54 protein-coding genes (2 of these 54 running past the window's edge) are annotated in these 56,864 nt (G+C 58.9%); 19 read left to right on the top strand and 35 right to left on the bottom strand.

The genetic code is table 11. From position 1 onward, the window contains the following. The 3 genes from BJP61_RS12570 to eptA form a co-directional block, all read right to left on the bottom strand. Positions 1–275, bottom strand: partial view of an alkene reductase gene (locus BJP61_RS12570; RefSeq protein WP_171998475.1) — the beginning only. It extends 823 nt beyond the left edge of the window; 275 of the gene's 1,098 nt are visible here — the first part of the coding sequence; its start codon is at positions 273–275; its stop codon lies off the left edge, out of view. A 72-nt stretch (positions 276–347) separates the two neighbouring features. Next, positions 348–929, bottom strand: a complete 582-nt coding sequence (locus tag BJP61_RS12565) for a TetR/AcrR family transcriptional regulator (protein ID WP_038863182.1) — start codon at positions 927–929, stop codon at positions 348–350. A 64-nt stretch (positions 930–993) separates the two neighbouring features. Continuing rightward, positions 994–2,622: a phosphoethanolamine transferase EptA gene (gene eptA, locus BJP61_RS12560; RefSeq protein ID WP_171999323.1), complete on the bottom strand. Its 1,629-nt coding sequence runs from the start codon at positions 2,620–2,622 to the stop codon at positions 994–996. Between the two features lie 207 nt (positions 2,623–2,829). On the opposite strand from eptA, the gene BJP61_RS12555 reads away from it, so the two are divergent. From BJP61_RS12555 to sodC, 3 genes are all read left to right on the top strand, one after another. After that, the gene (locus BJP61_RS12555; protein WP_038863178.1) at positions 2,830–3,069 is read left to right on the top strand and encodes a DUF1289 domain-containing protein; all 240 of its coding nucleotides are present in this window, start codon (positions 2,830–2,832) and stop codon (positions 3,067–3,069) included. 53 nt (positions 3,070–3,122) lie between these two features. After that, positions 3,123–4,019, top strand: a complete 897-nt coding sequence (locus BJP61_RS12550; RefSeq protein WP_038863176.1) for an aldo/keto reductase family oxidoreductase — start codon at positions 3,123–3,125, stop codon at positions 4,017–4,019. A gap of 80 nt (positions 4,020–4,099) precedes the next feature. After that, positions 4,100–4,618, top strand: a complete 519-nt coding sequence (gene sodC / locus BJP61_RS12545; protein WP_075192102.1) for a superoxide dismutase [Cu-Zn] SodC — start codon at positions 4,100–4,102, stop codon at positions 4,616–4,618. On the opposite strand, the gene BJP61_RS12540 is transcribed toward sodC, so the two are convergent. From BJP61_RS12540 to BJP61_RS12530, 3 genes are read right to left on the bottom strand one after another with little or no spacing between them, the layout of a single operon-like run. After that, positions 4,611–6,644, bottom strand: coding sequence for an FUSC family protein (locus tag BJP61_RS12540; protein WP_038863173.1), 2,034 nt, complete (start codon positions 6,642–6,644; stop codon positions 4,611–4,613). The two genes, sodC and BJP61_RS12540, sit on opposite strands and share 8 nt — an antisense overlap. An 11-nt stretch (positions 6,645–6,655) precedes the next feature. Continuing rightward, entirely contained in the window at positions 6,656–7,513 is an 858-nt protein-coding gene (locus BJP61_RS12535; protein WP_171998474.1) for an HlyD family secretion protein, read from the bottom strand. A gap of 4 nt (positions 7,514–7,517) precedes the next feature. Next, positions 7,518–7,754: a DUF1656 domain-containing protein gene (locus tag BJP61_RS12530; protein WP_075192101.1), complete on the bottom strand. Its 237-nt coding sequence runs from the start codon at positions 7,752–7,754 to the stop codon at positions 7,518–7,520. 176 nt (positions 7,755–7,930) lie between these two features. On the opposite strand from BJP61_RS12530, the gene slyA reads away from it, so the two are divergent. After that, positions 7,931–8,371: a transcriptional regulator SlyA gene (slyA, locus tag BJP61_RS12525; protein WP_032966975.1), complete on the top strand. Its 441-nt coding sequence runs from the start codon at positions 7,931–7,933 to the stop codon at positions 8,369–8,371. A 114-nt stretch (positions 8,372–8,485) separates the two neighbouring features. Here the strand turns inward: slyA and slyB are convergent, their stop codons facing one another. Then, positions 8,486–8,953 carry an outer membrane lipoprotein SlyB gene (slyB, locus tag BJP61_RS12520; RefSeq protein WP_038863166.1) on the bottom strand — a complete coding sequence of 156 codons (468 nt, stop codon included), beginning with the start codon at positions 8,951–8,953 and terminating at the stop codon, positions 8,486–8,488. A 276-nt stretch (positions 8,954–9,229) separates the two neighbouring features. Between slyB and anmK the strand changes: the two genes are divergently transcribed. From anmK to pdxY, 5 genes are all read left to right on the top strand, one after another. Further along, positions 9,230–10,384, top strand: a complete 1,155-nt coding sequence (gene anmK, locus BJP61_RS12515; RefSeq protein WP_171998473.1) for an anhydro-N-acetylmuramic acid kinase — start codon at positions 9,230–9,232, stop codon at positions 10,382–10,384. A gap of 55 nt (positions 10,385–10,439) precedes the next feature. Then, positions 10,440–10,763 carry a C-type lysozyme inhibitor gene (mliC, locus tag BJP61_RS12510; RefSeq protein WP_038863164.1) on the top strand — a complete coding sequence of 108 codons (324 nt, stop codon included), beginning with the start codon at positions 10,440–10,442 and terminating at the stop codon, positions 10,761–10,763. Between the two features lie 56 nt (positions 10,764–10,819). Then, positions 10,820–11,476, top strand: coding sequence for a pyridoxamine 5'-phosphate oxidase (gene pdxH / locus BJP61_RS12505; RefSeq protein WP_075192099.1), 657 nt, complete (start codon positions 10,820–10,822; stop codon positions 11,474–11,476). Positions 11,477–11,615: 139 nt separating this feature from the next. Further along, positions 11,616–12,890, top strand: coding sequence for a tyrosine--tRNA ligase (gene tyrS, locus BJP61_RS12500; RefSeq protein WP_171998472.1), 1,275 nt, complete (start codon positions 11,616–11,618; stop codon positions 12,888–12,890). A 74-nt stretch (positions 12,891–12,964) separates the two neighbouring features. After that, positions 12,965–13,825 carry a pyridoxal kinase PdxY gene (gene pdxY / locus BJP61_RS12495; protein ID WP_171998471.1) on the top strand — a complete coding sequence of 287 codons (861 nt, stop codon included), beginning with the start codon at positions 12,965–12,967 and terminating at the stop codon, positions 13,823–13,825. 40 nt (positions 13,826–13,865) lie between these two features. Here pdxY and gstA read toward each other — a convergent pair whose 3' ends face one another. The 11 genes from gstA to ydgT form a co-directional block, all read right to left on the bottom strand. Next, complete coding sequence (gene gstA / locus BJP61_RS12490) at positions 13,866–14,474, bottom strand: glutathione transferase GstA (RefSeq protein ID WP_171998470.1); 609 nt, start codon at positions 14,472–14,474, stop codon at positions 13,866–13,868. A 108-nt stretch (positions 14,475–14,582) separates the two neighbouring features. Further along, a complete protein-coding gene (gene dtpA, locus BJP61_RS12485) occupies positions 14,583–16,082 on the bottom strand; it encodes a dipeptide/tripeptide permease DtpA (RefSeq protein ID WP_038863247.1) in 1,500 nt (499 codons plus the stop codon). A gap of 591 nt (positions 16,083–16,673) precedes the next feature. Beyond that, on the bottom strand, positions 16,674–17,309 hold the full coding sequence (gene nth, locus BJP61_RS12480) for an endonuclease III (RefSeq protein ID WP_161578935.1): 636 nt from the start codon (positions 17,307–17,309) through the stop codon (positions 16,674–16,676). After that, positions 17,306–17,992, bottom strand: a complete 687-nt coding sequence (locus BJP61_RS12475; RefSeq protein ID WP_038863155.1) for an electron transport complex subunit E — start codon at positions 17,990–17,992, stop codon at positions 17,306–17,308. Before BJP61_RS12475 ends, nth begins: the two co-directional genes overlap by 4 nt. Further along, positions 17,985–18,614, bottom strand: coding sequence for an electron transport complex subunit RsxG (rsxG, locus tag BJP61_RS12470; RefSeq protein WP_075192095.1), 630 nt, complete (start codon positions 18,612–18,614; stop codon positions 17,985–17,987). Before rsxG ends, BJP61_RS12475 begins: the two co-directional genes overlap by 8 nt. A gap of 9 nt (positions 18,615–18,623) precedes the next feature. After that, a complete protein-coding gene (rsxD, locus tag BJP61_RS12465; protein WP_075192094.1) occupies positions 18,624–19,676 on the bottom strand; it encodes an electron transport complex subunit RsxD in 1,053 nt (350 codons plus the stop codon). Then, on the bottom strand, positions 19,677–22,271 hold the full coding sequence (gene rsxC, locus BJP61_RS12460; RefSeq protein ID WP_171998469.1) for an electron transport complex subunit RsxC: 2,595 nt from the start codon (positions 22,269–22,271) through the stop codon (positions 19,677–19,679). Further along, entirely contained in the window at positions 22,264–22,842 is a 579-nt protein-coding gene (gene rsxB, locus BJP61_RS12455; RefSeq protein WP_053531567.1) for an electron transport complex subunit RsxB, read from the bottom strand. Before rsxB ends, rsxC begins: the two co-directional genes overlap by 8 nt. Continuing rightward, complete coding sequence (rsxA, locus tag BJP61_RS12450; protein ID WP_004384912.1) at positions 22,842–23,423, bottom strand: electron transport complex subunit RsxA; 582 nt, start codon at positions 23,421–23,423, stop codon at positions 22,842–22,844. Before rsxA ends, rsxB begins: the two co-directional genes overlap by 1 nt. A gap of 74 nt (positions 23,424–23,497) precedes the next feature. Further along, positions 23,498–23,941, bottom strand: a complete 444-nt coding sequence (locus BJP61_RS12445; protein ID WP_171998468.1) for a DUF2569 domain-containing protein — start codon at positions 23,939–23,941, stop codon at positions 23,498–23,500. A 94-nt stretch (positions 23,942–24,035) separates the two neighbouring features. Beyond that, positions 24,036–24,251 carry a transcription modulator YdgT gene (ydgT, locus tag BJP61_RS12440; RefSeq protein WP_007663080.1) on the bottom strand — a complete coding sequence of 72 codons (216 nt, stop codon included), beginning with the start codon at positions 24,249–24,251 and terminating at the stop codon, positions 24,036–24,038. 635 nt (positions 24,252–24,886) lie between these two features. Here ydgT and BJP61_RS12435 point away from each other — a divergent pair. Both BJP61_RS12435 and BJP61_RS12430 read left to right on the top strand, forming a co-directional pair. Continuing rightward, positions 24,887–25,930 (top strand): oxidoreductase, encoded by a 1,044-nt coding sequence (locus BJP61_RS12435; RefSeq protein WP_171998467.1) that lies wholly within the window; start codon positions 24,887–24,889, stop codon positions 25,928–25,930. A gap of 163 nt (positions 25,931–26,093) precedes the next feature. Continuing rightward, entirely contained in the window at positions 26,094–27,092 is a 999-nt protein-coding gene (locus BJP61_RS12430; protein WP_075192092.1) for a bile acid:sodium symporter family protein, read from the top strand. 15 nt (positions 27,093–27,107) lie between these two features. Here BJP61_RS12430 and add read toward each other — a convergent pair whose 3' ends face one another. The 3 genes from add to malX form a co-directional block, all read right to left on the bottom strand. Continuing rightward, entirely contained in the window at positions 27,108–28,109 is a 1,002-nt protein-coding gene (gene add / locus BJP61_RS12425; protein WP_171998466.1) for an adenosine deaminase, read from the bottom strand. 105 nt (positions 28,110–28,214) lie between these two features. Continuing rightward, complete coding sequence (locus BJP61_RS12420; RefSeq protein WP_171998465.1) at positions 28,215–29,384, bottom strand: MalY/PatB family protein; 1,170 nt, start codon at positions 29,382–29,384, stop codon at positions 28,215–28,217. 14 nt (positions 29,385–29,398) lie between these two features. Further along, on the bottom strand, positions 29,399–30,988 hold the full coding sequence (gene malX / locus BJP61_RS12415; protein ID WP_038863138.1) for a maltose/glucose-specific PTS transporter subunit IIBC: 1,590 nt from the start codon (positions 30,986–30,988) through the stop codon (positions 29,399–29,401). A 172-nt stretch (positions 30,989–31,160) separates the two neighbouring features. Between malX and BJP61_RS12410 the strand changes: the two genes are divergently transcribed. Continuing rightward, positions 31,161–32,189, top strand: coding sequence for a Mal regulon transcriptional regulator MalI (locus tag BJP61_RS12410; RefSeq protein WP_038863137.1), 1,029 nt, complete (start codon positions 31,161–31,163; stop codon positions 32,187–32,189). Between the two features lie 43 nt (positions 32,190–32,232). Here BJP61_RS12410 and BJP61_RS12405 read toward each other — a convergent pair whose 3' ends face one another. After that, positions 32,233–33,810, bottom strand: a complete 1,578-nt coding sequence (locus BJP61_RS12405) for a YdgA family protein (RefSeq protein ID WP_171998464.1) — start codon at positions 33,808–33,810, stop codon at positions 32,233–32,235. A 99-nt stretch (positions 33,811–33,909) separates the two neighbouring features. Then, a complete protein-coding gene (gene manA / locus BJP61_RS12400; RefSeq protein WP_171998463.1) occupies positions 33,910–35,088 on the bottom strand; it encodes a mannose-6-phosphate isomerase in 1,179 nt (392 codons plus the stop codon). A 205-nt stretch (positions 35,089–35,293) separates the two neighbouring features. Here manA and fumA point away from each other — a divergent pair, with 205 nt between their 5' ends. Further along, positions 35,294–36,940, top strand: a complete 1,647-nt coding sequence (gene fumA / locus BJP61_RS12395) for a class I fumarate hydratase FumA (RefSeq protein WP_075192086.1) — start codon at positions 35,294–35,296, stop codon at positions 36,938–36,940. Positions 36,941–37,153: 213 nt separating this feature from the next. Beyond that, positions 37,154–38,551, top strand: a complete 1,398-nt coding sequence (gene fumC, locus BJP61_RS12390) for a class II fumarate hydratase (RefSeq protein WP_161578972.1) — start codon at positions 37,154–37,156, stop codon at positions 38,549–38,551. Here fumC and tus read toward each other — a convergent pair whose 3' ends face one another. From tus to BJP61_RS12375, 3 genes are all read right to left on the bottom strand, one after another. After that, complete coding sequence (gene tus / locus BJP61_RS12385; RefSeq protein ID WP_038863131.1) at positions 38,552–39,481, bottom strand: DNA replication terminus site-binding protein; 930 nt, start codon at positions 39,479–39,481, stop codon at positions 38,552–38,554. It lies immediately after the preceding gene. A gap of 393 nt (positions 39,482–39,874) precedes the next feature. Continuing rightward, positions 39,875–41,161 (bottom strand): two-component system sensor histidine kinase RstB, encoded by a 1,287-nt coding sequence (rstB, locus tag BJP61_RS12380; protein ID WP_075192084.1) that lies wholly within the window; start codon positions 41,159–41,161, stop codon positions 39,875–39,877. Positions 41,162–41,187: 26 nt separating this feature from the next. Next, a complete protein-coding gene (locus tag BJP61_RS12375) occupies positions 41,188–42,093 on the bottom strand; it encodes a LysR substrate-binding domain-containing protein (protein ID WP_171998462.1) in 906 nt (301 codons plus the stop codon). Positions 42,094–42,204: 111 nt separating this feature from the next. On the opposite strand from BJP61_RS12375, the gene BJP61_RS12370 reads away from it, so the two are divergent. Next, positions 42,205–42,957: a glucose 1-dehydrogenase gene (locus BJP61_RS12370; protein ID WP_171999321.1), complete on the top strand. Its 753-nt coding sequence runs from the start codon at positions 42,205–42,207 to the stop codon at positions 42,955–42,957. Between the two features lie 42 nt (positions 42,958–42,999). Here BJP61_RS12370 and rstA read toward each other — a convergent pair whose 3' ends face one another. From rstA to ydgH, 4 genes are all read right to left on the bottom strand, one after another. Continuing rightward, entirely contained in the window at positions 43,000–43,725 is a 726-nt protein-coding gene (gene rstA, locus BJP61_RS12365) for a two-component system response regulator RstA (RefSeq protein ID WP_038863125.1), read from the bottom strand. Between the two features lie 75 nt (positions 43,726–43,800). Continuing rightward, positions 43,801–44,523, bottom strand: a complete 723-nt coding sequence (folM, locus tag BJP61_RS12360) for a dihydromonapterin reductase (RefSeq protein WP_038863123.1) — start codon at positions 44,521–44,523, stop codon at positions 43,801–43,803. Positions 44,524–44,553: 30 nt separating this feature from the next. Next, positions 44,554–45,936 (bottom strand): amino acid permease, encoded by a 1,383-nt coding sequence (locus BJP61_RS12355; protein ID WP_038863122.1) that lies wholly within the window; start codon positions 45,934–45,936, stop codon positions 44,554–44,556. Between the two features lie 184 nt (positions 45,937–46,120). Then, positions 46,121–47,065, bottom strand: a complete 945-nt coding sequence (gene ydgH, locus BJP61_RS12350; RefSeq protein ID WP_038863120.1) for a DUF1471 family protein YdgH — start codon at positions 47,063–47,065, stop codon at positions 46,121–46,123. 525 nt (positions 47,066–47,590) lie between these two features. On the opposite strand from ydgH, the gene pntA reads away from it, so the two are divergent. After that, positions 47,591–49,123 carry a Re/Si-specific NAD(P)(+) transhydrogenase subunit alpha gene (gene pntA / locus BJP61_RS12345; protein ID WP_171998461.1) on the top strand — a complete coding sequence of 511 codons (1,533 nt, stop codon included), beginning with the start codon at positions 47,591–47,593 and terminating at the stop codon, positions 49,121–49,123. A 10-nt stretch (positions 49,124–49,133) separates the two neighbouring features. After that, a complete protein-coding gene (gene pntB / locus BJP61_RS12340; RefSeq protein ID WP_075192080.1) occupies positions 49,134–50,522 on the top strand; it encodes a Re/Si-specific NAD(P)(+) transhydrogenase subunit beta in 1,389 nt (462 codons plus the stop codon). A 109-nt stretch (positions 50,523–50,631) separates the two neighbouring features. On the opposite strand, the gene uspE is transcribed toward pntB, so the two are convergent. The 3 genes from uspE to ogt all read right to left on the bottom strand — a co-directional run bounded on the left by uspE (position 50,632) and on the right by ogt (position 53,169). Beyond that, entirely contained in the window at positions 50,632–51,588 is a 957-nt protein-coding gene (uspE, locus tag BJP61_RS12335; RefSeq protein ID WP_038863116.1) for a universal stress protein UspE, read from the bottom strand. A 136-nt stretch (positions 51,589–51,724) separates the two neighbouring features. Continuing rightward, a complete protein-coding gene (gene fnr, locus BJP61_RS12330; protein WP_004385865.1) occupies positions 51,725–52,477 on the bottom strand; it encodes a fumarate/nitrate reduction transcriptional regulator Fnr in 753 nt (250 codons plus the stop codon). 176 nt (positions 52,478–52,653) lie between these two features. Then, on the bottom strand, positions 52,654–53,169 hold the full coding sequence (ogt, locus tag BJP61_RS12325; RefSeq protein WP_038863115.1) for a methylated-DNA--[protein]-cysteine S-methyltransferase: 516 nt from the start codon (positions 53,167–53,169) through the stop codon (positions 52,654–52,656). Between the two features lie 600 nt (positions 53,170–53,769). Between ogt and smrA the strand changes: the two genes are divergently transcribed. Then, on the top strand, positions 53,770–54,333 hold the full coding sequence (gene smrA, locus BJP61_RS12320) for a DNA endonuclease SmrA (RefSeq protein ID WP_038863114.1): 564 nt from the start codon (positions 53,770–53,772) through the stop codon (positions 54,331–54,333). Between the two features lie 205 nt (positions 54,334–54,538). Beyond that, complete coding sequence (locus tag BJP61_RS12315) at positions 54,539–55,357, top strand: Cof-type HAD-IIB family hydrolase (protein ID WP_038863113.1); 819 nt, start codon at positions 54,539–54,541, stop codon at positions 55,355–55,357. Between the two features lie 27 nt (positions 55,358–55,384). Here the strand turns inward: BJP61_RS12315 and BJP61_RS12310 are convergent, their stop codons facing one another. Both BJP61_RS12310 and BJP61_RS12305 read right to left on the bottom strand, forming a co-directional pair. Continuing rightward, positions 55,385–56,479: an alkylhydroperoxidase domain protein gene (locus BJP61_RS12310; protein ID WP_171998460.1), complete on the bottom strand. Its 1,095-nt coding sequence runs from the start codon at positions 56,477–56,479 to the stop codon at positions 55,385–55,387. Then, positions 56,476–56,864, bottom strand: partial view of a putative FMN-dependent luciferase-like monooxygenase gene (locus BJP61_RS12305; RefSeq protein WP_171998459.1) — the end only. The gene runs 661 nt beyond the window's last position; 389 of the gene's 1,050 nt are visible here — the last part of the coding sequence; its start codon lies off the right edge, out of view; the stop codon is at positions 56,476–56,478. Before BJP61_RS12305 ends, BJP61_RS12310 begins: the two co-directional genes overlap by 4 nt.

Here is a 56,864-nt window from a genome sequence, read left to right as displayed (position 1 = left end):
TGTACGGCGGCGGTGATTTTTTTCCATGCGGCAACTTGTTCATCGCTGTGCAGGCCCGGCGCGCCCGCATAGCCTTTCGCCTGCGCGGAAACCTGGGTGGCTTCGCTGATAATCAGCCCGGCGCTCGCGCGCTGGCGGTAATATTCCACCATCATCGCGGTAGGAATATCGCCCGGCTCAATACTGCGCAGGCGCGTCAGCGGCGCCATAAATACGCGGTTAGGGGCGGTAATGGCGCCCACATTCAGCGGGGTAAACAGCTTTTCGTCTTGCATAATCACTCCTGAGTAGACCGGTCGTCTTGTAACGAGCTAAATAAAAAAGCGCCGCCAGCGGCGGGCGCTGAGTTAAAGCATTTCTTTGACGTGCGCCAGCGCGCTTTCCAGCGGCGCGCCGCTGCGCGACACTTTGGCCTGCAGGCTCGCGCCGAGCCAGAGCACGTATAACACCTGAGCCTGTTGATGCGCGCTGCCATTGAAGGTAAACACCTTCGCATCGCGACCGCGCGCAAGGGCGCCAGCCAGCAGGTCCATCACCTGGGCTGCGCCTTTATCGAGCGCGCCGCGCATATCTTCCGACAGATCGCACACTTCCGCGCAGAGCTTCACCGTGAGACAGCCCGTCATTTTGCCGGTCTGGCAGTAATGACTGAGCGTTTCTTCAAACCAGGCGAGGAGCTGCTCGCGCGCCGGGCCTGCCGGGCTGAAGTGCTGCTCAAGGCATGCCTGATAGCGCGCGTAATGCCGCTCCAGCATCGCCACGCCAAACGCCTCTTTAGAGCGAAAGTAGTGGTAAAAGGAGCCCTTCGGCACGCCTGCCGTTTTTAACAGTTCGCTTAACCCCATGCCTGTGAAGCCGCGTTGCAGGCAGAGCTGCTCGCCAGTGGCAAGGAGGTGTTCACGCGTGTCATGTTCAGGTGTTCGGTTCATACGTTCCAATTTAGTAGACCGGTCGGTCTAATGCAAGTCGCCTTATTCATAATAGCCAGAAACGTTAACTTTTCCGGCAGGCGCTAAGCATATCCTGCTGCGGCTGATAAAGCGAAGTCTGGATATTCATGATGCCGAGCACGGTTGAGAAGAGGTTGTCCTGAGAAACCTCATCCGACGCCGCATGCTGACTCAGGCACGCCATATCGACGCCATACTGGCGCGCATAATCGCCGGAGAGCCAGAACAGCAGCGGAATGTGGGTCTGCTGTTCGGGCGCCAGCAGATACGGTGTGCCGTGCAGGTAAATGCCATTTTCGCCCAGCGATTCGCCGTGATCGGAAAGATAAACCAGCGCCGTGTTCATGGTCGCCTGGCGCTTGCGCAATGCATCAATGGTGCGGCTCAGCACGTCATCGGTATAGAGCACGGTATTGTCGTAAGTGTTAATCAACGCCTGGCGATCGCAGTCCTGAATTTGATTGGTGTCACAGGTGGGCGTGAAGCGGCGGAAATTATCCGGATAGCGGCGATAATAGGCCGGGCCGTGGCTGCCCATCAGGTGCAGGACAATCACCGAATCCTGCTTCAGCCCATCCAGGACGTTATCAAAACGCCACAGCAGCGCGTCGTCGAGGCACGACGCATCTTTACAAAAATCGTTGAGCTTCCACTGGGTCATATCCGTGTGAGGAATGCGGTTGCAGGCGCCTTTACAGCCGCCATCGTTATCGCGCCACAGCACGTTGACCCCCGCGTGCGCCAGGACATCCATCAGGCCTTCCTGATGGTGCGCCAGTTCCGCATCGTAATGCGCGCGGGGCATCCCGGAGAACATACAGGGCACCGACACCGCCGTTTCTGTGCCGCAGGACGTGGCGTGCGGATAGAACACCACGCCCTGTTTTTTAAGCTGCGGATTGGTGTCGCGCGTATAGCCGCCGAGCGAATAATTCTGCTCGCGAGAGGCTTCGCCAATCACCACCACCAGCACGGTTTTTTTCGGCTGCTGGCGAATGAGCGGGCCTTTTTTCGCGTCTTCGCCGATGCGCACCAGCGTCTGGTCGCCCGCGAAAAAGCGCGAATGGGTGTATTTCACAATGCCGCTGATGTAATTAGCGGGCGTAACCATCTTGGCGATGTTTTTATTGTTACGAAACAGCGAGGCGTAATCCTTATAAAAGAGCGACGCTACAAGGATAATCACCAGCAGGCTCGCGAGAATGCTGACCAGGCGGCGCAGGGCCGTCCAGAGCAGGCTGCCGGAAGTCACCTCGACGCGGCTCAGCAGCAGCGCTGGCAGTAACCCCGCTATCGAAAGCCACGCGATAAGCTGCGGCGTGATTAGCGCTTCGGCCTCCTGGGAGTTGGTCTCGAAGATATTGACCATCATATTCTGGTCGATAACCGCCCCATAGGTATACATGAAGTAGCTGCTGGCGGCGGAGCCGAGCAGCAAAATAACCAGTACCGGTTTTCGCAGCCACGGCAGATTAATGATGCTGAAAATCACCAGCCAGGCGCAGAAAAGCACTAGCGGCACGGTGGCGGCAAACAGCATCTCGTGCAGGTGTCGCGGCGCGATAAGCGACCAGCAACGGCCAATAAACAGGGCGTTGATCAGCGTGAAGAGCAGGGCGCTAAACAGGTTAAAACGCAGATCGCTCCAGCGTAGTTTTTTTATCATTGCCATCATAAAAGACTCCATTAACGATGGCGGCAGTCTACGGCGCAAAGATTAGCGAAACCTTAACCTGCGCTTAACGAGCCGTAATGCAGGTTCAACGAACGCTCAACGACCGACGATTCGCGCGGTCGGTCGGGCCGCTTTATCAGGCGAACTTGCAAGCCGGCGCAGTTCGGGCTTCAATTGTAACTATCATGTTAACGAGGAGCCGTTGTGGCCGAGCAGCTCGAGTTTTTCCCCGTTCCCAGTCCCTGTCGCGGCATCTGCCAGTCGGATGAGCGTGGCTACTGCCGTGGCTGTATGCGCAGCCGCGATGAGCGCTTTAACTGGCAGAAAATGAGCGACGCTCAGAAGCAGGAAGTACTGCGCCTGTGTCGTCAGCGCATGCTGCGTAAGCTGCGCGCCGGGCGCAATGAGCCTGATGAAGAACCGCAGCAGCCTTCACTGTTTTAACGACGCCGGTCGCGTATAATCCCGCGCAATTTTTCTTTCTGAGGTAGTAACTTATGGTTGAGCGTATTCTCATGGCGCCCCAGGGGCCGACGTTTTCGCGCCTGGTGATGGGCTACTGGCGTTTAATGGAGTGGAACTACCCGGCCCGCGATCTGGTCGGATTTATCGAGCAACATCTGGAACTTGGCGTCACTACGGTCGATCACGCCGACATTTACGGCGGCTACCAGTGCGAAGCGGCGTTCGGTGAGGCGCTGCGTCTCGCGCCGCACCTGCGCGAGAAAATGGAAATCGTCACCAAATGCGGCATCGCTACCACGGCAAAACCGGAAAACGCGATTGGCCATTACATCACCGACCGCGCGCATATTTTGCAGAGCGCGGAAAACTCGCTACGCCATCTGAATACCGATGTGCTCGATCTCTTGCTGATCCATCGCCCCGATCCGCTGATGGATGCCGACGAGATAGCGGAAGCGTTCCTCGCGTTGCATCAGAGCGGCAAAGTGCGCCATTTCGGCGTCTCTAACTTCACGCCCGCGCAGTTCTCGCTGTTGCAGTCGCGCCTGCCGTTTACGCTTGCCACAAACCAGGTAGAAATTTCCCCGGTGCACCAGCCGCTGTTGCTGGACGGCACGCTGGATCTGCTCCAGCAACTGCGCATTCGCCCGATGGCCTGGTCCTGTCTCGGCGGCGGTCGGCTGTTCAGCGATGACCGTTGTGCGCCGCTGCGCGCCGAACTGCAACAGGTGGCTGAAGAGACAGGCGCAGAGACTATCGAGCAGGTGGTGTATGCGTGGGTGATGCGTCTGCCGTCGCGCCCGCTGCCGATTATCGGCTCCGGCAAAATCGAACGCGTGAAAAGCGCGGTCGGCGCGCTGTCGCTTGAGCTGTCCCGCCAGCAGTGGTTCCGCATCCGCAAAGCCGCGCTCGGTTACGACGTACCGTAACGCCATTATTCCCGCCTTTCCGGTGAGTTTCGCCATGTTGTTATAGACTTAACGGGACTCACCTGAAAACTGGAGGGAATATGAAGCGATTGACTCTGGCGGCGCTGGTGCTGCTGGCATGCGGCGCCGCCCAGGCCGCCAGCGAAGAAGTGGAACTGCGCCTCGCCACCGATCAGGGCGTCGGCCAGTCTGTCGGTACGGTAAAAATCACCGAAACCGATAAAGGGCTGGAGTTTGCGCCCGACCTCAACGGCCTGCCGCCAGGCGATCACGGCTTTCACATTCACGCCAACGGCAGCTGCGAACCGGCCATGAAAGACGGCAAAATGGTAGCGGCAGAAGCGGCCGGCGGCCATTTTGATCCTCAAAATACCGGTAAACACGCCGGGCCGGAAGGCGACGGGCACTTAGGCGATCTGCCGGTGCTGGCGGTTAATAATGACGGTAAGGCCACCGATCCGGTAATCGCGCCGCGCATCAAAAAGCTTGAAGAAATCAAAGGCAAAGCCCTGATGGTGCATGTCGGCGGCGATAACATGGCCGATCATCCTAAACCGCTGGGCGGCGGCGGGGGACGTTACGCCTGCGGCGTTATTTAACCGTTCGGCTGGCGTCGTCCTGCTGCGGCGCGGGCGACGCCTGTTCGAGCTGCGACAGCGAACACCACAGCCGCCAGATAATTCCCGCGAGGCGGCGCGCGTCAGGCTGGTGATGACGGGCAAGCGTCAGGCTGATGCGTTCAAGCTCGCCGAGCGCCGCCGCGAGGGGGCGCTGACGCACGCCTTTCACGCTCATCACGTCCCGTAATGTCTCAATACAGATATCGCGCACCTGCGACAGCGGGTCAGCGCGGGTTTCCCACTCGCGCAGTTGCCACACCACGTGCGAACAGTTGAGCAGCACGACGCCCCAGCGCAAAAGCCAGCGGCGGGTGGCGTCGTCTTTACTGCTGCTAAGCTGGCTGATGTGGTGGTAAACCAGCGACTCAAACGCCGCTTCGCCGCGCTGAGGAGCGCGGCTGAGCTGATCGATAAACCCGCGGCGCAGGGCGCGAATATGGCGCAGCCCTTTGCGGCGGTCAGAACCGGGCCGCAGCACCGCGAACGCCACCCAGCAGCACGCCACGCCGCAAATTTTCGCCAGATTGTCATTGAGAAAATCCGCCAGATCGTAAACCGGCGGGTTGGTGACCGCGATAAACGATCCCATAAAGACGATAAGCTGACCCCAGAGCCCGGCAAAGCGCGGCTGTTGCAGTTTCAGCAACTGCATGGTGGTGAGCAGCGGGAACAGAAACAGCAGAAACTGCCAGAGAACGGTCACCTGCACCATCAGGCCGAATTTCACGACAAAGCTGAACAGCGTCAGCAACAGTAACGTGCGCAGCAGCAGGTTCAGCGAATTATGCGGCGACGGCGAGGCGGAGTAGAGCACGCAGCTTATCGCCGCGAGCGTCAGCGCGCCGCTGCCCGCCTCCCAGCGGGTGTTGATGGCCCAGGCGCCGATAAGCGTAATGACGCAAAAAGTACGCAGTGCGCTCCAGAGCGCCTCGGCATTATCGGTATGGCGCGCGAGCGGCGGGGCGGCGGGGACGTTGACTGGCGCATCGGCAAAGGGCGTGTCGAGCCTTGCAATCCAGCGCTGGCTGTTCATCCAGACGCGGCAGAAATCGCGCAGCCGCAGCCAGAACGCCTGATGGCGGAAATCGCCGTCCCCGGACGGCGCGAGCGTCGCCAGTATTCTCGCGACGCGCAGCGGGCAGGGCTTCGGATGTCCCAGCTCCGCCAGCAGCGTATCAAGCCCGTCCCACAGCGCATCCGGCGGCTGCGGCCAGTTCAGCAGCAGGCGGCGCAGGCCGGAGATATAGCTCGTCAGGCGTAGCTGCTGGTGCAGCAGGTAGTTGAGGAGCTGGTTTTGCTGACGGATACGGTAATGGCTCCAGAAAGCCTGAATGCGCAGCAGATTCAGCGTCAGCACCTGCGTGATGACGCCTTCGTGCGCGGTGCGGATGGCGTCGGTCGTCTGCGGCTTCCACAGCAGGCTCGCATGCTCAAGCAGGCGTCCCTGCATTTTGCGCAGCGCCCCAAGAAACGTCACGCTGTCGGGCGGGCCTGGCATGACCATCATCATCAGCCCGCCGCACAGAATGCCGACAATCACCTCGCAGACGCGTGACTGGGCAATATTCCAAAGCTCCGTGGTCTCGGTGGTATTGACCAGCGGAAAGGCGATGATGGCGGCGGTGTAGCCCGCAAGCTGGAAAGCGTAGGCGGCGTTATTATGAAAATAACCGGAGACCCAGGTGCAAAGCGCGAGCCACAGCGCCATTGCCCAGATAAACAGCCACGGATCGTTAAGCGTATGCCCGGCGATAATCAGCGAGGCGCTGGCCCCGAGCAGGCTGCCGGCGATGCGTCCGAGGCTTTTACTTATCACGCCGCCAACGGTCGGGAAGCTCACCACGGCGGCGGAGGTCATCGCCCAGTAAGGCTCGTCAAGCTCCAGCACGTAAGCGATGGTGAGCGCCAGCGACATCGCGATGCCGTTTCGAAGCGCGTAGCGCCACTGCGCGCGGGTCGCCTTGCCCCACGGGGAGTGTTGCCAGGTCAGCCAGTCCAGATTCATCGGCAAGGCGCTCAGTCAGTGAGCGACACGGTACAGGTGGTGCCGGAGACCAGCGTCACGCCCTGCGGCAGGCTGTCGAGCGCGATACGCACCGGCACACGCTGTGCGAGGCGCACCCACGGAACGTTCGGTTTAATGTCCGCCACCAGGCTGCTGTCGCTCTCGACGCTCTGATCGTAAATGGCGCGTCCGATGCTCTCCACTTTGCCGTGCAGCGGGGTATGAGTACTGTAGAGCAGGATTTTCGCGCTGGCGCCTTCGCGGATGTGCCGCAGCTTGGTCTCTTCGAAATAACCGACCACATAGAATGAATGGCTGTCCACCAGCGCGAATACCGGCTGGCCCTGGCTTGCGTAGTTGCCCACGCGGCTGGACAGATTGGTCACCCAGCCATCGACAGGGGCCACGACGCGCGTCTGTTCCAGTTGCCAGCGCGCCTGTTCGAGCGATGCTTGCGCCATTTTCAGCGTCGCCTGGGCGGCTTTAACGCTGATATTGGCAGTATCAAGATCCTCGGCGGAAATATAATTATGCGGGAGATGACGGCGGCGATTCGCTTCGTTATTGGCTTTGGCGAGGCCGGTCTGCGCGCGGGCAAGCTGCGCCTCGGCATCCAACACCGCGATACGGTATGGCGTATCGTCAATGGCGAACAGCACATCGCCCGCCTTCACCTTCTGGTTATCGCGAACCAAAAGCCGCGTAATCGTGCCGGAAACCTGCGGTGTGATGTTGACCTGCTCGGCGCGTACTTTGCCATCGCGGGTCCACGGCGACTGCATGTAGTAATTCCAGACCAGCCAGCCGGCCAGCAGGGCGGCGGCGACCACGAACAGGGTGGAAAAATATTTAAGGGTTTTCAGTCGCATGTGATTACCACGCCATCAGAATCAGCAGCGCGAAGCTGACGGACAATACGAACAGGGAGAGGTCCATCAGGGTGGGGTGCCAGATATCGCCTGCGTAGATCCAGTCGCGCAGTAGCCGGTGCACCATCAGCCAGAGAAAAAAGCCCAGGATGACAGCTTTGAAGAGCGGGGGAAAGTAGACCGACGCGCCGGCAACCAGATCCGAAAGCGCAAACCCTGAGGTGAAAAAGCGCGATATCACGAGACATTAATCCTTTAAAACCGGAGAGATGGCAGCCGTATCAGATGCGCCGTTCTGGTCTAGAATTATAGACGTCGCGGTATGAACCGCCAGCGCGGGCTATTTGTTTTAGCTACCTAAATACTGCACACTAGTCTAAAATCAGCATAATAACTTAGCAAGCTAATTATAAGGAGATGAAATTGGAATCGCCATTAGGCTCTGACCTGACAAGACTGGTGCGCATCTGGCGTGCTCTGATTGACCATCGCCTGAAGCCTCTGGAATTAACGCAGACCCACTGGGTGACACTTCATCATATCCACGCGCTGCCGCCCGATCAGTCGCAAATTCAACTGGCCAAGGCCATCGGCATTGAGCAACCCTCGCTGGTGCGCACGCTCGATCAGCTCGAAGAAAAGGGGCTTATCGCCCGCCACACTTGCGCCAGCGACCGCCGCGCCAAACGCATTAAACTGACGGAAAAAGCCGCGCCTATTATTACGCAGCTTGAAGACGTTATCCTGAAAACGCGCGGCGAGATCCTCTCCGGCATCACGCAGGAAGAGCACGACCAGATGTTGCGCATCGTGGCGCGCCTTGAGAAAAATATTCTGGCGCTGTCGGCGAAAGAGTAAACGGCGCGTTTGACCGCCGTATGACAACGCGCCAGCGCGCCCCAAAATGCATAAAAAAACGGAGGAGCCAGTGCTCCTCCGTTCGTGTTTCTGAGCGGGGTAACGCCCTGCGACTTAGCGCGGAGAGACGGTAACCTGGCTGCCATTGCTTGCCAGCACGACGCGCTGGCCCGCAGAGAAACGGGTATTGCCCTGTTTCTGCACGACCATGATGGTGTTGCCGTCATCCTTACGAATTTCCAGCTCAACGCCCTGGGTCTTGTTCACCGCGCCCTGTACGCCCTGGCCGGCTACGCCGCCGGCGATAGCGCCCGCGGCGGTTGCAATCGAGCGACCGCTGCCGCCGCCGACGGTATTACCGAGCAGGCCGCCCAGTACCGCGCCGCCGAGCGCGCCGATAACGTTGGTGTCATCGCCGCCCTGGATCTGCACCGGACGAACGTTCACAACGGTCCCGTACGTGACGTTCTGTACCTGTTTGGCTTCAGAGGCGGTATAGACATCACCGGAAAGGCTATCATTGTTGACGCAGCCCGCCAGCGTTAAACCTGCCAGCGAAACAACCAGTACACGTGAAATCATGTAAATCTCCTGTTCACCAACAAATGCTCACCTGAGCATCCATCATATTCAAATTATATGGCATATGACCGCGATATTTCACATTGATCGCAAGCCCGATGATAAAAATCGTAAAATCTTCTGCCTGAACGGCAAATCAACATCGTAGCGAAACCTGACTTTTTAATTGCGCCGGGATTATTCCGTTGCTCAATCAGAGTGAATGTTTATGATTGAAGGCTGCCAGCGGGCGTGGTGGTGCGTCGCGCGTTTTCACACAGGGCTTAAGGATTACGTATGAAATCAGGTCGCTACATTGGAGTGATGTCCGGCACCAGCCTCGACGGGGTGGATGTGGTGCTGGCCGCCATTGACGAACATATGGTGGCGCAGCAGGCGAGCCTGAGCTGGCCGATGCCGCAGGCCATTAAAACGGCGATTCTGGATATCTGCCAGGGCCAGGCGCTGACGTTGTCAACGCTCGGCAGACTGGACAACCAGCTCGGCTGCCTCTTCGCCGACGCGGTTAACGCACTGATGCAGCAGCAAAACCTCAGGCCGGAAGATGTCATGGCGATAGGCTGCCACGGCCAGACGGTCTGGCATGAGCCCACCGGTAGCGCGCCGCATACGCTGCAAATCGGCGACAACAACCAGATAGTGGCGCGCACAGGCGTGAGCGTCGTGGGCGATTTCCGCCGTCGCGATATGGCGCTCGGCGGGCAGGGCGCGCCGCTGGTGCCGGCCTTTCATCAGGCGCTGCTGGCGCACCCGACCGAGCGGCGCATGGTGCTCAATATCGGCGGTATCGCCAACCTGTCGCTTCTGTTCCCGGGGCAACCCGTTAAAGGTTTCGACACCGGCCCTGGCAATATGCTGATGGATGCCTGGATCTGGCGCCAGAAGGGCAAACCCTATGATAAAGACGGTGAATGGGCCGCGAGCGGCAGCGTGGTACGCCCGCTGCTGCAACAGATGCTGAGCGACCCTTATTTTTCAGCGCCCGCGCCTAAAAGCACCGGGCGCGAATATTTCAACTATGGCTGGATCGAGCGGCAGCTCTCGCTGTTCGCGGGACTCGCGCCGCAGGATGTGCAGGCGACGCTGCTGGAGCTTACCGCCAGCACTGTCGCCCGGGAAGTGCAGCTCAGCGGCGGCGCGGAGCGGCTGATTTTCTGCGGCGGCGGCGCGCGTAACCCGCGGCTGGTGGCGCGGCTCGCGGCGCTGCTGCCAGGTACAGAAGTCTCTTCTACCGATGAAATGGGCATTCGCGGGGACGATATGGAGGCGCTGGCCTTCGCCTGGCTGGCGTACCGCACGCTCAGCGGTGAGCCTGGCAATCTGCCGTCGGTTACCGGCGCGCGCGAGGCGAGCGTACTGGGCGCTATTTTTCCCGCCAACCCCTTAAATAATCGGACTTTGCTGACTTTTCCGCTGCCCTCTGGCAGATAGACTGAACGCGTTATGGGGGCGCATTGCCCCCTTCAGAATAGGTTCAGGATATGCCATGAAGAAACTGCTTGTCGTTTTGCTTCCCGCGATGCTCGCTGGCTGTAGCTACTATGACGCTATGGTTGAGCGCATGCACACCGATACCCTCGAATACCGCTGTGATGAGAAACCGCTGACGGTATCGCTCAACCACACGCGCCAGCAGGTGAGTTTCGTGCTGGATGACAAGGTGCTGCATCTCAACGAAGGCCGCGCGGCCTCAGGCGTACGTTATACCGACGGCATCTATGCGTTCTGGTCGAAAGGCGACGAGGCGACCGTCTACTATCGCGATAATATTGTGTTAAATCACTGTCAGTTACAAAATCCGAAGCGTTGAGATTTTAACGGGTGGGGCGCACAATAGCGCCACCCGATCCTCACTGGTTCAACGCTATGTCTGATATTGACCACCTGCAACAGATTGCGCATCTGCGCCGTGAATACACCAAAGGCGGGCTGCGCCGCCGGGACTTAACTGACCAGCCGCTGCCGCTGTTCGAACGCTGGCTCGCGCAGGCGTGCGAGGCGAAACTCGCCGATCCTACTGCAATGGTCGTGGCCACTGTTGATGAGCAGGGCCAGCCGTATCAGCGCATCGTCCTGCTTAAGCATTTCGACGAGCGCGGCATGGTTTTTTATACCAATCTTGGTAGCCGCAAGGCGCATCATCTTGAGAACAACCCGCGCATCAGCCTGCTGTTTCCGTGGCATATGCTGGAGCGTCAGGTGATGGTGACGGGCAAGGCGGAACGCCTCTCTACGCTCGAAGTCGTGAAATATTTCCACAGCCGCCCGCGCGACAGCCAGATTGGCGCGTGGGTATCAAAACAGTCGAGCCGCATCTCGGCGCGCGGCGTGCTGGAGAGCAAATTCCTCGAACTGAAACAGAAATTCCAGCAAGGCGAGGTTCCGCTGCCGAGTTTCTGGGGCGGTTTTCGCGTCAGCCTCGAACAGGTGGAATTCTGGCAGGGCGGCGAGCACCGGCTTCACGACCGCTTTTTATACCAGCGCGACGCCGACGGCTGGAAAATCGACCGTCTCGCCCCGTAAGTGAGCGATTTTCTTATGCAAGCGCTGGCGCTCGTTGGGCTTGCGCTTTATTCTATGCCTCCCTGAATTTTATTCTTTCGCCAGTGGGCGAAAAGCCGTGTACCGGCAAAGGTGCAGTCGTAAATACATGGAGAAATTGATGGCAAGCAGCAATTTGATTAAACAATTGCAGGAGCGGGGCCTTGTGGCTCAGGTGACGGATGAAGAAGCGTTAGCGCAGCGACTGGCGCAGGGGCCGATCGCCCTTTATTGCGGCTTCGATCCCACCGCCGACAGCCTGCACTTGGGCCATCTGGTTCCTCTGTTGTGCCTCAAACGTTTTCAGATGGCGGGGCACAAGCCGGTTGCACTGGTCGGCGGTGCCACCGGTCTGATTGGCGACCCGAGCTTTAAAGCCACTGAACGTAAACTGAACACTGAAGATACCGTCCAGGAGTGGGTGGATAAAATCCGCCGCCAGGTCGCGCCGTTCCTCGATTTTGACTGCGGTGACAACGCCGCTATCGCGGCGAATAACTATGACTGGTTCGGCAGCATGAATGTGCTGACCTTCCTGCGCGATATCGGCAAGCACTTCTCGGTCAACCAGATGATCAACAAAGAAGCGGTTAAGCAGCGCCTGAACCGCGACGATGTGGGCATCTCCTTCACCGAGTTCTCGTATAACCTGCTGCAGGGTTACGATTTCGCCTGCCTGAACAAACTGCACGGCGTCGCGCTGCAGATTGGCGGCTCTGACCAGTGGGGCAACATCACTTCGGGTATCGACCTGACCCGTCGTCTGCACCAGAATCAGGTGTTCGGCCTGACGGTGCCGCTTATCACCAAATCCGACGGCACCAAATTCGGTAAAACCGAAGGCGGCGCGGTATGGCTCGATCCGAAGAAAACCAGCCCGTACAAGTTCTACCAGTTCTGGATCAACACGGCGGATGCCGATGTATATCGCTTCCTGAAATTCTTCACCTTTATGAGCCTTGATGAGATCAATGCGCTTGAAGAAGAAGACAAAAACAGCGGTAAAGCGCCGCGCGCCCAGTATGTGCTGGCGGAGCAGGTGACGCGTCTGGTGCATGGCGAAGAGGGCCTCGCCGCCGCGAAACGCATTACCGAAAGCCTGTTTAACGGCAACCTGAACGCGCTGAGCGAAGCGGATTTCGAACAGCTCGCGCAGGACGGCGTGCCGATGATCGAGATGGAAAAAGGCGCGGATCTCATGCAGGCGCTGGTGGATTCCGAGCTGCAGCCGTCCCGCGGTCAGGCGCGTAAAACTATCGCCTCCAATGCCATTACCATCAACGGTGAGAAGCAGGCGGACCCGGAATATACCTTTAGCGACAGCGACCGCCTCTTTGACCGCTACACGCTGCTGCGTCGCGGTAAGAAAAACTACTGCCTCGTCTGCTGGAAATAACACTCTGCCAGTCAAGGGCGTGGGAAACCACGCCCTTTATTTTTAACCCGACCTCTCGTTTCACCCGGAAAAAAATGAAGAACATACTCGCCATCCAGTCTCATGTGGTGTTTGGTCATGCCGGCAACAGCGCGGCTGAATTCCCGATGCGCCGTCTGGGCGCCAACGTCTGGCCGCTCAATACGGTGCAGTTTTCCAATCACACGCAGTATGGCCAGTGGACCGGCGCCGTGATGCCGCCATCGCACCTGACCGAGATTGTGCAGGGCATCGCGGCGATAGGCCAGCTGTCGCGCTGTGACGCGGTGCTGAGCGGCTATCTGGGGTCGGCGGAGCAGGGTGAGCAGATTCTGGAGATCGTCCGTCAGGTGAAAGCGGCCAATCCGAAGGCGAAATATTTCTGCGATCCGGTGATGGGCCACCCGGAAAAGGGCTGCATCGTGGCGCCTGGCGTGGCGGAGTTCCACGCGCGCGCAGCACTACCGGCGAGCGATATTATCGCGCCAAACCTGCTGGAACTGGAGATGCTGAGCGGTCATGCGGTGGCGAGCGTCGACGATGCGGTGACGACCGCGCGCGAGCTAATCGCCCGTGGCCCGCAGATTGTGCTGGTGAAACATCTTGCGCGCGCGGGTTATCAGCAGGATCGCTTCGAGATGCTGCTGGTGACCGCCGCTGAAGCGTGGCACATCAGCCGTCCGCTGGTGGATTTCGGCGCGCGTCAGCCGGTCGGCGTGGGCGATGTGACAAGTGGTCTGCTGCTGGTGAAGCTGTTGCAGGGCGCAACGCTTCGCGAGGCGCTGGAGCATGTGACGGCGGCGGTCTACGACATCATGGTGACCACCAAGCGTATGGAAGAGTATGAACTTCAGGTGGTAGCGGCGCAGGACGGTATCGCTCAGCCTGAACACTACTTCACTGCGGTGAAACTGTAAAATAACGCCGCGCCTGAAACAGGCGCGGCGTTATTCATCCTTACGCGCCCAGACCTTCCGCCTTCAGCGCTGCTGCAACAGCAGGACGCGCCTTCACGCGAGCCTGATAGTCAGCGATATTGTCAAACGCCTGCATCTCAAGCCCGACCGCTTTTGCCCAGTTCAGCACCGTAAACAGGTAAGCATCCGCCACGCTGAAGCGCAGCCCCATCAGCCACTGCTTCTGCGCCAGCGCCTCATTCACATAATCGAATTTCTTCTGCAGCTGAGCGCGGGCGATGGTTTTGTACTCGTCCGGCGTATCCGGACGGAACAGAGGCGGAAAGCCTTTATGCAGCTCCGTCGCGATATAGTTGAGCCACTCCAGCGTATGGTAGCGGGTCATGCTGCCGACCGGCGCAAGCAACTGGCGGTCCGGCACTTTATCCGCGATATACTGAACAATAGCGACACCCTCCGTCAGCAGCGTACCGTCATCCAGCAGCAGCGCCGGCACCTGACCTTTCGGGTTGATAGTCAGGTAATCTTCGCCGCTTTCGGTGCGCTTCGCGGCCAGATCCACCGCCACCAGCGTAAAATCGATACCCGCTTCGCGCAGAATGATATGCGGCGAGAGTGAACACGCGCCGGCTTTGTAAAACAATTTCATGGCACTACTCCCTTCTCATGAATAAACAAAATCATGGTAGAGCGCGAACGGGCAAAAAAAAAGCCGTCAGCATGAAATCTGACGGCCTGAAAGGTGTTTCCCGGTCAATTACGCGTGCGCGGTTTCCGTTTCTTTCGGCTTATCTTCCTGCGTCATGCGGTTAAGCAGCGGCGCGGTGAGAAGCATCAGCAGAGCGATAACGCCGGTGGCGATACCAATCTGCATAAAGACGCGGCCGTACACTTCCAGCGACTGCAGCGGATCGGTGACGTTTTCCGGCACTGCCATCAGATTCGCCACTTTACCGGCGATCATCGCCGCGCCAGCAGTGGTCAGGAACCAGCTGCCCATGATGAAGCCCATCAGGCGCTGCGGCACCAGTTGTGCAACCATCGCCAGACCCAGACCAGAGATCATCAGCTCGCCAATACTCTGCAGGGCGTAGCTCAGGATCAGCCAGTTAACGGAGACGATGCCTGCTTCTGAGGCGAATTTCGCGCCCAGCGGCAGCACCAGGAACGCACCAGAGCACAGCAGCATACCGATGGTGAATTTAAACGGCATCGGCAGACGGTCGCCCATTTTGTTGTAGATGGCGGCGAGAATCGGGCTGCCAATCATTATCCAGAACGGGTTCAGCGCCTGGAACTGCTCCGGCTGGAACGCGATGCCGAGAATGTCATGTTCAACGTTACGAATCGCGAAGAAGTTCAGGGACGTCGGCATCTGCTGGTAGAGCACGAAGAACACAATCGCTTCCAGCATCAGGATAAACGCCACGATCATTTTGCGTCGCGCGGCGCCCTGCATGGCGAAGGCTTCCTTCGCAAAGATAATCACGATACCCAGCGCAACCACGCCCAGCACCATGCGCGCGATACCCTGGTTGTGCAGCAGCCAGGTGGCGATAGCGACCAGCACGACGATACCGACGATAGTGGCCAGCAGTTTGCCAACGTGCAGCGGGGCGAAGTCCGGTTTTGAACCGTAATCTTTGACCCATTTTTTGCAGAAGATGAAGTTCACAAGCGTGATCAGCATCCCGACGAAGCTCAGCGAGAACGCCACGCTCCAGCCGAATTTGTCTGCCAGCCACGGGGTCGCCAGCATAGAGAAGAACGAACCGATGTTAATCGCCATGTAGTACATGGTGAAAGCGCCGTCGAGACGCGGGTCGTCTTTCTCATAGCAGGTGGAGAGCAGGGAGGAGGGGTTGGCTTTGAAGAGGCCATTACCCACCGCGATGGTCGCCATACCCAGGTAGACGATGCCTGCATCGTGACCGGACCAGGCGACGAGCGCGTAGCCTACCGCCAGCACAATGGTGCCGAGCATAATGACGCGTTTAGTGCCGAGGACTTTATCGCCCAGCCAGCCGCCGATAGCCACCAGGCCATACACCAGCGCGCTAAAGGAGGAAAACAACGTAATGGAATCCGCTTCCGACATACCCAGCTGTTTAACCAGGTAAACGGCCATGATCCCTTGCAGGCCGTAGAAACCGAAACGCTCCCATAACTCAATAGAGAAAATGAGATAGAACGATCTCGGTTGTTTGAAAGCGTTCATACTTACGCTTTCTGCTGGTTTTTTGTTTGCAGTCGACACATATACCTCTTTTTTTACAGCCCGCATTAACCGCGGGGGTGGTATGCGCGTAGTGCCTGGCGGCATGCGCTTTTATTGTTATATGAAGTGAGAAACGGCGGGTAATGTTCACTATCCTGACCGCTCGCACAAGGCCTTTGTAATAATCTGTTACATATAAGCCGGGCGGGATAATCGGCCAGTCGTTTCGCTAAGAGTCAGCGTTAAATTTCATGATAATAGCTATTGTAGATTTTTTAACTGCTGAAGGCGGTGCTGAAGCGTCATATGGTTATATCTTCTGCTGATTAACCCTTCAGGCAGTCATATAGCCCTTAATATCAGAAAATGTCCGATATTTATATTATCAGTGATGGTGATAAGCGAGGCGTATCAAGGCTTAGGGCGCAATAACGCAACGGAAAATTAACAGGATGTTGCAAATGTGATAATTCTCACAAATCTATAGAAAATTCCTGTCGAAAAAAAACGATTAACCTGGCGAGCTGATTTATGGCGGAATAATGAACGGCTAAAAAGGGAGATAAATCGACGGGAGCGGAGATGAAAAGATGGTGGATGTGACAAAAGTGACACCCACCATGCCCTGCGTTATTCGTAGACTTTTTCGGCGTATTCGCACAGATCTTCGATAATGCAGGAGCCACAGCGCGGCTTACGCGCGATGCAGGTATAACGTCCGTGCAAAATGAGCCAGTGGTGACAATCGACTTTAAATTCCCCCGGCACCACTTTCAGCAGCTTCTCTTCGACAGCTTCGACATTCTTGCCCGGCGCGAACTTCGTGCGATTGCTGACGCGAAAGATATGCGTATCCACGGCGATGGTGGGCCAGCCGAAGGCGGTATTGAGCACCACATTGGCCGTTTTACGGCCGACGCCCGGCAGCGCCTCCAGCGCCGCGCGATCTTCCGGCACCTCGCCGCCGTGTTGTTCAATCAGAATGCGGCAGGTTTTAATCACGTTTTCCGCTTTGCTGTTAAACAGCCCGATGGTTTTGATGTACTCCTTCACCCCGTCAACGCCCAGCGCCAGCATCGCCTGTGGCGTATTCGCCACCGGGTAGAGCTTTGCCGTGGCTTTATTGACGCTCACGTCGGTGGCCTGCGCCGAGAGCAGAACGGCAATCAGCAGCTCAAACGGACTGGTGAAGTGCAGCTCGGTGGTCGGGTGCGGGTTATTGGCGCGTAGCCGCGTCAGGATTTCGATGCGTTTTGCCTGGTTCATGACGCGTTTTCCGGGCTGGCCTCCACCACGACGGGTTTCGCGGCGCGGCGCTTCATTCGTTCGTCTATCAGGTATTTCACCGCCAGCATCATGCCAAGACCGATAAACGCGCCTGGCGGCAGCATCGCCAGCAGGAACGGCGTGTCGGTATGGAAGACTTCGATACGCAGCACCCGCGCCCAGCTGCCGAGCAGACCGTCGGCGCCGTCAAACAGCGTGCCGTTGCCGAGGATCTCACGCAGCGACCCAAGCACAAACATCGCGCCGGTCGCGCCCATACCAATGGCAAAGCCGTCGAGCGCCGACAGCAGCGGGCCGTTTTTAGCGGCGAACGCCTCCGCGCGGCCGACCACGATACAGTTGGTCACGATAAGCGGAATAAAAATGCCGAGCGACTGATACAGCCCGAACGCGTAGGCGTTAATCAGCATCTGTACGATGCTCACCACCGCCGCGATGATCATTACGTAAATCGGAATACGAATTTCACCAGGCATCCACCGGCGAAACGCGGAGATTGAGGCGTTAGTCAGCGTCAGCACCAGCGTCGTCGCAAGACCCAGACCGAGCGCGTTAGTGGCGGTGGAGGTCACGGCCAGCAGCGGGCACATCCCGAGTAGCTGTACCAGCGCCGAGTTATTTTTCCATAACCCGTTGACCAGAATCGATTTCACGTCATTCATGGGTATCTCCACAGGAAGGCAGGGAGGAAAGCTGCGGCTCCAGCGTCTGCGCATACAGGCCTGCGCGTTTCACGGCATTGACCACCGCGCGCGGCGTAATGGTCGCCCCGGTGAACTGGTCAAACTGGCCGCCATCTTTTTTCACCGCCCAGCGGTTGTCGTCAGGCCCCTGGATAATCTTACCGGCAAAGCCGGTGATCCAGTCGCTGATGCGGGTTTCAATTTTATCGCCAAGCCCCGGCGTTTCGTGATGCTCCGTGACGCGGGTGCCAAGTACGGTCCCTTTAAAATCGGCGCCGACCAGCAGCTGAATAGCCCCGGAGTAGCCATCCGGGGCGGTGGCCTGCATAACCACCGCGACGGGCTTATCGCCTTTACGCGCGACCCACAGCTGTTTTTCGCCGCGGCCAAGCGCCGGCGCGTTAACCAGATAACAGCTCTGCTGAATATCATTGTCATACATCTGCGGCGGCAGCACCTGGTCAAACAGCTGTTTTTGTTGCAGCGCGGCCTGGCCTTCAATGGTGGTTTTGGTGAGCGCATTGACCATTGCCGTAAGCCCGGTCGTCAGCGCGGCGAAAACGGCGAGCGTTACGCCATGTTTCTGGATAGTTTTCAGCATGACGACTCCTTACCGGTGACCATAAACCCGCGGGCGGGTGTAGTAATCGATGAGCGGCACGGTGATATTGGCCAGCAGCACTGCGAACGCCACGCCATCCGGATAGCCGCCGAAACTGCGGATAAGCCAGACCAGCAGGCCCGCCAGCGCGCCAAAGACCAGACGGCCTTTGTTGGTCGTCGAGGCGGTAACCGGGTCGGTAAGAATAAAGAACGCGCCGAGCATCGTCGCGCCTGAGAGCAGATGCATCAGCGGCGAAAGAAATTTCTCTGGCGCGATAAGCCAGCCGAACGTTGAGCATACCGCGAGCGTCACAATAAAGCTCGCCGGGATATGCCAGCGGATCGTGCCGCGCGCCAGGAGGAACAGACCGCCCGCCAGATACGCGAGATTCACCCACTGCCAGCCGAGACCCGCCAGCGCGCCGCCGTAAATCGGCTGCGCCAGCAACTCGCCTGCCGGATGCCCGGCGTGCAGACCGGTTTTAAAAGTGTCCAGCGGGGTGGCCTGGCTTACGCCGTCGATACCGAGACGCAGTTGCGCCATCGTGTCGCCGCTTGCGGTCACGCCGTGAAAAATCACCTGTAACGCGTCGACAAAACCAGGGGCGGTCGCGGCGATCTGCTGCGGCGGCAGCCAGTTGGTCATTTGCACCGGGAATGAAATCAGCAGCACGACATAGCCTATCATCGCCGGGTTAAACGGGTTGTGGCCAAGACCGCCATAAAGCTGTTTGGCGATAATCACCGCGAAAACGGTACCGAGCACCACCATCCACCACGGAGCCAGCGGCGGAATACTGACGCCCAGCAGCAGACCAGTCAGCAGAGCGGAATTATCACCAAGGTGACGTTTCAGGGAGAGTTTGCGCATTCGCACTACCAGCGCTTCGCTGGCGAGCGCGCTCACGATGGCCAACAGAATCTGCACCAGGCTGCCGTAGCCAAAAAAATACCATTGCACGGCGATGCCCGGCACGGCGGCGAGCGTCACCAGCATCATGATACGCGACGTCTGGCGCTGGTTATGGGTATAAGGGGAACTTGCGATTCTGAAAACCATTTAATCCTCGTTAACAACCTTTTCGGCAGCCTTGCGTGCCTGCACCCTGGCAATCGCGGCGGCAACAGCCGCTTTGCGCGGATCGTCCGCTTCATCATCTTCATTTGCCGTCTGAGCGCGCTCATCCGCCTGCGCCGCTTTACGGGCTTTGGCGCGGGCGATAGCGGCTTCGACGGCGGCTTTACGCGGGTCGACCGGCTCGGCCGGGGTTTCCGCGACCGGCGCGCTCTGCGCGGCTTTACGCGCTTTGGCGCGGGCGATAGCGGCTTCGACAGCGGCTTTGCGCGGATCGACCGGCTCGGCCGGAGTGTCGTCCACCGGCGCGCTCTCGCCAGTCTGCGCCGCTTTAAGGGCTTTGGCGCGGGCGATAGCGGCTTCGACAGCGGCTTTGCGCGGATCGACCGGCTCGGCCGGGGTGTCGTCCACCGGCGCGTTCTGCGCCGCTTTACGGGCTTTGGCGCGGGCGATAGCGGCTTCGACAGCGGCTTTACGCGGATCGACCGGCTCAGTCGGCGTGTCGTCCACCGGCGCGCTCTGCGCCGCTTTGCGGGCTTTGGCGCGGGCGATGGCAGCTTCGACGGCGGCTTTACGCGGGTCGACCGGCTCGGCCGGGGTGTCGTCCACCGGCGCGCTCTGCGCCGCTTTACGGGCTTTGGCGCGGGCGATAGCGGCTTCGACAGCGGCTTTGTGCGGGTCGACCGGCTCGGCCGGGGTTTCAGCGACCGGTGCGCTCTCGCCAGCCTGCGTCGCTTTACGGGCTTTGGCGCGGGCGATAGCGGCTTCGACGGCGGCCTTGCGCGGATCGACCGGCTCGGCCGGGGTGTCGTCCACCGGCGCGTTCTGCGCGGCTTTACGCGCTTTGGCGCGGGCGATGGCGGCTTCGACGGCGGCTTTACGCGGGTCGGTTTCGCTAACCGGCTCGGTGGCTTCCAGCGCAGGAACGGAGCTGTTCGCCGCCATCTCCTGCTGGACTTTTTCCGCCTGACGCGCGCGGGCCTCGGCTTTGCGCGCTTCGCGGGCGGCAATCACCGCGCTGTTATCTGGTTTTTCGCGAGCGTTGACCACAATCGGTTGGTCATCGGCTTTCTTCTCACGCACGCGGGCCAGGGCGGCCTGAATAGCATCCTGATCCTGGCCGGAAGGCTGTACGGCGGATTTCTTATGGCGTTCCAGACGTGCGGCTTTTTCACGTTCCAGACGCGCCTGGCGCGCTTCAAAGCGAGCCTTGGCTTCGGCGGCGCGCTGCTGTTCTTCCGCAATAGCGCGGATCTCTGCTTTTTCCTGGCGAAAATATTGCACCAGCGGGATATTGCTTGGGCAGACATACGCGCAGGCGCCGCACTCAATACAGTCCGCCAGATTATGGGCGGTAGCTTTATCGTGCTGCTGGCCGACGCTGAACCAGTAGAGCTGCTGCGGCAGAAGATCCGCCGGACAGGCGTCGGCGCAGGCGCTGCAGCGGATGCAGTGCTGCTCCTCCTGCGGCGTGCCCATCTCTGTGGCGGATGGCGCGAGCAGGCAGTTAGTGATTTTTACCACCGGCACATCGAGGCCGGGCAGGGTGAAGCCCATCAGCGGGCCGCCCATAATCACCAGCTGTTCGCTGGTCGGAATAAAGCCTGCGTGCTCCAGCAGGTGGCGCACCGGCGTGCCGATACGCGCCCAGACGTTGCCCGGCCGCCCTACGGCTTCGCCGGTCAGCGTCACCACGCGCTCGGTGAGCGGCTCGCCGTCGATAATAGCGCGCTTGACCGCAAACGCGGTGCCAACGTTCTGCATCAGCACGCCGATATCTGACGAACGGCCGCCGTGCGGCACCTGTTTGCCTGTCAGGATCTGAGTCAGTTGTTTCGCGCCGCCCGACGGGTATTTGGTCGGGATCACGCGCAGGCGAATCTTATGCTCGCCGTGCAGCACGGCGCGCATCATGGAAATCGCCTGCGGCTTATTGTCTTCAATGCCGATCAGCACTTCGCGCGGCTGCAAAATATGCGCGAGGATGCGCACGCCGTCGATGATTTGCGCGGCGCAGTCCTGCATCAGCCGGTCGTCGGCGGTGATATACGGCTCGCACTCGGCGGCGTTAATAATCAGCGTTTCGATTTTATCGCCGCCGCCCTGCAGTTTTGTGCCGGTCGGGAAACCGGCGCCGCCGAGGCCCGCCACGCCAAACTGATGGATACGCTCAATCAGCGCCTCGCGGCTGCGGCTCTGGTAATCGCTCCAGCCGTCGCGGGCTATCCAGCGGTCTTCGCCATCAGCGTCGATAATCACTGAAAGCTCCGGCAGGGCGGAAGGGTGGGCGGTCGGATGCGGCATTATCGCCGTGACGGTGCCGGAGGTTGGCGCGTGCACGGGGAGCATCCTTCCACGGCCCACGGTGAGCGGCTGACCACGCAGGACTTTATCGCCCGGCGCCACGCAGATCTCGCCTTCGCTGCCGATATGCTGTTTGAGCGGAATAATAAAACGGCCCGGCAGCGGCAACTGGCGCAGCGGGGTGCCGTTAGACTGGGTTTTCATCTCCGGCGGATGAATCCCGCCGTTGAAATCCCAGACTTTCTCTTTTCTGAATGCAGAAAATAACTTAAGCATGTTGTTCCACAGGAATGTTACGCACCGGAATGGTGTTGAGATCCCACTTCCAGTTATCCGTTGTGGTGGCGGCCGGGCGCAGTTCAATGCACTGCGTCGGGCAGGGGTCAACGCACAGGTTACAGCCGGTGCAGAGGTCGCTCATCACGGTGTGCATGGCGCGAGTGGCGCCGACAATCGCATCCACCGGACAGGCCTGAATACATTTGGTGCAGCCGATGCAGTTCGGCTCATCAATGACGGCCAGCATACGCACCGGCTCCGCCGCCACTGCATCGCCGTCAAGCGGCTGCGGTTCGACGTTAAGCAGGGTGGCGATTTTCTGCATTACCGGCTCGCCGCCAGGCACGCAGCGGTTGATCTGCTCGCCGTTATTAGCGACCGCTTCTGCATAAGGGCGGCAGCCCGGATAGCCGCACTGCCCGCACTGGCTCTGGGGCAGCAGTTCGTCGACCTGATCGACCACCGGATCTTCTTCCGCGGCGAAGCGGCGCGAAGCATAGCCCAGCAGCATGCCGAACAGCAGCGCCAGCAGCGTCAGCGCGACGACCGCGATAACAATCATTTCCATCAGAACTTCACCAGCCCGCTAAAGCCCATAAAGGCGAGCGACATCAGGCCCGCCGTCACCAGCGCGATGGCGTTGCCGCGAAATGGCAGCGGCACGTCGGCGACGACCAGACGCTCACGGATGGCGGCAAAGAGCACCATTACCAGCGAAAAGCCGACCGCGGCGGAGAAGCCGTAAAGCGCTGACTGCATAAAGGTGTGGTTCAGGTTGATGCTGAGTAGCGCCACGCCCAGTACGGCGCAGTTGGTGGTGATAAGCGGCAGATAGATGCCCAGCAGGCGATAGAGCGCCGGACTGGTTTTGCGCACCACCATTTCCGTGAACTGCACGACCACCGCGATGACGAGAATAAACGCCATCGTGCGCAGGTAGACCAGCTCAAGCGGCACCAGAATCAGATGATCGATAATCCAGGAGAAAATGGTCGCAAGGGTCATCACGAATGTGGTCGCCATGCCCATACCGATCGCCGATTCCAGTTTTTTGGAAACACCCATAAACGGACACAGGCCGAGAAACTTCACGAGCACGAAGTTATTGACCAGCACCGTTCCAACAAATAACAGCAAGTAATCAGTCATTATTCGACCTGAAACGAAAAAAGCCGCCCATTATCGGACATCCGACAGGGTGCGACAACGGAGAATCTGTAAGGTTATTTTGCCCTGACAAACGTCTGCTTCACCCGAACGGAGCGCTTGAAATAGGGCACCAGAAGCGCAGCCGCCAGCAGCGGAAACAGCAGCTGACGCACGGCCAGCGCGTCGCTCACCGGCGAGAACGCAAAAGATTTAATCGCCAGCAGGACGGTCAGCAGCAGCCAGATAATATAGTGGCGCGGTACGCCCTGACGACGTTTGAAAAAGGCGATAGTCAGCCAGAGCGTATACCCCCACATCGCCATCGCGCACAGCATTGAGCCATACCAGAAAAGCACGCCGGAGGTCCCCTGCGCGCTGAGCGTTTGATGGAGCTGCAAAGAAGCAAGCCCCATCACATAGAGTGCGACGGCAAGCGTGGTGCTGAGTAACGACATCAATAACCAGGCGAGAGGGGCAAGCAACCAGCCTCCGATGCGCACAGGCGACGCGTCGGTCATATTACCTCCCGGGATATAAATTCAACAAATGGCTAAAGAATAATTACAGCGCAAAGATTATAAAGATTTTCTGTCTGAATGCCACCTTTGCGGCTTACTGGACGTAACGCCAGACGGTTTTCGGCACCTGGCCCAGGTCATACAGTCTCCCGCCCGACACCAGTTCCGCGCGGCGGTGATCTGCGGCGCGATACATATTGATGATCTCCTGATTGTCGGTCAGGGTGTAATTAAGGTGATCGAACAATTTTTCCAGACTTTCAAGCGTGCTGATTTTACGAAACTTTAATAAATAGTCCTGAACGGTCATGTTAATCGTTATCCGCGCAATAAAATAATAAAGAGAATTCGCCGGGAAAGGCGGGCCGGGTAAAGAATAAACGCAAAAACGTCGTTATGCAGGTTTAATAAAAGCCTGAATAACATTTAAGAGTTTTCCTTGAGAATTAACGCAGGCCCAGCGCTTTAGGATGCGAAAGAGTAACGTGCTTCGACGGAGCTGGCAATATCCTGACGCGCGCTGGTCGCCGCCTTTTTAAGACAATATGTAAACCTGGCTGACCACGCCGCACCGGGCTTCAGGTTTAATGGGGGTCAGGAAGACCCCAGCCATTTCCAGGGGTTTTCACTCATCCTCCGGACGTGCTTATCTTTTATTCACTGTTTTTTGTGCGCCATTAATTGCGCGATAAACAGCACGTTATTTCTTTTAAAGTATGTTGCTTATTTCACCAAAACAATAATTCGCTCACGCATTGTTAGCGTAACTCGGAGACGAAGGCATTTATGCCATTACGGTTGTCTTTGCGGAAAATGCGCTTTACGCCGTCAGAAAACTGATGAAAATTCTGAAATAAACCGTTTATTTACTTATGGTCAGGAAACCGTTGAGGCGCGCTGGCGAATAGTGTCAAATACCCAGGTTAACTCAGCAGAGGAATGAACATGAACGATATCGTCCGGGTGGGATTAATCGGTTACGGCTACGCCAGTAAAACCTTTCATGCGCCGCTTATCGCCGGTACGCCAGGCATGGAGCTCGCCGCGATTTCCAGTAGCGATGCCGCCAAAGTGCATGCGGACTGGCCGGGAATGCCCGTCGTGTCTGAACCCAAACAGTTGTTCAACGATCCGCATCTCGATCTGATTGTCATTCCCACGCCGAATGATACCCACTTCCCGCTGGCGAAAGCTGCGCTGGAAGCCGGCAAACATGTGGTGGTGGATAAACCTTTTACCGTCACGCTGTCACAGGCGCGCGAGCTGGAAACCCTGGCGAAAAGCCTGGGGCTGGTGCTCTCGGTTTTTCACAATCGCCGCTGGGATAGCGATTTCCTGACGCTCAAACAGATCATCGCCGAAGGGCAGATCGGTGAAATCGCCTATTTTGAATCCCATTTCGACCGCTTCCGTCCTCAGGTGCGCGACCGCTGGCGCGAGCAGGCGGGGCCGGGCAGCGGTATCTGGTACGATCTGGCGCCGCATCTGCTGGATCAGGCGGTGCAGCTGTTCGGGTTGCCGGTCAGCATCTATGTCGATCTGGCTGAACTGCGTCCGAGCGCGCAGGCCACCGACTATTTTCACGCGGTACTGGCCTATCCGGAGCGGCGCGTCGTGCTGCACGGCACCATGCTGGCGGCGGCGGAATCCGCACGCTACATCGTCCACGGCACCCGCGGCAGCTACGTGAAGTTCGGGCTCGATCCGCAAGAAGAGAGCCTGAAATCAGGCGTGCGTCCGCCGCAGGAGAACTGGGGGTACGACATGCGCGACGGCGTGCTGACGCTTGCGAACAGCGAGATGCTGGATGAACAGACTCTGCTGACCGTGCCGGGCAACTATCCGGCCTACTATGCAGGCGTGCGCAGCGCCATTCGCGGCGAAGGCGAAAACCCGGTTCCGGCAAGCCAGGCTATTGTGGTGATGGAACTTATCGAAGCGGGCATCGAATCCGCGAAGCGCCGCGCGGCGGTCTGTTTGCGTGGCTAAGTGATTCCGCCCCGGCCTTGCTGCCGGGGCGTTGTGTATCTTGCCGCCGCTAAACTTCCTTCAACGGCACCTCACTCACACGCAAGGTTTTCCCCGCATGACTCGCAAGGCCTGGCTTTTTGTTGCAAAGTAAACCTATCTGCAACATGACAAGGAACCGATAATGAGCTGGCTGAAGCGCCTGAAAATCGACACATTTTTATTGATTATGATTGGCGTCGTGATCGTCGCCTCGCTGTTCCCTTGCGAAGGGCGCGTCAAAACGGTTTTTGAATACCTCACCACGGCCGCCATTGCGCTGCTGTTCTTTATGCATGGCGCAAAGCTCTCCCGCGAGGCGATACTGGCTGGCATGGGCCACTGGCGGCTGCACCTGGTGGTGTTTATCAGCACCTTCATGGTGTTCCCGTTGCTGGGCCTGGCGATGCAGTTTATTCCGCACAGCGTGCTGCCGCCGTCGCTCTATCTGGGCTTCCTCTATCTCTGCGCCCTTCCCGCGACGGTACAGTCGGCCATTGCTTTTACTTCTGTGGCGCGCGGCAACGTGGCGGCGGCGGTGTGCAGCGCCTCGGCGTCCAGCATTCTCGGGATTTTCCTCTCGCCGGTGCTGGTGGGTGTGATGATGCAGGCTCAGCAGGGCGATACCAATACGCTCGACGCTATCGGCAAAATCGTGCTGCAGTTGATGGTGCCGTTTGTGATCGGCCACCTCTCGCGACCGCTGATTGGGCGTTGGGTCGACCGTCATAAAAAGCTTATCAATATGACTGACCGCTCATCCATTTTGCTGGTGGTCTATGTCGCTTTCAGCGAGGCGGTAGTGCAGGGGATCTGGCATCAGGTGACCGGTATGGCGTTGCTGGCGGTCGTCGTGCTGTCGGTGGTGCTGCTGACGCTGGTGTTGGTGATCAACATCTGGTCGGCGCGACTGCTTGGTTTTAATAAAGCTGATGAGATAACTATCGTTTTCTGCGGCTCCAAGAAAAGCCTGGCGAACGGCGTGCCGATGGCAAATGTGCTGTTTCCGGCAAGTCAGGTGGGGATAATGGTGCTGCCGCTGATGATTTTCCATCAGATCCAGCTGATGGTCTGCGCGGTAATGGCCCAACGCTACGCCCGGCGCAATGAACAAAAAACAGGCCAGAAGGCGTCGGCCTCCTGACCTGACGGCGCGGCTTTACGCCGCGCTGACTTTCTCCATCAGCGCCTGTTTTTCCGCGTCCGACAGGAACGCGATTTTAAGGCCATTCTCCTGCGCGGTGCGGATCTGCGCCGCGCTCAGGCCCGCTGCCGGGGCCGCGACCTGATACTCATGCCCGATGTCCACGCCCTGAACGCCCGGATCGTCGGTGTTAATGGTCGCAAGAATATTATGCTCCAGGAATGTCTTCAGCGGGTGATGCGCCAGCGACGCCACTGTGCTGGTCTGGATATTGGACGTCAGGCAGGACTCAATGCCGATACCCTGTTCCGCCAGGAAATCCATCAGCGCAGGATCTTCCACCGCTTTCACGCCGTGACCGATACGCTCGGCGCCAAGCTCGCGGATCGCCTGCCAGATGCTCTCCGGGCCTGCGGCTTCGCCGGCGTGAACGGTGATGCGCCAGCCCGCGTCGCGGCCGCGGTTAAAGTGGTTCAGGAACAGGCTGCCGGGGAAACCCAGTTCATCGCCCGCCAGATCCAGCGCGGTAATGTGGTCGCGGTGCGCCAGCAGGCCGTCGAGCTCCGCCACGCAGGCCTCTTCGCCGAAAGTACGGCTGAGGATGCCGATTAAACGGGCCTCAACGCCGAAATCACGGCTGCCCTGACGCACGCCGTCGATAACGGCGTCCACGACGCCTGCCACCGGCAGGTTGTGCGTCATCGCCATATAACCTGGCGAGAAACGCAATTCCACATAATGCAGGCCGTGACGCGCGGCGTCTTCCATATTCTCATACGCTACGCGGCGGCACGCTTCGAGGGAGCCTAGCACCTTCACGCCCCAGTCAAGTTTGGCAAGAAAGCTCACCAGATCCGGTTCGTTTTTGGTGATCTGCACATGCGGGCGCAGCGTCTCCAGCGTATCGGCGGGCAGGGCTAAATTAAACTGGCGGCCGAGGTCGAGAATGGTCTGCGCGCGGATATTGCCGTCGAGATGACGATGAAGGTCGGTAAGGGGAAGGCGGGTATCAATCATGATGGCACTCTTTTTTAGAATAAAGTGCATACCATTATAAAAATATTTGCGACCGGAAAGCTACGTTGCGCAACAAAAGAGGGCCCGGAAGGGCCCCTTTTGCGTTCAAAGTGACCGAATTGCGCAAATAAGCCGCTCGACGCCCTGTTCCAGTTTGCTGCGTGGACACCCAACATTCAGGCGAATAAAGCCGCGCCCCTCTTCGCCATAGGTGGTGCCGGGCATAATGGCGACCTTTTCGCGCATAATCAGCGCCTGCTGTAAGGCATCGTCATCGATGCCGAGGGGTCGCAGGTCGATCCATGCGAGATAGGTCGCCTCTGGCGGCTGCCAGCGCAGTTGCGCAAATGCATCGTTAAGGCGCTGCGCCACAAAACGCAGGTTGTCCTGAAGATAGCCACGCAGCGCGTCGAGCCAGGGCGCGCCTTCACGATACGCGGCGATATGCGCCACCAGCGATAACACGGCAGGTGAGGAGAGCCCGTCGCGGCCTTTCAGCGCCTGGAAATACGCGTTGCGGTCATCATCGTGCGCGATAAGCCCCCACGCGCCGGTCAGCGCCGGAATGTTAAAGCTTTTGGACGCCGACGAGAACAGCGCCCAGCGCCCCTGACCGACGTCGCACCAGGGGATATGCTGATGCCCCTGCCAGACCATATCCATATGGATTTCATCGCTGATGACCCGCACGTCATAACGCGCGCAGAGCGCGGCCATCGCCTCCAGCTCTTCACGCCGCCAGACTTTACCGGTCGGGTTATGCGGGCTGCACAATAGCATAATTTTGCAGGTCGGGCGCGCCAGCCGGGCTTCCAGCGCGCGCATATCGCACCGCCAGCCCGCATCGGTCAGCGTGAGCGGGGCGCTCAGCACTCGCCGCCCGTTGCCTTCGATGGCCTTCGGGAAGGCGTCATAGGCGGGCGTGTGGATAAGCACTTCGTCGCCTGGCGTCGACCACTGGCGAATCAGTTGCGACACCATATAGATAACCGACGGACCGTAAACCAGGGTTTTGGGCGCAATCTGGCTGCCAAAACGCGTGGCGTACCAGTGCGCGACCGCGCCGGTAAAATCCGGATTTTGCCAGCGGCTGTAGCCGAGCACGCCGTGGGCGAGCCGCGTCGAAACCGCCTCCAGCACGCAGGGCGCGGTCGGAAAATCCATATCCGAGATAGTAAAGGGCAGCAAATCGTCCACGCCGAAACGGTCAGCGACATAATCCCACTGGGTGCACCAGGTGCCGCGGCGATCCACGGCCTGTGAAAAATCGTACATTCTGCCTCCCGCGTTTACGCCTGTACCGAATGCATCAGGCTGTCCATTTCATCTTTCACCGACTGCACCTGCGGGCCAATGACCACCTGCAAATTATGCTGGTTAAGTTGCACCACGCCGATAGCGCGATTCGCCTTAAGCGCTGCGCTGTCCACCCGTGACATCTCTTTGACCGTGAGGCGCAGACGCGTAATGCAGTTATCCAGCGACGTGATATTTTCCGCACCGCCGAGCGCCTTCAGAATAGCCGGCACGTCATAGCCCGATTTTCCGCTAACGCCTGACGTGACGACGCTTGCCGTCGCGCTTTCAGCCTCCCGGCCCGGCGTTTTGATATTAAAGCGGGTAATCGCGAAGCGGAAAATCGCGTAATAGACGGCGAACCAGACGCCTGCCACCACCGGCACCCAGTACCATTTGGTCGACAGCCCGTGCAGCACGCCAAAGACCACGAAATCGATAATATTGCCGTCGGTATTGCCGATAGTGACGCCGAGTACCGCCATCATGGTAAAGCCAAGCCCTGTCAGCAGCGCGTGGATGAGATAAAGCGCCGGGGCCACGAACAGGAACAGGAATTCCAGCGGCTCCGTGGTGCCGCCGACCACACAGGCGATGACGCCGGAAATCAACAGCCCCTTGATTTTATGACGGTTCTCCGGGCGCGCGCAGTGGTACATCGCCAGCGCCGCCCCCGGCAGGCCGCCCAGGAACGCCGGCATTTTGCCCTGCGAGAGGAAGCGCGTCGCGCTTTCGGCAAAGCCGTGCGAGGCAGGGCAATTCAGCTGCGCCTGGAAGATAGTCAGCGCGCCAGAGACGCTCTGCCCGCAGACATCCAGCGTGCCGCCCGCCTCGGTAAAGCGAATCAGCGCCACCAGAATATGCTGCAAACCAAACGGCAGCAGCAGGCGCTCGCCGGTGCCGAAAATCATCGGCGCGAAGCTTCCGGCGCTGTTGATAAGCCAGCCCAGCGCGTTGATACCTTTAGCAAAAAACGGCCAGATCAGCGGAATGGTCAGCCCGACCAGGCCCATCACCACCGTGGTGACGATCGGTACAAAACGCGTGCCGCCAAAAAAGGCCAGCGCGTCCGGGAGGCGCACTTTATGGAAGCGCTCGTGCAGCAGCCAGATTATCACGCCCGCGATCACCGCACCCAGAATGCCGGTGTCGATGGACTGAATGCCGAGCACCGACTGCACGTTACTGGCCTTCAGCAGCGCCGGGTCCTCAGTCGGTAAGATGCCTTTTGCGGTCAGCCAGAAATTGACCGCCAGGTTCATCACCGCGTAGCCCACAAACCCGGCGAACGCCGCCACGCCTTTATTTTCACGCGCCAGCCCCAGCGGAATGGCAATACAGAACATCACCGGCAGGAAACTGAAGGCGAACGAGCCCATTTTGCTCATCCAGGTGAAAATGAGCTGCAACACGCTGTTGCCGAGAAACGGCATCAGCGTAATGACGTCATGACTACTGAGCGAACTGCCGATGCCCATCAAAATGCCGCAAAACGACAGCAGCGCCACCGGCAACATAAATGTTTTGCCGAGCTGCTGCATAAATCCCCATAGCGTGATTTTTTGTACCGTGTTCGCCGTCATAAACGACTCCTCGCGTTAAATGATCCATCGCCTGAACGAAGGATTGCAAGATAAAACGTTTTACCAAAGTTTAATGCGCGTTGAATCACAGAACATTACCCAGGCCTGACGGCTATAATAGCGTTTCAGGTAAAAGGTTTTATCTGGCAGGAGCGGAGCAAAAGCGTAGTCAATGACACAGGCGAAAAGAATCACTATCAATGATGTCGCGCAGGCGGCGGGCGTGTCCGTTGCCACCGTGTCGCTGGTGCTGAGCGGCAAAGGTCGTATCTCCAGCGCGACCGGGCAGCGGGTAAACGACGCCATTGAGCAGTTAGGGTTTGTGCGCAACCGCCAGGCGTCGGCGTTGCGCGGCGGGCCAAGCGGCGTTGTCGGGCTGATTGTGCGCGATCTCACCACGCCGTTTTACGCCGAACTGACCGCCGGGCTTTCCGAGGCGCTGGAGGCCCAGGGGCGGATGCTGTTTCTGTTGCAGGGCGGGCGTGATGAAGCCCGGATGCAGCGCTGCCTCGATACGCTGCTCGATCACGGCGTGGATGGCGTGGTAGTGGCAGGCGGCGGCGGGCCGGGCGCGTCGTGGCAGGCGCAGGCTCGTGGGCGCGGCATTCCACTGCTGTTCGCCTCGCGCGCCAGCCATCACGATGAAGTGGACACGGTCCGGCCTGATAACCAGCAGGCGGCGCGTCTGGTCACCGAACATCTTATCCGTCGCGGCCATCAGCGCATCGCCTGGCTGGGCGGCGCGAGTTCCTCACTGACCCGCGCTGAACGGCTCGGCGGCTACTGCGCGACGCTGTTGCAGTACGGGCTGCCGTTTCACAGCGAATGGATTGTCGAGTGTCAGCCGGGGCAGAAACCCGCGGCGGAAGCCATTACCGAACTCCTGCGCGTTAACCCGACCATCACCGCCGTGCTGTGCCATAACAGCACCGTCGCGATGGGTGCCTGGTTTGGCCTGATGCGTGCCGGGCGGCAGAGCGGAGAGGCGGGGTATGAGAGCTATTTCGAAAACAGCGTCACGCTGGCGGCGTTCGCCGACGTGCCGGAAGAGCGGCTTGATGAAGTTCCGCTAACGTGGGTGACGACGCCTGCGCGTGAAATGGGCCACTGCGTGGCGGAGCGGATCCTGCAGCGCATTCAGCACGGCGATGAGCCGGCGGGGAGCCTTATCATCGGGCCACGGCTGGTGGCGTACCGTTAAGACGCGCCAAAAAAAACGGCCTCCCGGGAGGCCGTTTTCTTTTTTACTGCTGCGGGACGGAAAGCGCAGGGCCTCGCGGCGCAGGGGCAGGGGCCGCGCCCGGCGCGTCGAGCTCCGGCATCGCCTGCGGCTCTGGTGCGGTAAGACCCGGCAGGCCGAACATGCCGATAAACTCTGCGAGCGGCATTTTCTGACCGTTCAGGTTCACCTGACCGTTTGCGTACTGCAGGCTGGTCACAATGCTGTTGTCCTGCATGGTGGTGATGCGGAACATCTGGCCCATCGCCGCCAGGCCTTTCACCTGCTGGCCCGCCAGTTTCTCGGCGTCCGCCTGCTGATAGCCTTCCAGTTTCGCGACCTGGGTCATCATCTCGGTCGCCATATCCACCGGAATAACCAGCTTGCTGTCGAGGCTTTTCACCACGCGATCAAGCTGCTCCGCCGGACTGGTCTGCGCGGCGCTCACCGGCGCCTGGCTCGGATCTTTCAGGAACAGCGACAGGTTAAAGGTGCTTTCGCCTTTGGCGTTTTTCCAGCTCAGCGGCGCGACGGTAATCACCGGGTTGCCTTTCAGCAGCAGCGGCAGCGAAGAGACGAGGATCTCAGTGGCCTGTTGCTGATAAAGCTCCGGATTATCCATAATGCCCGGTTGCGCCATCAGCGCCCGGCTACGCTCGTTATACTGCTGGCTGAACTGGTGCCACGCCTGGCCGTCGATGTTGCCGATTTTCAGCGTCATCTTGCCGCTGCCAAGATCCTGATTCTGCACTTTCAGGCTGTTCATGGCGTAATCCATCTGGCTGTCGATGCTTTTGCCATCTTTCGCCACGTCAGACTTGCCGTTCAGGCTGATGCCTTCCAGCAGCGCCATCTCCTGACCTTCAATCGCGATCGCCAGTTTTTCGAGGCTCAGCTTCTGCTCGCCAACGCGCTCTTTAAAGCTGGTCATCTTTGTGTTGCCGTCAGTTTTCAGGCCGTTGAAGGTGAGTTGCACATGCTGGCCGTATTCGTTGACGGCGTTAACCAGACCGCTGTCCGCTTCGCCTTTAAGGCTCACGTCATTGCCGTCTTTGTCGGCATCAAGCTGGAAATCACCGCCGCTGAACGCCACTTTCTCATCCGGGGTATCATAGTTCAGCGCCTGGAGCTTGATATCGCTGGAGGTCGCGCCGCCGTAGCCAATACGGGTCTGCACATCGGCGAACGATTTGCCTTTCGCCATATCAAACAGCGCTTTGGTGGTGTCATTGTTCACAAGCGTGGTATGCACCGACGCCATCGCTGGCAGAATATTGAGCTTTTTCAGATCGGCCAGCGGGAACGGACCGTGGCTCACTACCTGATCCAGCACCACGCTCTGGCCCGGCTTCAGCAGCGCTTCCTGCTGGCCCGCCGCGGGTTTGACCACCAGTTGCAGATGGCTGCTGAACAGGCTGCGCTGGTAATCCTGGTAGCCAAGCTCAAGCCCGGCCTGCGGCGCGCTGAGCTTAAGCTGCGCGTTGGCTTCGGCGACCATTTCGCCGACATGTTTTTCAAACTGCTTACCGGTGTACCACGCGCCACCTGTCCAGATAACCCCGAGAGCGACAATCACGCCCACGGCGACCAGCGATTTTTTCATAGTTCAGTTCCCTTAAAACGAAGCCAGACGGCGGTCCGTCTGGCATGACTGGCAAAGATGTTACCAAGCTTAGCAATCCTTGCTTAAAAGATCAGTAACTTAGTTGAGCTTATTATATACGCGCGCGAGACGACCCACGCCGCTCACGCTGACCGGCGATTCATTCGCCGCCACGAAAGCGGATTCGCCCGGTTTCAGCGTCAGGCGCTGGTCATCTTTGCTGAGCACCGCTTCCCCTTCGACGCAAAAAAGAATGGCCGCGCTCGCCTGCGCCAGGCGCTCAGGCTGCGTGCCGAGATCGTGCAGCGAGAAGGCGAAATCCTCGACCGGGATCGGGAAATTAAGCGTTGCGCCGTGTTGCTCAGGTTGCGTCAGCAGCCGCGCCGCCGGTTTGGCAACAAATTTCACGTTGGCGACCAGTTCCGGAATATCGATATATTTCGGGGTCAGGCCCGCGCGCAGCACGTTGTCGGAGTTCGCCATCACCTCCAGCGCCACGCCCTGGAGATACGCGTGCGGCGTTTCGGCGAACAGGAACATCGCCTCGCCAGGGTTGAGTTTCACCACGTTCAGCAGCAGCGGCGAGAAAAGCCCGCTGTCGTCCGGGTAAAACTGCGCGATAAAGCGAATGGTGTCCCACGGCTCGCCCTGCTGGCTCTCGACGGTTGCTTTCAGTACCGCCAGCGCGCGGGATTTCTCCTCACCCTGCATATTCAGAAGCCCGGCGAAGAGCTCACGCAGGCGGTCAGCGTCCGGGGCGGCCAGGAAATGCGCGATGGCGGTATGCGCGCCCGCGACAGGCTGGAGTAGGGAGACAATCTCAGAAAACTCACGAAACGCGTTCATGGCGAGGAACGGCGTCAGGGCGAACACCAGCTCCGGCTTGTGGTTCGGATCTTTGTAGTTCCGCTCGGCGGCGTCCAGCGGAATACCCGCCGCGTTTTCACGCGCGAAGCCTTCTTCAGAGGCTTGCTTGTTCGGGTGCACCTGAATGGAGAGCGGCTGATCGGCGCACAGCACTTTAAACAGGAACGGCAGCTCACCGAAGCGCGCTGCCACCTGCTCGCCGAGCAGGGCGGTTTTATCGGCGTCGATCACATCACGCAGCGCGCGGATGTTGCCCTGCGCGTCCTGCACCTGTGAACTGCTCTTCGGGTGAGCGCCCATCCACAGCTCCGCCATCGGCAGGCCGTCCGGGTTTTCCACGCCATAAAGTTCCGTTAACGCTGTTTTACTGCCCCAGGCATAGTTCTGCACCGAGTTAATGAGTTTCTGCATGATCAGTCCCTGTATTCGGAGGAAAAAAGTTTTTTGGTATTAAACCAATAAAGCGGACTGATGTAACCCGGCTGGGCAAAAAGTCGGTTTAGTCTCAGTTTTTGTTAAAAAATTGTGTACCATGTGGCGACTCGCTTTTTCATGCCGCACATGGACCATGTGGCGGACGACACATTTCATAACTGAAGCTGTAAGTGAGAGTGCAATGTCTGGTAAACCCTTCTTCTGGCAAGAGCCTTTTCCACTGAAAAAGGACGAGACCGAGTATTATCTGTTAACCCGCGATCACGTCTCCGTTTCCGAATTTGAAGGTCAGGAAATCCTGAAAGTCGAGCCGCAGGCGCTGACGCTGCTGGCTCGCCACGCCTTCCACGACGCCTCGTTTATGCTGCGCCCGGCGCATCAACAGCAGGTGGCAGATATTCTGAGCGACCCGGAAGCCAGCGAAAACGATAAATATGTGGCGCTGCAATTCCTGCGCAACTCGGAGATTGCCGCCAAAGGCATTCTGCCGACCTGCCAGGATACGGGCACCGCGATCATCATGGGTAAAAAAGGCCAGCGCGTCTGGACCGGCGGCGGCGATGAAGCCGCGCTGGCGCAGGGTGTCTATGAGACCTACACGCAGGATAACCTGCGCTATTCGCAAAACGCGGCGCTGGATATGTACAAAGAGGTCAACACCGGCACCAACCTGCCGGCGCAGATTGATCTCTACAGCGTCGACGGCGACGAGTATAAATTCCTCTGCATCGCCAAAGGCGGCGGCTCCGCCAACAAAACCTATCTCTACCAGGAAACCAAAGCGTTGCTGACGCCTGGCAAACTGAAAGCGTATCTGGTGGAGAAAATGCGCACGCTCGGCACCGCGGCCTGCCCGCCGTACCACGTGGCCTTTGTCATTGGCGGCACCTCGGCGGAGGCGACGCTGAAAACGGTCAAACTCGCCTCGACCAAATATTATGACGGCCTGCCGACCGAAGGGAACGAGCACGGCCAGGCGTTCCGCGACGTTAAGCTTGAAGAGGAGCTGTTGCAGGAGGCGCGCAATCTCGGCCTCGGCGCGCAGTTTGGCGGCAAATATTTCGCGCACGATATTCGTGTGATCCGTCTGCCGCGCCACGGCGCGTCCTGCCCGGTAGGTATGGGCGTCTCGTGCTCCGCGGACCGCAACATCAAAGCCAAAATCAACCGCGATGGCATCTGGATAGAAAAGCTCGAAAGCAACCCCGGCAAATATATTCCAGAGGCGTTGCGTCGCGCCGGCGAGGGCGAAGCGGTGCGGGTCAATCTCAACCGTCCGATGAGCGAGATCCTGGCGCAGCTGTCGCAGTACCCGGTTTCCACGCGTCTGTCGCTCTCCGGCACTATCATCGTGGCGCGCGATATCGCGCACGCGAAGCTTAAAGAGCGCATCGACAGCGGCGCGGGGCTGCCGCAGTACGTCAAAGATCATCCTGTCTACTACGCGGGCCCGGCCAAAACGCCGGAAGGGTACGCCTCCGGGTCGCTCGGCCCGACCACCGCCGGACGCATGGATTCTTACGTGGATCTGCTACAGTCTCACGGCGGCAGCATGATTATGCTCGCCAAGGGCAACCGCAGTCAGCAGGTGACTGACGCCTGTAAAAAACATGGCGGTTTCTACCTCGGCAGCATTGGCGGCCCGGCGGCGGTACTGGCGCAGAACAGCATCCGGCATCTGGAGTGCGTTGAATATCCGGAGCTCGGTATGGAAGCTATCTGGAAAATCGAGGTGGAAGATTTCCCGGCGTTTATCCTGGTGGATGACAAAGGCAACGATTTCTTCCAGCAGATCCAGTCCGGGCAGTGCTCGGCGTGCCTGAAGTAATGTAACGCCTTGCCGGGTGGGCGGCTGCGCTCACCCGGCCTTAATTGCCGTTATGTGTATGTCGGGTAAGGCGACGCCGCCGCCCGAAATCCCACCATCGACACAGAACCACCCCACAAGAGCGCACAAAGCGCCGTGCAGGTTTTTTTAACGCATCAATACTTATTCCTTAAGCCTGTGAGCTATCCCATCTTTGTTATCAAGGAGAAAGTAATGACCGCCTACCGCAGTGAAAAAGATTCCATGGGCGCAATCGACGTGCCGGCCGATAAACTCTGGGGCGCGCAAACGCAGCGTTCGCTGGAGCATTTCCGTATCTCTACCGAGAAAATGCCCACGGCGCTTATCCAGGCGCTGGCGCTGACGAAACGCGCCGCCGCGAAGGTCAACATGGATCTCGGCCTGCTGCCTGCCGAGCGCGGCGACGCCATCATCAACGCGGCGGATGAGGTGCTGGAAGGCGCGCACCCGGACGAATTCCCGCTTGCTATCTGGCAGACCGGCTCCGGCACCCAGACCAACATGAACATGAACGAGGTGCTGGCCAATCGGGCGAGCGAAATTCTCGGCGGCGAGCGCGGTATGGCCCGTAAAGTGCACCCGAATGACGACGTCAACAAAAGCCAGAGCTCAAACGACGTTTTCCCGACGGCGATGCACGTCGCGGCGGTTATCGCCCTGCGCGAACAGCTTATTCCGCAACTCCGGGTACTGCACAAGACGCTCAGCGACAAGGCGAGCGCCTTTAGCGATATCGTGAAAATTGGTCGAACCCATCTGCAGGACGCCACGCCGTTGACGCTCGGCCAGGAGATCTCCGGCTGGGTGGCGATGCTTGAGCACAATCTTAAGCACATCGATAACAGCCTGCCGCACCTGGCGGAGCTGGCGCTCGGCGGCACGGCCGTCGGCACCGGGCTCAATACCCACCCGGAATATGCCGAACGCGTGGCGAAAGAGCTTGCTGCGTTCACCGGCCAGCCGTTCGTGACCGCGCCCAATAAATTCGAGGCGCTCGCCACCTGCGACGCGCTGGTGCAGGCCCACGGCGCGCTCAAAGGACTCGCGGCCTCGCTGATGAAAATCGCGAACGATGTACGCTGGCTCGCAAGCGGCCCGCGCTGCGGCATCGGCGAAATCTCTATTCCTGAAAACGAGCCGGGTTCTTCCATCATGCCGGGCAAAGTCAACCCGACCCAGTGCGAAGCGCTCACCATGCTCTGCTGTCAGGTCATGGGCAATGACGTGGCGGTGAATATGGGCGGGGCGATGGGTAACTTCGAGCTTAACGTCTTTCGCCCGATGGTTATCCATAACTTCCTGCAATCGGTGCGTCTGCTGGCGGACGGCATGGAGAGCTTCAACCACCACTGCGCGGTCGGCATTGAGCCGAACCGCGACCGCATCAGCCAGTTGCTTAACGAATCGCTGATGCTGGTGACCGCGCTCAACACCCATATCGGCTACGACAAAGCGGCGGAAATCGCCAAGAAAGCGCATAAAGAGGGGCTGACGCTCAAGGCCTCCGCGCTGAAACTCGGTTATCTCAGCGAGGAGGAGTTTGACGCCTGGGTGCGCCCGGAAGAAATGGTGGGCAGCATGAAGCCCTGATCAGGGCGCGAGGTAGAGGTGCAGGCGGGGGATCATCATGACGAGCGCTTCCGCCTGCGGCTTATAGCGGTGCTGGACGTTTTCCGCGTCGTAATCAAGCAGCTCGCCGATATCCGGCACCGCGCCGCCGCGCGTGGCGTGGCACAGCACAATCAGCGGCGACGGGCAGGCATACTGCACCTGTCGCTGGTTTTGCGCATACCAGACCCGCGCCACCGGCTGCACCTTCACCGGGCGCTTGATTTTTAACCGCGCTTTTTGCGGCAGCGCCGCGATATCGTTGTACTCCTGCGTCAGCCTCGCGTGCCACTGCTCTTTGGTTAGCCCGCCCACCGCGCGCGGCGCTTTAAGCCCGCGCTCCAGCATCGCCAGCACTTCATCACGCGTCAGGTTTTTAATGATGTGTTTATTAGCCCAGCCGAAGCGCAGCGTGGCCGGATTATCCAGCACCGTCAGACGGCGGTAGGCATTGAGCGTAATAAGCCCCGGCAGATAGCGGTGTACCCACTCAAAACGTTGGGTGGAGGGCAGGCCCGATTCCACGGTGATGATCTCTTCGAGCTGGGTTTTGAGCGTGTTGATTTTCTCAGCCAGCGCGTGCAGCGCCTTATGCTTTGCGTCATCAACGCTAAAGCAGACCGCGCCAGGCAGGCGCACCGCCGCCTTGCTGCTGCGTTTCTCCGACTGCTGCTGGATAAACAGGTGCGTAAAGTGGCGCAGCGCCGCCTCCTGCGCCTCTTTGCCGATTTTTTGCGTCACGGCGATAGTGAGTAACGGATCGTGCTCTTTGCCTTTTTCCACTTCCGGCAGAGTGAATACCCGTCCCGCCAGCAGGCGACAGGCCGCAAGGCCATCGCGCATTTCCATCAGCGCGTGTTCTAACTCACGAAAAGTGATATTGAGGCGTTCAACCAGATCGTAACGGGCCATGATGATCTCTCATTAGTTACAACATACTACATATTTAGCACAGTTTCGCCGGGTTTAGCCATAGCGAATTAAAAAGTCGGGCAGGTAGGATGGGGGCGCAGAGGAGAATGGGCGTTAAAACGTGTTCATGTGGCGCGGGCGAGGTGAGAACGGTAAGTGAGAGGGCGAAACAGCGGATGGCGCTTCGCTTAACCCCCTTACGCGTGGCATGCCTCAGACGTACAGGGCAGGCAAACGCACCCGCCATGCTCCCACTCCGTTCATGCAGGTATGTTGTCAGCCGCCATCCCGCCAGTTGCTTCGCATATGTATGTCATAACCTGGCTGCGTGCAGGGCGGGCAAGCGCAGCGCACCCGCCATCGACAACCGGCTCAATCTCGCGCACCCCGAAATTACGCGTCATCAGGCACTACTGGCCAACTGAAACGAAAATGCGCGCCGCCGAGCGTGCTCTGCGCGACGCTCACCTGGCCGCTCATCGCCGTGGCGATCGACTGTACGATGGCGAGCCCGAGGCCGCAGCCGCCCGTAGCGCGATCGCGGCTCGGGTCGAGACGCACAAACGGCTCGAATACCCGGCTGCGTTCTTCTTCCGGAATGCCGGGGCCGTCGTCTTCCACTTCAAGCGTCGCCTGCGCGCCCTGCAGCGATAACCCGATCCTCAGCCGCTGTTCGCTGTAACGCAGCCCGTTATTCACCAGATTATCCAGCACGCGCTCCATCAGGCGCATATCGAGCGCGCCGTAATCGCCTTCATCAACGCGAGCCAGCACCAGCTCGCGTTCCGGGTGCAGCGAGCGCGCGTCATCGACATACTCATGCAGCCAGCGGGACAGCGCCGGGTGCGTCAGGTGCAGTTCCGTTTGCGGGCGGTCGAGCCGCGCATAGGTCAAAAGCTCCTCAATGAGCGCTTCGAGCTGACCGATATCGCGGTTTAGCGCCTGCGACTCCGCCGCGCTCAGGTTATCGCTCATCTCCAGCCGGTAGCGCAGCCGCACCAGCGGAGTGCGCAGTTCATGAGCGATGCCGTCAATAAGCTGTTTTTTGCTGGCAATCAGTGCGTTAATGTTATTCGCCATCTGGTTGAACGCCACGCCGAGCCGCGCGAAGCCCGAGGCTTTATCAAAATGAATGCGTTCATCAAGGTGTCCGTCGCCGAGCCGCTGCGCCGCCGCCTCCAGGCGCAACATCTCCTGCCAGTGGGGCCGCATCCAGATAAACACCGGCAGCGCCAGCGAAATCGCAATCAGCGCAATCAGCGCGATATCCAGCAGCCGCATCTGATGCAGAAAATAGAGATACGGCACCGGGCCGACGGCGAGCACGTAGTGGCTGCGCGGAATACGCTGGATAAACGTATATTCATCGTCCAGCGCCACAATCTCGCCCTCGCGCAGACGGCGGCTGTTGATGTCATCGAGATGAAACTGGCTGAGCGGCTGGATCCGCAGCTTAAACGACAGGTTTAAATCCAGTTCTTTAATGGTTTTGTTCCATTCATGCGGCGGAATTTCCCGCAGCTCGCTGCGCATCAGGTAGAGCGAGCTTTTCATCAGGTCGTCCAGCGACTGGCGGCCCGCGCGTTCGGCGGTGAATTTATAGACCAGCCCGACCAGCATCGTCATCACCAGAAAGCAGACAAATAGCAGCAAATAGAACTGGATAAAGAGTTTTTTCATGACAATCTCTCGTCCGCGCGGCGCGGTTATTTGATGACCGATGTCGTGTGCGGAAAGTTCGCTGCCAGGTGGTCGATAAACGCCCTGACCGCGGGCGGCAGACCGCGGCGCGTGGTAAACACAAGATGCACAATACCTCGCTGCCCCTGCCAGCCGCGATAAACCTGTACCAGTTCACCGCTTTTAAGCGCCTGCGCGCAGACGTGATCCGGAAGCAGCGCAATGCCAAGGCCCGCTATCGCCGCCGCGCGGATCGCCGTGAAATCGCCACAGCTCAGCCGCGGCTGATGGCGAATCAGACAGCGCTTGCCCTGTTCATGTTCCAGCGCCCAGCTGATTTCTCCGGGTTCGTCACTGGTGCCGAGCGTCGGGTAGCAGGCGAGGCTGTCGATATTGCCCGTTAACTGGTTAGCAAGCGTTGGGCTGGCCACCAGGATGCGGCTCGACGTGCCCAGCGAGCGCATGATGAGCTCCGCGTCGCTCGCAAGCTCCGTGCGCACGCGCAGTGCGATATCAATGCGCTCTTCTATCAGGTCGACAGGCCGGTCAATCGCGATGATTTGCAGCCTGACTTGCGGGTAGCGGTTCATAAACGCGGGTAGCGTAGTCGAGATAATTTCTACCAGCCCGGTCGGGCAGCTGAAGCGCACCACACCCTGCGGCTCTTTATGCGCCTGCGCTATCACCGCCTGGGCTTTTTCCGCCTCCAGCAGCATAGCGCAACACTGTTCATAAAACGCCTGGCCGATATCGGTCACGCGAAAGCGGCGGCTGGAGCGCTCAATCAGCCGCACGCCAAGCTGTGCCTCAAGCCCCGCCACACGGCGGCTTAGTTTTGATTTCGGCTGCTTCAGCGCGCGGCTCGCCGCAGCAAACCCGCCGTGGTTTACCACTTCGGCATAGTAAAAATAGTCGTTGAGATCGGGTTGCATTATCGTTCCTCAGACAGAACGCAGGGTGCCATTTTGTCCTGGTACACAGCCTGATGGGAAGGGCTTATTCTCAGCCCAGGACGTTTCGTTACATTCACTGAGGAGAAAATGATGAACGCACGTTTTGGCAATAAAGTGGTTATTGTGACTGGCGGCACCAGCGGCATTGGGCTGGCAACAGCCAAAGCGTTTGCTGACGAAGGCGCGCAGGTGTTTATCACCGGGCGCCGTCAGGCGGCGCTGGACGAGGCGCTGAGTCAGCTAGGTGACAACGTCACAGGTGTGCGCGGCGATATGAGCCAGCTTGCCGATATCGACCGCCTGTATGAGGTCGTTCAACAGCGCCACAGCCATATCGATGTCGTCTTCGCTAACGCGGGCGGCGGCGAATTCGCGCCGCTGGGCGCCATTTCCGAAGCGCATTATCACGAGACATTCGACACCAATGTCAAAGGCGTGCTCTTGACCGTACAGAAAGCGCTGCCGCTGTTGCGCGACGGGGCGTCGATTATTCTGACATCATCGACCACAAGCGTCAGCGGCACGCCCGCATTCAGCGTCTATTCGGCGACCAAAGCGGCAGTGCGCAGTTTCGCCCGCAACTGGGTGCTCGATCTCAAAGACCGTAATATCCGCGTCAACGCCATCAGCCCCGGCGTCACCGAAACGGCAGGGCTTAATGCGCTCTTTGGCGGTGGCGAAGAGGCCGAGCGCGTGAAAAAAGATTTTCTCACGCAGATCCCGCTCGGGCGCGTTGGCCTGCCGGCTGAGATAGCAAAAGCGGTGCTGTTTCTGGCGTCAGACGAGGCGAGCTATGTGAACGGCGTCGAGCTGTTTGTGGATGGCGGCATGGCGCAGATTTAAGACAGCAGTTGCGCCGCGCTTTTGCGCGGCGCGGCGCGGCAGTTACGCTTCGCTTTCCCAGGCATGCGGCGCGAACAGATACCCTTTATTGCGCACGGTTTTAATCCGATACGGCTCGGTGGCGCTGTCATTAAGCTTTTTACGCAGCCGTGAAATCGCGACATCCACGCTGCGATCCAGTCCGTCATAGCTCACACCGCGCAGGTTTTTTAACAGCGCGTCGCGGTCCATGATCTGTCCCGCATGGGTGGCGAGCTCCCATAACAGGTCAAAATCCGCCGTGGAAAGCGCGACCTGCTCGCCTGCCAGCGTCACCTGGCGGTTCAGCGGGTCGATGCACAGCGTGCCGAAACGCAGCGCTTTATGCGGCTGGCGCGTCGGGGCCGTTTCACCAGGCGCGGGCGCGGCCATATGCTGACGCAGATGCAGCCGAAGACGCGCCAGCAGCACGGCAGGCGGCGTGGTTTTCAGAATGTAATCACTGGCGCCCATTTCGAGCGAAAGGATGTGGTTCATATCGCTGTCAAGCGAGGTCAGCAACACTACCGGCCCGTGCCAGTGGGTGCGCAGATCGCGGCACAGGGTCATGCCGTCTTTGCCCGGCAGCATAATATCCAGCAGCACCAGATCCGGGTTCTCGCGTTCAATGACCGCCTCGGCGCGATCGCCGCGGCTTTCGACAATCACATCGATATCATGGCGGCCCAGATAGGCGGCAATAAGCTCGCCGACTTCCGGGTCATCTTCAACAAAAACGATCTTGCTCATAGCACTCTGCGTTGCGGTAAAAACACCAGGATACACCGGGCGGGCGCGGCGCGCCAGCAACGGTGGCTCAACAGGTTAACGCAACGGGCGGCCGCCGTTTACGGGGTAGCTGTGTCCGGTGACGTAACGGCTGGTGAGCAGATAATCCACCAGGTCGATAATCTCTTTTTCGCCGGGGGCGATTTTCATCAGCGACTTGTTAAGCGCTTTCTGGCGGTATTGCGGATCGTCATGCTCATTAAAGAGGATGAGCGACGGCGCGATGGCGTTCACTTTCACTTCCGGCGCGAGCTTGCGGGCGAACGAGCGGGTGAGGTTATCGAGCGCCGCTTTGCTGGCGGCGTAGGCGATATGCTTGTCGCTGCCGCGCTCCACGACGTAATCGGTAAAGTGAATAATATCGCAGGCGGCGTGGCCCTGGCCGCGCAGCAGCGGCTCAAGGGCGAAGTTCAGGAGATAGGGCGCGTGTACATGAATTTGCAACATGGCGCACAGTACCTCGGACGGCGGCACGCCGGGGCTTTCGTCCTGCCAGGCGCTGGCGTTGTGCAGCAGCGCGCGGATATGGGTGGTGCGCGCTTTTACTGCGTCCGCAAAGGCGAGAATGCCCTCGTCATGGCAGAAATCCGCCTCAATGCAGACCGCGCCCGCCTCTTCCAGCACGTCGATCGCCGGGTAGCGGGTGCGGTAGCTGACAATCACATCATGATGCTGCGCCAGGAAATGGTGCGCCAGCGCGAGACCGATTCGGCGGCCTGCGCCGGTGATTACGATGGGCTTATCCAGTTTTTTCACCATGACTCTCCTTAAGCTAAGGGGACAGGGAGATTAGCGCACCAGCATCCAGGTAGCCGGCAACGCGGCGACCAGCAACAGACCAATGACCACTTTCTCCTGTCCTTTCAGCGCCACGTTTTCCACATGGGTGCGGCGCGCGTAGAGGAAGAACAACACGCCAGGCGCGTACAGCACCACGGAAAGCAGTAAATGCATCGGGCCTGAGGCATACAGCAACCATAGGCCATAAATGCACGCCCCGACAGCAATCGCCTGATGCATCGGACGACGGGCGATTTTCAGCAGGTAGGCGCCGACAAGGAAATAGGGCACCAGAATCATCTCTGAGGCGATGGTAAGCAGCGTGTTGTAATCGGAGCCGGTCGCCCAGATCAGCACCAGGCAAATCTGCACGCTGGCGTTTGTAAGCCACAGCGACGCCGACGGCGCGTTGCGCGCGTTCTGGCGGGCAAAAAGACGCGGGAACGCTTTATACTGCGCGGCCAGCAGCGGCACTTCGGCGGCCATAATCGTCCAGCTCAGGTAGGCGCCGCATACGGAGACGATAAGCCCGGCGGCGATAATCACTTCGCCCCAGGATCCCATCATATTGACCATCAGGCCCGCCATTGAGGGGTTGCGCATCTGCGCCAGCTCCGGACGCGCCAGCACGCCAAGCGACAGCAGGGTGACCAGCAGATAAACAGTGAGCGCGGCGAGGACCGCGAGCAGTGTCGCCATGCCGACATCTTTTTTATTGCGCGCGCGGGCCGAGACCACCACCGCGCCTTCCACGCCGATAAACACCCACAGCGTAATGAGCATGGTGTTTTTCACCTGCTCCCAGACGGGCACACCGAGGTCGATGCCGGTAAAATCGAGCGTAAAGGTAGGCAGGCGGAAGGCTATAACCGCCAGCACCACAAACAGGCCGAGCGGCACCAGCTTCGCAAGCGTTGCCGCAAGGTTAATGCTTGCCGCTGTCTGGACGCCGCGCAGCACGAGAAAATGCACGATCCACAGTAAGACGGAAGCGCCGACGATCGCCTGCCAGGTGTTGCCGTCGCCAAAGAGGCGCAGTTCGGGGGAGTCGGTAAAGAAGCTCAGGGCGGAGAAAACGATGACCAGATACGAGACGTTGGCAATCACCGCGCACAGCCAGTAACCCCACGCGGAGCAGAAGCCGACCAGCTCGCCAAACCCTTCGCGGGCGTAGGTAAAGATGCCGCCGTCGAGGTCAGGGCGCAGACGGGTTAACAGCAGCATCGCGAGCGCCAGCAGCAGGATCCCCACACCGGTGATCCCCCAGCCAATCAGCAGCGCCGCCGGACTTGCCACCTCGGCCATATTCTGCGGCAGACTGAATACCCCGGCACCCAGCATGGAACTTAAAACAAGCGCGGTTAACGCGGCGAGGCCAAGCTTCTTTTCCATAGACAACCTGTTTAGCAAAAGGAAAGATCCAGAATAATTATTGTGCCAGAGCGCATAAAAATGGTGGATCGCACTAAGGCGCGGGATTTTACGGAGTGCGAAGCTCGCTTGCAATGCGACATACACAAAATGTAGCGGAAAAACAAAAAAAGCGGCCAGGGCCGCTTTTTTTAAAGAGGAGGGCTTACTTGTAGAGGTCGGCGCTGATGGTCATGTTGCCGCCGCGCTCTTCCCACTGACGGGTGATGTGGTAGTACTTCGCGCCTTTCTTCGCGGCACGTTTCGCCACGTTATAGGAGATATCGGTCATACTGCTGTAATGCCCGGTAAACTTGACGCTGTCGAAGGGCACCATCTGGGCGGCGGTGACTTTATTCACCTCTTCGACTTTTGTGCCGTCCGGCAGAGTGACAGTGTAACGACCGCCTTTCGACGACTGCGTTTCAAAGAAGCGGCCTACGTCGCTGCTCGGCGTTGCGGTCGTGGCGATACCCGGGATTTCAACTTTTTTGGCTTCTTCGCCGCCTTTGGCGAGCGCCGCGCGGCCTGCGTCAGAGTCTGCCGGAATGGCGTCCGGGCTCTGCAGGACACGTTTTTTCGCGTCAGCTTTATAGATGAAGGCCGTGATGCGCTGGTTGCCGCCCTGGTTGGTGTCGACCTGACGCACAATCCAGAAAGACGCGGCGCCTTTGGCTTTCGCCGCTTTGGTGATGGCGTCGTTCACTTCAGGCTGGCTGCGATAAAATCCCTGTACGGTGACGGTATCGTACGGCTCAAGGGCGATGGCCTGGTCTTTCGGCAGCTCAACCACACCGTTGATAACGCGGTTTTTCGGGGCCTCGGCTTTCGGCGCGTTTTCGCGGTATACATCAGCCACTACGCGCCAGTTGCCGCTGTTGCCGGTGTCGCTGGTGTCGAGAATATAAAAAGAGGCCGCGCCCATAGCGTCTGCGCGACGAGAAACGGCAGTAGCCGCTTCATTAATAGCGTTGAAACGGCCCGTGATGACGATGCGGTCATACGGCTTCAGCGCCGAGGCTTGTTCCGGCGTTAATTCTGTCGCCGCCTGAGCTGACAGCGATGCCGCGGAAAACAGGGCAGTCGCCAGAAGGGTGTTCTTGAGCTTCATAAAAATTGTCCTTCGCCTTGCGCAAAACAGGTACTGATACAGCCTGTGTGTAAATGGTTAGTCGTTGATTATTGCATTGAAAGGTGCCGGATGTCTGCGCCATTTTTCACACCTGATGCTGCCGCTTGCGGTTGATAAATAACTTCAGGTTATGAATGGCGAAAATCGGCCACTGACCACTAAAATTGATAAAGCTTATGACTTTTTAAGTTAAATCATTGTTAAACCAAGCCGCTCCAGCCGTGCAGAATCGTTTTTTACCGGCCGCAAAGCGCACAATCGTAGCGGCTGAGCGCCAGTTTTAAGCAAAAATCCCTGTCAGACGGCGCAGCCGCTACACTTTCACTCATTATCTGTTAAATAGTTGTGCCCGATGGTAGATCGAAGGCGTTTATTTCAGTAGGTTATAGAAAGTTTGTGACAACGATATGGATGGCGAATACCACGGCGCCACGCTTTTCGCCGGGCGTTTTCGTCTGCTAGCGAGTGACAGACCATCTTAAAAAATCGATGGAAGGGAATACTATGCGAATTGGTGTACCAAAAGAGCGGGTGGCGCTGGAAACCCGCGTCGCGGCGACCCCAAAAACGGTGGAGCAGCTGCTGAAGCTGGGGTTCAGCGTCGCGGTGGAGCGCGATGCCGGTAAGCTTGCGAGTTTCGATGACGACGCGTATATCGCCGCAGGCGCAAGCGTGGTGCAAACCGCCGGGGTCTGGGAATCGGACGTCATTCTCAAGGTCAACGCGCCGCAGGAGGATGAAATTGCGCTGCTGCGCCCCGGCACGACGCTGATTAGCTTTATCTGGCCTGCCCAGAATCCGCAACTGCTGGAGCAACTGGCCGCGAAAAACGTCACCGTAATGGCGATGGATTCCGTGCCGCGCATCTCCCGCGCGCAGTCGCTGGACGCGCTGAGTTCGATGGCCAATATCGCGGGGTACCGCGCTATTGTGGAAGCCGCGCATGAGTTTGGCCGCTTCTTCACCGGCCAGATAACCGCCGCCGGTAAAGTGCCGCCGGCAAAGGTGATGGTGATTGGCGCTGGCGTCGCGGGCCTTGCCGCGATTGGCGCCGCCAACAGCCTCGGCGCGATTGTGCGCGCGTTCGACACCCGCCCGGAAGTGAAAGAGCAGGTGCAAAGCATGGGCGCCGAGTTCCTGGAACTCGATTTTAAAGAAGAAGCGGGCAGCGGCGATGGTTACGCCAAAGTGATGTCCGAAGCCTTCATCAAGGCCGAGATGGCGCTGTTCGCCGCCCAGGCGAAAGAGGTGGATATTATCGTCACCACTGCACTTATCCCGGGCAAACCCGCGCCGAAGCTCATCACCCGCGAGATGGTTGATTCGATGCAGCCGGGCAGCGTCATTGTCGATCTGGCGGCGCAAAACGGCGGCAACTGCGAATATACCGTGCCGAATGAAATTTTCGTCACCGCCAACGGCGTTAAAGTGATTGGCTATACCGATCTGCCGGGCCGCCTGCCGACCCAGTCCTCTCAGCTTTACGGTACCAACCTGGTCAACCTGCTGAAACTGCTGTGCAAAGAGAAAGACGGCGCGGTCGTGGTCGATTTCGATGACGTCGTGGTGCGCGGCGTGACGGTTATCCGTGAGGGCGAAGTCACCTGGCCTGCGCCGCCGATTCAGGTTTCCGCGCAGCCGCAGGCCGCCGCCGCGAAACCGAAAGCCGCGCCGGCAGAGCCGCCCGCGCCCGCGTCGCCGTGGCGTAAATATGCGCTCATCGCGCTCGCCATTATCCTGTTCGGCTGGCTGGCGAACGTCGCGCCGAAAGAGTTCCTCGGCCACTTTACCGTCTTCGCGCTCTCCTGCGTGGTCGGTTATTACGTGGTCTGGAACGTCTCTCATGCGCTGCATACGCCGCTGATGTCAGTAACGAACGCGATTTCAGGGATTATCGTGGTCGGCGCGCTGCTGCAGATTGGCGATGGCGGCTGGATAAGCTTCTTCAGCTTTATCGCGATTCTTATTGCCAGCATCAATATTTTTGGTGGTTTCACCGTCACTCAGCGCATGCTGAAAATGTTCCGGAAGAACTAAGGGGTCACTCATGTCTGGAGGATTAGTTACGGCTGCGTACATCGTCGCCGCAATTCTCTTTATTTTCAGCCTGGCGGGGCTTTCTAAACACGAAACCTCACGACAGGGCAACCTGTTCGGCATCGCAGGGATGGCGATTGCGCTGATCGCCACTATTTTCGGGCCGTATGCCAGCAATGTGGGCTGGATAATCATCGCGATGGCTATCGGCGGCGCTATCGGCATTCGTCTTGCCAGACGCGTCGAAATGACCGAAATGCCGGAGCTGGTGGCTATTCTGCACAGCTTCGTGGGCCTCGCGGCGGTGCTGGTAGGGTTTAACAGCTATCTGCACCATGAGCCGGGCCTCGCGCCGGTTCTGGTGAATATTCACCTGACCGAAGTGTTCCTCGGCATTTTCATCGGCGCGGTGACCTTTACCGGTTCGGTGGTGGCCTTTGGCAAACTGCGCGGCAAGATCTCCTCAAAACCGCTGATGCTGCCGAACCGCCATAAGCTGAACCTGGCGGCGCTGGTGGTCTCTTTCATTCTGCTGCTGATTTTCGTGCAGACCGGGAGCACCGGCATGCAGGGCTTCGCGCTGTTCGTGATGACGATTATCGCGCTCGCGTTCGGCTGGCATCTGGTGGCGTCCATCGGCGGCGCGGATATGCCGGTTGTGGTCTCCATGCTGAACTCCTACTCCGGTTGGGCTGCGGCGGCCGCAGGCTTTATGTTGAGCAATGATCTGCTGATCGTTACCGGCGCGCTGGTGGGGTCGTCGGGCGCAATCCTCTCTTACATTATGTGTAAGGCGATGAACCGCTCGTTCTTTAGCGTGATTGCCGGCGGCTTCGGCACGGATGGCTCCTCTACCGGCGAGAGCGAAGAAGCGGGCGAGCACCGTGAAATTACCGCCGAAGAGACGGCCGAAATGCTGAAAAACTCCACGTCAGTCATCATCACGCCGGGCTACGGCATGGCGGTGGCGCAGGCGCAATATCCGGTCGCGGAAATCACCGAGAAGCTGCGCGCGCGGGGCATCAAGGTGCGCTTTGGCATTCACCCGGTCGCGGGCCGTCTGCCGGGCCATATGAACGTGCTGCTGGCGGAGGCGAAAGTGCCTTACGATATCGTGCTGGAAATGGATGAGATCAATGACGATTTCGCTGACACCGACACGGTGCTGGTTATCGGCGCGAACGATACCGTTAACCCGGCCGCGCAGGACGATCCTAAGAGCCCCATTGCCGGAATGCCGGTGCTGGAAGTCTGGAAAGCGCAGAACGTCATCGTCTTTAAGCGCTCAATGAATACCGGCTACGCAGGCGTTCAGAATCCGCTGTTCTTTAAAGAGAATACGCAGATGCTGTTCGGCGATGCCAAAGCGAGCGTCGATGCGATCCTGAAAGCGCTGTAAGCGTCAAAAAGTGAAAAGCCGCCAGCTCGCTGGCGGTTTTTTTAAGCATCGGGCCTGCGTTCAGGCCATAAAAAACCCGCCGACCGGCGGGTTTTTTGTGGCAGTGACGTCAGTCGTCATCGTCCTCTTCGTCATCCAGCTCCACCGTACTCTGGAAATCGTCCGGCTTGATGACCAGCAGGTCGCAACGCAGATGGTCAATCACCTGCTCGGCGGTGTTGCCGAGGAACGCCGCCGAAATGCCCGTGCGCCCGATGGTGCCAAGCACCACAATCCCGGCCTGTAAATGTTCCGCGAGATCCGGGATAACCTCTTCAGGCAGCCCTTTTTCAACATGGGTCAGGCGCTCGCCGATACCGAATTTCTGGCGTAAGGCTTTCATCGCCAGCAGATGCTGACCGCGGATCGCGTCGTTATAGACGCTCGGGTCGAAATCGGGGAGTTCGATGGCGATATTAATCGGCGTCGCCGGGTAAGCGCCTACCAGATGCACTTCGGTATGGTTTACCTGTTCGGCCAGATGCAGCGTTTCGCGCACCAGTTTTTCATTAAGGCCGGTATGGTAAGGCTCTTCGCTCGCGAGATTCACCGCGACCACCGCTTTGCCGCCTTCCGGCCACGGCTGGTCTTTCACCATCCAGACCGGACAGGGGCATTTACGCAGCAGGTGCCAGTCGGTCGGGGTGAAAATCACCGATTCCAGCCGGTCATGCTGGTGGGCCATTTTCAGCAGCAGATCGTGACCGCCGCTCAACACTTCCTGGATGATGGCCTCAAAGGGGCGGTTATGCCAGACCACTTTGATGTCGATGGGAACGCCTGCGTCTAAGTAATATTTCGCCTGCTCGCGGATCCACGCGGTGCGCTGGCTGATGACGCCCTGGCGCATTGCGGTGCGCTCGTCAGGCGACAGAAGCGTAGTCATTTCATAGGAGAAATCATAAATCGGCAGAAAGGCTTTAATGCGCCCGCCAATTCGCTGGTGTAGATAAACTGCACGCCGTAGAGCCGGTTGGTCATCCTGATTGGGGTCGATGGCCACCAGCACGTTTTGATACCTTGCCATACAGGGTCTCCTTACAACTGCATACCCACAGTTTGTCGTTTAAGAGTAACCCATAAGATGTGAATGAAACAGGAGAGAATTCCCAGCCGGATCAATAAATCAGGAAAATTTAACGATCCGGCGGGAGGGGAAAAGCTTATGCCACGTTACGCGATTGTCCGGCCAGTTCCGCCAGGATTTCGTGGTTTTCGATGGTGATATATTTGCCTTTCACGGCCAGCATACCGCTCTTCTGGAAACGCCCCAGCAGTCGGCTGATGGTTTCGACGGTCAGGCCCAGGTAGTTGCCGATATCGCCGCGCGTCATGGTCAGGCGAAATTCGCGCGGGGAGAAGCCGCGTTCCGCGAAACGGCGCGACAGATTATAGATAAAAGCCGCCAGGCGCTCTTCCGCGTTCTTTTTGGAGAGCAGGAGGATCATGTCCTGGTCGCCTTTGATCTCGCCGCTCATCAGGCGCATCATCTGCTGGCGCAGGCTCGGCATTTTCCCGGAGAGATCGTCGAGCGTCTCGAACGGGATTTCACAGACCATTGAGGTTTCCAGCGCCTGAGCGAAGCTTGGGTGATGCGCAGTGCCGATAGCGTCAAAACCCACCAGATCGCCTGCCAGGTGAAAGCCGGTGATCTGCTCGTCGCCCTGTTCGGTAATGGTGTAGCTTTTAATTGTGCCGGAACGGATAGCGTACAGCGATTTTAATTCATCGCCCGCTTTAAACAGCGTTTGCCCTTTCTGGATGGGCTTTTTACGCTCGATAATATTATCGAGCTGATCAAGCTCATGCTCATTCAGGGTAAAAGGGATACACAACTGGCTGATACTGCAATCCTGGCAATGGATGGCACAACCGCCAGACTGAATGCGTCGTATAATTCGCTTTTCCGGGATCATAAGTTCGCTCAAGCCTTAATTGATATTGGTCAATTTTAACATATTTTGACCGTACAGGTAAATCCGGCTAAGACGCAATTATCTAAAAGATCCTGTTTAAATCTGACGTTTAGTGCCATCCATCTGAATTACGGCGGATTTAATAATTCCCAAAAAATATTATTTTACAGGGAAAATTAAATCAGCAAATACCCTTCATGGCGCAACAGCCACTCTTTACGCGCCACGCCGCCCGCATACCCGGTTAATGTGCCGTTGCGCCCGATAACCCGGTGGCAGGGCACCACGATGCTGATGGGGTTGGCGCCGTTTGCCGCCCCCACGGCGCGAGCTGCGCCCGGACGTCCCAGCCGTTGCGCCATCTCGCCATAATGCATCACCTGACCGCAGGGAATGGTGCGCAGCATCTGCCAGACTTCCCGCTGAAACGGCGTGCCCGCAGTGGCGGTGGGCAGGTCGTCAATGGCGGTAAGATCGCCTGCAAACCACGCGCGCAGGCGGTCGCTCAGCCCGCCGGGGTTTTCGCAGCTCACGCGGCGAAAGCCTTCCTGACGATAGTGGATAGCCAGCAGTTGCTCCATGCGGTCGCTGTGTTCTTCCCATTCGACGGCGCGCAGGCGCATCTCTTCATCGGCAATCACCCACAAAGGGCCGAGCGGCGTGTCGATGTTGTCTTCCAGTAAAGTCAGCATTGGCGTTCTCCTTGTTGAGGCGACAAAAATAGCATGGCGGCGGGGCGCTCACCATACCGCCACAGGAGGAGCGGGAAGAGGAAATGCGGGTATTCCGTTGCCTGAAGCGGCCATCAAAAAGGCGCGCCCGGCGCATTATGAGCGCCTCAGCGCGGGATAAACAAAAACCTGATGCTGCGGCATTTCCAGAAAAAACACAGCGGGGTTTATTTTTTCTGGAAAATAAAAAATAGAGCCTGAAGACATCATATTCAGGCCCTACAGTACACACAGCAGCGCTTCCAGGCTTTGTTACCGCTATTATTATTCCTTAACATGCGGATAATGAATATATAGCAACAGGAAAGCATATTGTCACAGCGGCGGGGTGATTTTATTCACAGATATTTAACACTCTCCTGAGCGGAAACGAAATAATGTGATCCCGCTATCCTGGCGATAACCGCGTTGTTGATGATTTAGCCGCCCTCGTCATCGCGAGGATAACCCGCAGGCAGCGCCGCTGCGCCTGATGAAAATATTCCCCCTCTTGCTGCGCATTGAGCCATTCTGAAAGGGAGGCTATAGTGTGCGCCCTGAAGACGTCCCGGAGGATTGACCGTGAACCCTGACGACAAATCACTCTTTCTTGACGCCATGGAAGATGTCAAACCCCTGAAAAACGCTGACGCCACGCCGTGGCTGAAGCCGCAGAACCGCCGTCCGGCGCAGCGCATCGACACGCTGCAGCTCGACAACCCGCTCACGACCGGTTTTCTGGATCTTATCCCGCTTAAGGAGCCGCTGGAGTTTCGCCGCGAGGGGTTGCAGCAGGGCGTGCTGGATAAACTGCGGCTCGGCAAATATACCCAGCAGGCGAGCCTGAACCTGTTGCGCCAGCCGGTGGAGCAGTGTCGTCAGATGCTGTTCGCGTTTATCCATCAGGCGAAGCGCGACGGGCTGCGTAATCTGCTTATCATTCACGGCAAAGGGCGTGAGGATAACTCCCATGCGAATGTCATCCGCAGCTATCTGGCGCGCTGGCTCACCGAGCTTGACGACGTACAGGCGTTTTGCACCGCGCTCGCCCATCACGGGGGAAGCGGCGCCTGTTACGTGGCGCTGAAAAAGTCCGCCGAGGCGAAGCAGGAAAACTGGGAACGCCACGCCAAGCGCAGCCGCTAACCGCACCGGGCGTTCGCCGCCCGGTCATCATTCTGTTCTCATCCCCCTTGCTGCTTCGCCGCGCGCCAGTTTCCGCTATAGTCAACTTGCAACGCGCTGTCGCGTTAGCTTTCATATGAAAATGATTCCACCTTTACTCATATGGAAAGCTGATAAAACAGTGATAGCATGAGCCGCTGATGTGATAACGATTAAATGAGGCAGTATGAAAATTCAGCTCATCGCAGTAGATATGGACGGCACCTTTCTTAACGATAACAAACAGTACGACAAAGAGAGGTTTACAACGCAATATGCGGCGCTGAAGCAGCAGGGCATTAAGTTTGTGGTGGCGAGCGGCAACCAGTATTACCAGCTCATCTCGTTCTTTCCGGAGATCAAAGATGAGATTGCCTTTGTCGCAGAAAACGGCGCGTTGGTTTACGACCACGGCGAGCGCATTCATCACGGCGAGCTGACGCGCGAGCAGTATCATCAGGTGATAACGACGCTCTCGGCGCAGGGCGATTTCAACTATGTGGTCTGCGGGCTGGAAAGCGCCTACTACCAGGCGGGCGCGCCGGAAGCGTTTATCAGCCTGATGTCGAAGCATTATCACCGGCTCAAGCCGGTTGACTCGCTCTTCGCTATCGACGACATCATTTTCAAATTCTCGCTCAACCTGCCGGATGACCAGATCCCGGCGCTGATTGAGAATCTCCACAACGAGCTGGAAGGCGTCGTGAAGCCGGTCACCAGCGGCTACGGCTTTGTCGATCTGATAATCCCCGGCTCGCACAAAGCCAGCGGCCTTGAGCGACTGATGGCGCGCTGGCACATTGAGCCGGACGCCTGCGTGGCGGTAGGCGACAGCGCCAACGATCTCGAAATGCTGCGCCTTGCGAAATATTCCTTCGCGATGGACAACGCGGCGGCAGAGGTCAAAGAGACGGCGCGTTTTGCGACCGGCTCCAACAACCAGAGCGGCGCGCTACAGGTTATTGACGCCGTGCTGAATAATCACAGCCCGTTTAACGCGCAATAACCGGGCGCCCGCGCGCCCGGCGGCAGGTCAGGCCGGAATAAAAGGCTCGCCGAGCGTCAGCATCAGCCGGTTGGCCCAGGCGAAAAACGCCGTGGCCTGCACCAGATCCAGCAGTTCCAGTTCGGTCAGCCCCCGCTCACGAAGCGCGGCCACGTGTGCCGCGCCTGCCGTGGCGGGGGTGGCCGACAGCGCGGCGCTGAAATCGATAATCACCTGCCAGCGCGCCGACTGCCCGACGCTCAGGCTCTCGCCGGGCGCGACCTCCAGCAGCCGCTGCACCGCGTCGTTATCTTTTGAGAGCTGGCTTGCCTTGCGGGCATGCACCGAGGCGCAGTAAATGCAGCCATTCACTTTGCTCGCCACCGTCGCCGCCAGCTCCCGCTCCGCCCGCGCCAGCCCGCCTGGCGTGTAGAAAATCCCTTTGTCCGTCAGCGTCCGGGCTTCCAGCACGGGCAGGTTACGTGCCAGCAGGCGAAAATACCCGGAATCCTGATGCCCGAAACGGCGCAGCGTCTCCTGCTCGTCCGGGCTGAAGGCGGCGAGCGCTTTCGGTTCAAGCCACGGCTCCCAGCCCAGTTCATCCTGCGTGAAGGCGGTCGGGGCAGGCTGTCCACTGTGCGTTGTGGGCGTGGTATGCCAGCGGCCCGCGGGCGGTAGGGCCGTTTCGCCCGCCACGCGTCCGCCGTTAATCAACCGGTAGCCGCGCAGCAGTCGGCTCTCAAAACTGACAAACGCCACCACCTGCGCGAGCGTCACGATGGCTTCTTCGCTGAACCCGGCTTCGGTCAGCGCCGCGATTTCCTGCGCGGTTGCCTGCACCGGATGAAAGGTGAGGATCTCCGCATGGCCGAGCGCGGCAGAGAGGCGCGCTGGCGGTGCCAGTCCGTCTTTCAGCGCCGCCGAATAGTGCGCATACAGCGCCTCATCCTCATGCCAGCGCGCTACCTCGCGGGCGAGATGCAGGCGCTCCGCGCGGGTAAGATCGCTTGCGCCGTTAAACAGCGCCTCGCGGCTGCGGGCAATATTTAACGTGGCGGCATCGCGGGCGGCGCGCGCCAGCGCCAGCGCAGAGCCGGGGGCGATATCCGCCAGGGTATCGAGAAGATCGGGCGAGCGGGTCATAAGGTTTCCTTGATCGGGTTAAGGGTGGAGGCATCAACGCCCGGCGCGGCCGGTTTCCAGCCCAGCGCGGGTGCCACCTGCTGCGCCAGCAGCGAGATGGAGCGCAAGATAAACGGGTGCGGCGGATCGATGGAGTGCACCTGGAACGACAGATCGGTGGCGCGTGCGAGCGCCGTATCGCGCGACAGCGTGGCGAGCGTTTCCTGCGGCGTGCCGAGATGCACATCGAACGCGGCGATATAATCCTCCAGCGTTTCGCCCGCGAGCCGATGGCCCTGGGCGCGGAACTGCGCTGCCTGAGCCGCCAGCCCGGTTTGCGCGAAGCGGCGGGCGTCGTCGCTGCTATCGGTCACAAACGCGGTGCGCGAGGCCATAATGCGCGGCG

Source organism: Cronobacter sp. JZ38 (genome assembly GCF_008932145.1).
In the GTDB taxonomy this organism is placed as follows: Bacteria; Pseudomonadota; Gammaproteobacteria; order Enterobacterales; family Enterobacteriaceae; genus Cronobacter; species Cronobacter muytjensii.
The sequence above is the reverse complement of the archived record's forward strand: the minus strand, read 5'-3'. Positions and strand labels throughout refer to the sequence as shown.

Coding starts and splice junctions, on each gene's coding strand:
- tyrS (WP_171998472.1), top strand. CDS start 11,616: ATGGCAAGCAGCAATTTGATTAAACAATTGCAGGAGCGGGGCCTTGTG.
- rsxC (WP_171998469.1), bottom strand. CDS start 22,271: ATGCTTAAGTTATTTTCTGCATTCAGAAAAGAGAAAGTCTGGGATTTC.
- anmK (WP_171998473.1), top strand. CDS start 9,230: ATGAAATCAGGTCGCTACATTGGAGTGATGTCCGGCACCAGCCTCGAC.
- pdxH (WP_075192099.1), top strand. CDS start 10,820: ATGTCTGATATTGACCACCTGCAACAGATTGCGCATCTGCGCCGTGAA.
- malX (WP_038863138.1), bottom strand. CDS start 30,988: ATGACGGCGAACACGGTACAAAAAATCACGCTATGGGGATTTATGCAG.
- gstA (WP_171998470.1), bottom strand. CDS start 14,474: ATGAAATTGTTTTACAAAGCCGGCGCGTGTTCACTCTCGCCGCATATC.
- BJP61_RS12535 (WP_171998474.1), bottom strand. CDS start 7,513: ATGCGACTGAAAACCCTTAAATATTTTTCCACCCTGTTCGTGGTCGCC.
- BJP61_RS12405 (WP_171998464.1), bottom strand. CDS start 33,810: ATGAAAAAATCGCTGGTCGCCGTGGGCGTGATTGTCGCTCTCGGGGTT.
- BJP61_RS12310 (WP_171998460.1), bottom strand. CDS start 56,479: ATGACCCGCTCGCCCGATCTTCTCGATACCCTGGCGGATATCGCCCCC.
- mliC (WP_038863164.1), top strand. CDS start 10,440: ATGAAGAAACTGCTTGTCGTTTTGCTTCCCGCGATGCTCGCTGGCTGT.
- rstB (WP_075192084.1), bottom strand. CDS start 41,161: ATGAAAAAACTCTTTATCCAGTTCTATTTGCTGCTATTTGTCTGCTTT.
- BJP61_RS12430 (WP_075192092.1), top strand. CDS start 26,094: ATGAGCTGGCTGAAGCGCCTGAAAATCGACACATTTTTATTGATTATG.
- ydgH (WP_038863120.1), bottom strand. CDS start 47,065: ATGAAGCTCAAGAACACCCTTCTGGCGACTGCCCTGTTTTCCGCGGCA.
- BJP61_RS12550 (WP_038863176.1), top strand. CDS start 3,123: ATGGTTGAGCGTATTCTCATGGCGCCCCAGGGGCCGACGTTTTCGCGC.
- eptA (WP_171999323.1), bottom strand. CDS start 2,622: ATGGCAATGATAAAAAAACTACGCTGGAGCGATCTGCGTTTTAACCTG.
- BJP61_RS12375 (WP_171998462.1), bottom strand. CDS start 42,093: ATGCAACCCGATCTCAACGACTATTTTTACTATGCCGAAGTGGTAAAC.
- slyB (WP_038863166.1), bottom strand. CDS start 8,953: ATGATTTCACGTGTACTGGTTGTTTCGCTGGCAGGTTTAACGCTGGCG.
- slyA (WP_032966975.1), top strand. CDS start 7,931: ATGAAATTGGAATCGCCATTAGGCTCTGACCTGACAAGACTGGTGCGC.
- pntA (WP_171998461.1), top strand. CDS start 47,591: ATGCGAATTGGTGTACCAAAAGAGCGGGTGGCGCTGGAAACCCGCGTC.
- BJP61_RS12435 (WP_171998467.1), top strand. CDS start 24,887: ATGAACGATATCGTCCGGGTGGGATTAATCGGTTACGGCTACGCCAGT.
- rsxD (WP_075192094.1), bottom strand. CDS start 19,676: ATGGTTTTCAGAATCGCAAGTTCCCCTTATACCCATAACCAGCGCCAG.
- uspE (WP_038863116.1), bottom strand. CDS start 51,588: ATGGCAAGGTATCAAAACGTGCTGGTGGCCATCGACCCCAATCAGGAT.
- nth (WP_161578935.1), bottom strand. CDS start 17,309: ATGAACCAGGCAAAACGCATCGAAATCCTGACGCGGCTACGCGCCAAT.
- pntB (WP_075192080.1), top strand. CDS start 49,134: ATGTCTGGAGGATTAGTTACGGCTGCGTACATCGTCGCCGCAATTCTC.
- sodC (WP_075192102.1), top strand. CDS start 4,100: ATGAAGCGATTGACTCTGGCGGCGCTGGTGCTGCTGGCATGCGGCGCC.
- BJP61_RS12420 (WP_171998465.1), bottom strand. CDS start 29,384: ATGTACGATTTTTCACAGGCCGTGGATCGCCGCGGCACCTGGTGCACC.
- BJP61_RS12355 (WP_038863122.1), bottom strand. CDS start 45,936: ATGGAAAAGAAGCTTGGCCTCGCCGCGTTAACCGCGCTTGTTTTAAGT.
- fumC (WP_161578972.1), top strand. CDS start 37,154: ATGACCGCCTACCGCAGTGAAAAAGATTCCATGGGCGCAATCGACGTG.
- BJP61_RS12370 (WP_171999321.1), top strand. CDS start 42,205: ATGAACGCACGTTTTGGCAATAAAGTGGTTATTGTGACTGGCGGCACC.
- rstA (WP_038863125.1), bottom strand. CDS start 43,725: ATGAGCAAGATCGTTTTTGTTGAAGATGACCCGGAAGTCGGCGAGCTT.
- BJP61_RS12475 (WP_038863155.1), bottom strand. CDS start 17,992: ATGAATGACGTGAAATCGATTCTGGTCAACGGGTTATGGAAAAATAAC.
- fnr (WP_004385865.1), bottom strand. CDS start 52,477: ATGATCCCGGAAAAGCGAATTATACGACGCATTCAGTCTGGCGGTTGT.
- ogt (WP_038863115.1), bottom strand. CDS start 53,169: ATGCTGACTTTACTGGAAGACAACATCGACACGCCGCTCGGCCCTTTG.
- rsxB (WP_053531567.1), bottom strand. CDS start 22,842: ATGGAAATGATTGTTATCGCGGTCGTCGCGCTGACGCTGCTGGCGCTG.
- rsxG (WP_075192095.1), bottom strand. CDS start 18,614: ATGCTGAAAACTATCCAGAAACATGGCGTAACGCTCGCCGTTTTCGCC.
- BJP61_RS12540 (WP_038863173.1), bottom strand. CDS start 6,644: ATGAATCTGGACTGGCTGACCTGGCAACACTCCCCGTGGGGCAAGGCG.
- add (WP_171998466.1), bottom strand. CDS start 28,109: ATGATTGATACCCGCCTTCCCCTTACCGACCTTCATCGTCATCTCGAC.
- BJP61_RS12410 (WP_038863137.1), top strand. CDS start 31,161: ATGACACAGGCGAAAAGAATCACTATCAATGATGTCGCGCAGGCGGCG.
- BJP61_RS12445 (WP_171998468.1), bottom strand. CDS start 23,941: ATGACCGACGCGTCGCCTGTGCGCATCGGAGGCTGGTTGCTTGCCCCT.
- tus (WP_038863131.1), bottom strand. CDS start 39,481: ATGGCCCGTTACGATCTGGTTGAACGCCTCAATATCACTTTTCGTGAG.
- ydgT (WP_007663080.1), bottom strand. CDS start 24,251: ATGACCGTTCAGGACTATTTATTAAAGTTTCGTAAAATCAGCACGCTT.
- BJP61_RS12315 (WP_038863113.1), top strand. CDS start 54,539: ATGAAAATTCAGCTCATCGCAGTAGATATGGACGGCACCTTTCTTAAC.
- BJP61_RS12565 (WP_038863182.1), bottom strand. CDS start 929: ATGAACCGAACACCTGAACATGACACGCGTGAACACCTCCTTGCCACT.
- fumA (WP_075192086.1), top strand. CDS start 35,294: ATGTCTGGTAAACCCTTCTTCTGGCAAGAGCCTTTTCCACTGAAAAAG.
- manA (WP_171998463.1), bottom strand. CDS start 35,088: ATGCAGAAACTCATTAACTCGGTGCAGAACTATGCCTGGGGCAGTAAA.
- pdxY (WP_171998471.1), top strand. CDS start 12,965: ATGAAGAACATACTCGCCATCCAGTCTCATGTGGTGTTTGGTCATGCC.
- rsxA (WP_004384912.1), bottom strand. CDS start 23,423: ATGACTGATTACTTGCTGTTATTTGTTGGAACGGTGCTGGTCAATAAC.
- folM (WP_038863123.1), bottom strand. CDS start 44,523: ATGGTGAAAAAACTGGATAAGCCCATCGTAATCACCGGCGCAGGCCGC.